The following is a 54,865-nucleotide window of genomic DNA, read 5'->3' as shown; positions in this document are numbered from 1 at the left end:
GGGACGAGCAGCTGCCGCCCCGCGGCCTCGCGCAGCACCGCCTCCAGCTCTGCCGGGGGCAGCTCGACGGCGTCCCGCAGCAGATCGTGGCCGACGCGTCGCCCGGCGACGGCCGCGGTGCGCAGCACCTGCTGGGCGGTGTCGGAAAGCTGCTCGAACCGGATGAGCAGGACGTCGGCCAGGCCGCTGGGCACGCTGTCGGCCGGGGCGTCGGTGGCGGCGACCAGTTCCTCCGCGTAGAAGGCGTTGCCCTCGGCGCGCTCGACGATCCGGTGGACGGCGGCGTCCGGCAGAGGGTGATCCGGCAGGGAGCGCACCAGCCGGGCCACATCCGCGTCGGGCAGCGGTTGCAGTTCCAGCCGCTCCACCGCGGGCAGCCGCACCAGCTCGGCCAGCAGGGGGCGCAGGGGGTGGCGGCGGTGCAGGTCGTCCGCCCGGTACGAGGCGACCACCGCGAGCCGGTGGTCGTGCGAGCCGCCGGTCGGCCGCTGCAGGACACTGCGGCTGAGCAGGAACCGCAGCAGGTCCCGGGAGGACTGGTCGGCCCAGTGCAGATCCTCCAGGATCAGCAACAGCGGGGCGATGTCCGCCAGTTCGACCAGCAGGGCGGCCACGTCCTCGAAGAGCCGCAGGCGCCTGTTCACGTCCCCCGCGGCGTCCGTGCCGCCACCGAGCATCCGTTCCGTCACCGGATGGCCGCCGAGGACCGGGGCGAACCGCTCGTCGGCGGCCAGCGCGCCGAGGATCTCGGTGAACGGCAGATACGGCAGTCCCACGTCGCCGAGGTCGACGCAGTGGCCGGTGAGCACGGTCGTCCCGGCCGCGACGGCTCGTCCGGCGAGCTCATCCAGTACCCGTGTCTTGCCGACGCCGGCGTCCCCGGCGACGAGGACCGCGCGGGCCTCGCCGGCGCGGGCACGCTCCAGGACATCAGCGAGACGGTCGAGTTCGTCTTCCCGGCCGACGAACGGGCTGGTGAACTGGGTGTACGACACGCTTCACATCCTGGCACACGGGTTCGCTCGCCCCTTCGTGGCCGGGAGTTTCCCGAACTCGGCCGACGCGGCGAGAGGACCGTGCCGCGCCGCGCCCCGCCCCGACTCAGTCCGGCAGGGCGTCTTCGAGCCGCGCCAGCTCCGCGGTGCTCAGCGTGAGCTCTGCCGCCTTGGCCGAGTCGGTGATGGAGGTCGGGCGGCTGGATCCCGGTACGGGGATCACTGCCGGGGAGCGGGCGAGCAGCCACGCCAGGGCGATCTGCTGCGGGCTGACGCCGTGCTCGGCCGCGATGTGGTGGAAGGCGGTGCCGGTGGAGGCGGGGCCAAAGGGGCCGTCCAGGGAGCTGCGGGAGATGCCACCGAGGGGGCTCCAGGGCAGAAAGGCCAGCCCCAGTCGGGTGCTCAGGCGCAGCTCGGGCTCGCTGGCGCGGACGGCGGGCGAGTACTGGTTCTGCACGCTGACGAGTCCGTCGCCGAGGATCTGGTGCGCCTGGCGGATCTGGTCGGTGGTGACGTTGGAGATTCCCGCGGCGCGGATCGTGCCGGCATCGAGCAGCTCGCGCAGCGCGCCGACGGACTCCGTCCAGGGCACGGCCGGGTCGGGCTTGTGCAGCTGGTACAGGCCGATCGCGTCGACGCCCAGGCGCTTGGCGGAGGCCTCGGCGGCTTGTCTGAGGTGGGCGGGGGTGGCGTTGACGGTCCAACTGCCGTCTCCGGGGCGGCCGCGGCCGCCCTTGGTGGCCACCAGGACGCCCGAGGTGTCGCCGCCGTAGCGGGCCAGGGCGCGGGCGATCAGCAGCTCGTTGTGGCCCGCCTCGTCGGCGTACCAGTGATAGCTGTCGGCGGTGTCGATGAGCGTGATGCCTGCGTCGAGGGCGGCATGGACGGTGGCGATGGCCCGCGTCTCGTCCGGGCGGTGCTCGATGGACAGGGGCATGGCGCCCAGGCCGATGGCGCTGACGGCGGTGTGGGCAAGGGTGCGGTACTGCACGGGGGCTCGCTTCCTCAGGCGGTGGGTGACGGCGCGGCGGTGAGGGTCTCGGCGACGGCGCCGGGCAGCCAGTCGGTGGTGTGGGCGAAGGAGAAGCCCAGCTCCTTCGCGCGGGCGTTGCTCATGGCGTAGTGGCGGTCGAAGGAGAACGCCGAAGCCTCGCCGCCCGCTGGGACGGTGCGGTAGACGGGCTCCCGGCCGGCCTGCGTGGCGATGATCGCGGCGAGGTCGTGCACGTCGAGCGGCCCGTCGGAGCAGGCGTTGACCGGGCCGGTGAAGTCGGCCATGGTCGCCCACCGCAGCAGGTCGGCCAGCTCCTGGTAGTGGATGAAGACCGTGGGCAGGGCCTTCGCGTGCACAGTGATCTCCTCGCCCCTGGTGATGCGCCCGGCGTAGTGCGCCAGCCGGCCGGTGAACTCCTGCGCTCCCCCGCCGAGCACGTGGGCGCTGCGCACACTGGTGAACTCGAGGCCGGCGGCGCGGGCGAGGACGGCTTCGGCCTGGCGCTTGCCCTCGGCGTAGTGCGCCTCCAGGTACGCGTCGTCGTGCCAGGGCAGGTCCATGGCCACCCGCCAGGTGGCCGGGTCCACGGTGTCCTCCGTCACCGGTGTGCCGGGAGGCACGGTCGGCAGCGCGGCGGTCGCGGGGTCGTAGACCTCGATCGTGGAGGTCATGACGTAGCGCCGGGTGCGGCCGGCGAAGGCGCGGGCGGCGATGGCGGCCTGCACCGGGGTGTAGCAGACCTGGTCCACCACGACGTCGAAGGTGCGGGAGGCGAGCGCGGCCGTCAGGGCCGCCTCGTCGTCCCGGTCGACGACCAGGTGCTCGACGCCGGGGGGCGGCGGGGTGGAGCCGCGGTTGATCACAGTGACCTGGTGGCCCGTGGCCTGCAGCCGCCGCACCAGGAGCTTTCCGAAGTAACGGCTTCCGCCGATGACGCAGATCCTTTGCATGCCCCCATCCTGGAGACCTATCGTCATCGACAGAAGTGCCGACTTACTGGCTACGCATTAAGGAAAACTGTTGATCGATGTGCAGCGGCTCCGCGTTCTGCGGGCGGTGGCGGAGCACGGCAGCTTCAACCAGGCGGCCACGGCCCTGCTCCTGACCCCCTCGGCCGTCTCCCAGCAGGTGGCCGCCCTGGAGCGCAGCCTCGGCGCCCAGGTCGTGGCCCGCAGCACCCGCGGCGTCACCCTCACCGAGGCCGGCCGGATCATGGTGGGCGCCGCCGAATCCGTCGCCGCGGAACTCCAGCACGCCCAACAGCAGGTCGCCCAGCTCGGCACCGGCCGTGCCCAACTCACCCTGGCCACCTTCACCAGCGGCGGCAGGCTCCTGCTGCCCGCCGCGATCACCCGGCTCATGGCAGCCCACCCCCGCACCGTGCTGCACGTCAGGGAGGGCGAACCCGAGGACACCTTGCCGCTGGTCCGCCAGGGCGCCGTGGACCTCGCCCTGGCCTACCACTTCGACGGCCCGCTGCCGGCCGGCCCCGGCTCCACCCTGGAGTGGACGCCGCTGCTGGCCGACCCCCTGCACGTGGTGCTGCCGCAAGGGCATCGGCTCGCCGACCGCGACGCGCTCGACCTCGCCGAGCTGGCGGCCGAACCCTGGGTGCTCGGCTGCCTGAAGACCGAGGCGTACCTGCGCCGTTACGCCGAGCGCGCCGGCTTCGATCCCCAGGTGCGCGGAACCACCACCGACTACTTCTTCGCCCGCTCGCTCGTCGCCGCGGGCATGGGAATCTCGCTGATCCCCTCGATCGCGCTCACCCCGACGATCCCGGGCCTGTGCACCGTCCCGATCATGTCGCCGACACCGATCCGGCACATCGGCGTGGCCGCCATCAACCGCAGCGACCGCCCTCACGTCACCACACTCATCCACGCCCTTCGCGAACAGGCCCTTCAGTAGCCCAAGGAGAGCCTCAGCTGCCGAAGGGGATGTCCTTCGGGGTGGCCATGCGGCGGGTGTCCGGGTGGGTTTTCACGTAGTCCGTGATGTACGAGAGCGACTCCCGCACCGCGCTGTCATCGGTGCCGCAGCCCTGCGGACCGTTGACACCGTCCGGGTAGCACGACATCCGGTTGCCGTAGATCAGGCTGTCCACGGCGGCGCTGCCCTGGGAGGAGTCGAGCAGGGTGGCGGCGCGCTCCCTGTCGCCCTTGCCCACCGTCCAGCCGACGGTCTGCGCGAGGTCTCCGGTGTCCCGTGCCTTCCGGCCGGCCTCCAGCTCCTCGCGGATGCCGCTGAACTTCAGCGCCATGTTGAACAGGCCGTTGTCCATCACGCGTTGATTGCCGGGGACGTTCGGCCCGTGCTCGGCGAAGCCGTCCCGGACCTGTGCGTAGTCGCCGCTGAAGCTCACCGCCTCCTTGGAGTTCAGGTCGCCGAGGGCGTCCTTCCAGCCGCTGCCGCCCTCCTTGCCGTAGAAGCCGTAGAGCACCCGGATGCCCTTGCTCTCCAGCTTCGTGCGCGCCATGTCCCGCAGTGCGGCCACCGAGCAGTGGCGCCACTTGGGGTCGCGGCTGTCGCACCAGTCGGGGTTCTTCATGTCCAGCCAGACGAAGGAGACATCACGCCCGCCCTCGTGTTCCTTGGCCACCTGGTCGAACATGTCCGCCATGGTGTCGCCGGAGCTGGTGAGGGTGCCGTCGTGGTCCGCCCACCAGCCCTTGCGCCAGGCCGTGGCGTCGATCTCCAGCGCGTTGGCCCCGTTCGAGAGCGCCGTGCTCACCCCGCCCGTGGTCAGTACCCGGTGGGCGATGGCCCAGGTGGGGCGCTGCTCGGGGGTGTTCGGGGCGGTGTGAGAGGGCTTGCCCTCCGGTACGGCCATGGCGGCTCCGGTGCCCAGGGCGGCGCTGGTGACGACCAGGGCCAGCGGGAGCAGGGTGATGCGGAGCCGGTGGGGTGTGGCCATGAGGACGGTCCCTTCAGTTGCCCGGGCCGCGTGTGACGCCGGCCCGTCTGCCGTGCGGTGGCTGCCTGTCGTACAACCTGATGGGCTACCTGCCCGCTCCGCGCGAAGTTACCCCCGGGTAATTGCCGGCTGTTGCCTGCTCGGGGCGGCCGGGGCCACGTGCCCGCCCCGTTCCCGCGACGGGCGGCTCGGTCCAGCTGTCGGCATTTGGGGGAATCTGCGTGTCCGGAGCCCGGGAAGGGCGTTGACCAGCCCAGGTGCCAATGAGGCGGGGTGCTCCGGCCGCGCGACAACGTGGTGAGGCCGGCTTGGCGCCTTTTCGCTGATGGAAATCAAGGAGAAAGAAGTATGTCTGCCATGAAGAAGACGATGAGCGTCGTTCTGGCCACCGGTGGTCTCGTGATGGGCGCGGCCGGTCTCGCGTCCGCTGACGCCGGCGCCCAGGGTGCTGCCGTGGGTTCGCCGGGCGTGCTCTCGGGCAACCAGGCTCAGGTCCCGGTCCACATCCCGGTCAACCTGTGCGGCAACACCGTTGACGTCATCGGCCTGCTCAACCCGGCCTTCGGCAACACCTGCGTCAACAGCTGATCAGCCGTATCGCACCGTAGGAACCTGCTGGTTCGTCGCGGTCTGAGCGGGTGTGCCGCCGATGTTCCCTTCGGCGGCACACCCGCTTTCGTGCTCGCGGAGCGTCTGGGGAACAGCTCAGCGCGTCGTGGGAACAGCTCAGCCGACACCGATCGAAGCGACCTCATAGCCGACCGCGGAACTCATCGACAGGCCGCGGCAGGTCAGCTGGTACGGCGGTGTGCGGTAGGAGTGCACCTCGACGTCGATGGCCGCCGGCCGAGGCGGGCGGCCGGTGATGCGGATGCGCCAGCGGTTGGCTTCGCGGGACGTCTCGACGACCGTGTAGTCGTGCCGGCCGGCCGGGCCGAAGCGCTCGAGTACGGCTGCGACAGCGACCTGCTGAGGTGGGAAGAGATCGGTATATCCGCGCAGATGCTCGGCCCTAATCCGGTCGGCCAGGTGCCCTTCGATCGCCGCCACCGACGACCCGGCATCGAGACCGCCGTAGTAGACACCGTCGGGCGCCACAACGATGTTGGCGGCGAACCTGTCACCGCCGATGTGGGTGCACTCCCACACCAGGTCCGGCCAGCGCTCGCTGAGGTCACGCGCCACGGGCCGGCCGCGCACGGCGCAGCAGGTGTCGTGCTGGCCGTGGGCGCAGACGAGGACCACGGGCGGGCAGCCGAGTTCTCCGGGGGCATCGAGGGCTCCGGCGATCTGCGCCAGGTCCTGGTCACGGCTCCACGTGCCCCATTGCTGACGGTGCGCGCCGGAGTTCTCATAGCGCACCACGGCCCAGCGCCTGGGGCCTTGAGGGCTGTGGCGTCCGTGCCGCCTGACCAGCAGCACCCGCGCCCGCACCGCCTGGGCGGCGGCGAACACGAGCCCTTTGGTGTGCGGCTCAAGGTCGAGGCCGTCGAACCCGTTGGGCGGCCAGCCGCCTAGGTACTCGATCAGGACCCAGACGGAGCCGTGCGGTGCTGTTCCCGCCAGGGAGTCGCCGCGGGTGCGCGCGGCGTCGGCGCAGAAGAAGCGTTCCGCGGCAGTCACCGTGACCACGTCACTGTTCCGCGGGCACCAGCACGCCCGCGCGCAGCAGTCTCTCCACGAGTGCGACGCCGAGATCGCCGGCGGTGCGGACCTCGCCGTCGAGCATGCGCGTCACCGCCGGCAGCTCACCCTCGGGGAAGTCGAGCCAGCCCACCCGCGTGGCCAGGCGCGGGCCCTCCAGTCGCGCTGCCAGCTCTCCGCGAAGCCGTACCCGAGAGTTGGGGCCGAGCCCGTCGACCGCCTTGAGCTGAGCCAGCGGTCCCAGCGGCGCGGGGCGTCCCTGGGACCGCCGGGTGCGATGGAACAGCGGAGCGGAATCGGCCTCGGTGACGGCGGCGAGGAGGCGTTCGCGAACGAGGTCGATCTCACCGTCCGGCCCGTCCACCCCCAGAGGCAAGGTCCCGCGCATCTGGGGATCGTCGCGCAGCTCCGCGAGCGCGGACTGGGCGAGCTGTTCGGCCAGCGCGTAGCGCGTCCAGCTGTGGATTCCCAGGGTCAGGTGGATCGAGACCTCGCCCTGCGCCTGGGCGGCATGCAGCCAACCCCGCGGCAGGTAGAGGACGTCACCGGGCTCCAGAACCGTGTCGATGCAAGGCTCGCCCCGCGCCGCCTCGGCCACGGCGCCCCGGCGTTCGGACCAGGGCTGATCGCGCAGCGGGGCGGGGTGGACCGGTTCGCGGACGAACCAGCGCTTGGCGCCGCCGATCTGCAGGACGAAGACATCGTGGACGTCGTAATGGTCGTCGAACCCGCGGTTCTGCGGCGGAGTGACGTAGGCATTGGCCTGCACCGGATGGCCCAGCTCCGTGCCCAGCCGGGCGCTGAAGTCCGCTACCGGCCCCCATGTGCGGTGCAGGGCCTGCAGGACCAGCGTGGCGCCGTCGGCGAACCTGCGCCACAGCGCGGTGTCGTCCAGCTGATCACCGATCGTGGCGCCGACACCGGCGGGTGAGGTGTAGGACGACTCAGGAAGGGTGGAGCCGTCCTGGGCCACGCGGAGGAAGGGCGTGCGCAGCCCACGGCGTGAGATCAGTTCATCCACGGCGTCCGCGGAGAACAGGTCGGAGAAATCGCTCGCGCGTTGCGTGAGCAGCGCTGTGCGCGCCCAGACGTCGCGAGCGAACCGCTCCCGGCTCAGGCCGGTCAGTCGTGTCTCCAAAACGCCGACGCCTGTTGGGGCGCCGGCGTCCAGGAGCTCGGTCGGGGGGATGCTCAAGAGCCGCTGTCGGACTCGGCTCCGCCGTCGGCGCCGCCGTCATGGACGCCCGGCGTGCCCGCCGCGCCGCCGTCCGCGGGCCCTTCGGCTCCACCGTCCGCGCCGCCGTCATGAACGCCCGGCGTACCTGCCGCACCACCGTCCGCGGGGCCCTCCGCTCCGCCGTCCGCGCCACCGTCGTGGACACCGGGGGTGCCCGCCGCGCCGCCGTCCGCGGGCCCTTCGGCTCCACCGTCGGCGCCACCGTCATGAACGCCCGGCGTACCCGCCGCACCGCCGTCCGCGGGGCCCTCGTGCTGGTTCGGATCCTGGTCGGGGTTGGTCATCGTTCCTCCTGCGAATCGAACGGCTGGGATTGGCGCATCCTCCAGAGCCTTCTCTGCTTTCACCAAGCTCGCTCACGCAATTCCGGTCGGCAACCTGAGGGAAGGGCGGGGCGCCCGGTCGGTCCACGCCATCGCGGTGCCAGATGCTCTTCACCGGCGGCGGGTCATGATGGTTGCGTGGCGACAGACAGCACGCAGTACACCGAGGACGGCCATTTCATCATCATCAAGGGTCGACGATGGCGGGCCACCGACCCCCTCGTGCCCGACGAAGTCGAGAAGCGCCTGACTCACCACCTCATGTCCGCCCGGCGGGCTGTGGCCGCTGCGGGTGACGACGAGGACGCTCGGAAGGCGGCCCGAGCCCGTGTACAGCTCGCGAAGACCGGCCTGGGGGAACGCGGCACGGCCTGGTGGGAGCAGAGCCCGGCCGAACGGCGTGAGCGCTGGGACGACTGTCTGCGTCAACTGGAGGCCACGGAGCTGCCTGCCGGGTGAGAGCGACGCGGTGCCTCACGACCACGAGGTCTCCGGTGTCCGGTTCGCCTAGGTCGACGAACCCTCCACCGGAGACCTCACTGCTGCTGGCTCAGGGCGCGCTGCTACTCATCCCACTTCGCAGTACGCCCACTTCGCCGTACGCCCGCTGCGCCGTACGCCCGAGCGGTTCGCGCTCGGCAACTCGGCAACTCGGCGGCTCCTCAGCTCGTCTGCATGGGAACAGCAAGCCACTTGTACGCGATCCAGCCGTTCTCTCCCTTGTGCGGGCCGCTGAGAACCTTCAGGAAGGCCCACTTGCCGCCCCCCGCCGTGCAGGTGACGTACACGCGGCGGCCCTCGCCCACCGTGCCCTTGGCCGTGTAGCCGGTCCCGGGGCCCGTGCGGAACTTCACCGTGGTGTCCGTCTGGGAGTAGTAGTTGGCGACATTCTTCGTGCAGGCGCTGGAGCCCACCGCGGACGCGGCCGGCGCCAGCGCCACGGTGCCACCCGCCACGACGGCGCCGACAGCGGCCATACCGGCGAGACGGGCGGCGATCCTGTGCTTCGTCACTTGTTGCCTTCTCTTGAGAGCTCGTACGCCACGGCCACAGCAGTGCCACGGCCATGGCTTCCAGATGTGCGGGGCAGGGCAGGGCTGAGTCCCGGCTCGAAGCCGGACCCAACTCGCTCCCGCTCAGGCAGCCTCGCGTACCGCTCCAACATTTCCCCAACATCCGGCTGTCACCGCGAGAAGCCTCCACGCGAGACTTACCAGCAGCCTTTCTGGAGTGACGGCTGCGCGACGGTTCGAGCCCCACAAGGCCGGGAGCCCCTCACCTGGCTGGTGAGGGGCTCCCGTCATCGTCTTCTCACCCAGAGGGCTCGTCCGGCACCGGCTCCTCCGAGTGGCCTTCCAGGGCACGGGATTCGCCGCGCCTGGCGGTGCCTCCCTCGTCCGTGTCGGGTACCTCGGCCGCCTTGCCGCTGTCGCCGCCGCTGTCGTCCTCCGCCTTGCCCACGTCCAGGTCCCAGGCGTCGGGCCCGTCCGTCGCCTGCTGGTCGGGCGGGTCCCTGGGAATAGGCGTGCTGCCGTCCTCGCCAGGGGAGGCCGGTATCTGTTCACTCACGATGTCTCCTCCTTGACCGTTCGGCTCCAGGCCGGAGCAGGTACCCGCGGACGGCGCGACGACACGTCACAACGGCGGCCATATATCTGTTTTCGCTGTTCAGCTCAGGCAGGGCGCCAGGGGTTGGTCGGACCGTACGCCTGAGTGGTCGCGGTGACTGGCGCGCCCGCAAGCGGGTAACCGGGAGGTCCTCGAAATCCGCGTGGTGTCACAGGTTGGGAGAGCCGATGAGTGAGCGCAACGAAGGCCGGGCGAGACCGGACCCCGGCGGCTTGAGCCCGGGTGCCGTCGACGATGAGCACGTTCCTGTCCCCGAAGAGGACCATGCGGGTCCGCCCGCGCTGCACACTGCGGTTACCGCCCGTGGCCTGGCTCGTCATCGCAGCCGTTCCCTGCGGTGGCTGGTGCTCGGCATCCTCGTGACCGCCGTATGCGTCGTCGCGGCGTGGTGGGGAGCGGCCAGCGGCATCGAGTGGCTGGAAGGGGTGGGCAGTCGACTGGCCGCGGCCGGTGTCGTGATCCTGGGGCTGGGGGCGAGCGGCCTGTATGCGAATGCGCGGATGCGTCAGATTCTGGCGGCAGGTCCATGGCTGACCCGGCGCGCCCACCAGTTTCCGCCCAGCCGCCTCAAGGGCGTCGGGGTCGTCCTGCGCGACCCGCACGGCGGGCTGTGCCCGCTGCTCGTCCTCTCGACCCGGCAGCGCTACCAGCACGCGATGACCGGGCCCGACGGCACCTTGTGGTGGTGTCCGGGACCCGGGGGCCGTGGCGTCCTCGTCCGTCCCGATGGGCACGAACTGCTCTACGCACGACCGCCGTTCACCGCGTGGGGCCGCAGAACTCGGATCGAGGACGCCAGAAGGGCCGGACTCGACGCATAGCTTCTGCCGCCCGGAGCCGCTCGACCCCACGTCCCGCGTGCGCGCACGAATTTGACCATGAGCGCGGGACAATACCCTCAACTCTTCACGGCTGAGGGCGAATTGACGGGGCACCCGGAGCCGTATGCAGCGAAATCTCTTCGATCCCGAGAATCTCATCCAGCCCGCGTCGGCCCCCGGGCTCACGCAGGAAAACGCGATGGCGGTCCGCTACGCCGTCAAAGGCGAGGCGCGAGCCCGGCAGGGGACGATGGTCGCCTGGCGGGGTTCACTGGAGTTCGAGCGGCAGGGCCAGGGCGTGGGCAACCTCCTCAAGCGGGCGGTGACCGGTGAGGGCCTGGCCCTGATGACGGTCAGCGGTGAGGGCGAGGCATGGTTCGCCTCCGACGCGGCGCACTGTTTCCTCGTCGACGTGGACGACGGCCACGGCCTGACGGTCAACGGCAAGAACGTCCTGTGTTTCGACGCCGCGCTGAACTACGACATCACCACGGTCAAGGGCGCCGGCATGGCGGGCGGCGGACTGTTCAACTGCACGTTCACCGGCGCCGGCCGACTGGCCCTGACCAGTGCGGGCATCCCGCTGGTGCTGCCCGTGACCCCGGAAGCGCCCGTGTACGTGGACACCGACGCCGTCGTCGCCTGGAGCCCGCAGCTGCACGCGTCGCTGCACCGCTCCCAGAGCGTCGGATCGATGGTGAAGGGCGGCTCGGGCGAGGCCGTGCAGCTGAAGCTGGAGGGTGAGGGCGTCGTGGTGGTCAACCCCGGCGAACCCAAGCCGGTCCCGGCATCCTGACGGCCTGAGCGTGTCTGATCGGGCCCCGAAGGGCCGCCGGAGGTGGCGGCCCCTTCGGGCTCGTGGCGCGGCTTGTGTGTGGAGCCGGGACGCACCCCGGATCTTCGTGGCTTCTGCCAGTACGGAGGTCCGCCGGACCCCGGGGAGACTGCCGAGCAAGAGCCGCGGCATGCCTCGGCGACGGGGGCGGCACCCACGGGTGTACCGGAGGGAGACATCACCATGAGCGCGCAGCAGCAGTACGACGAGATCGGTGAGGCGTACGAAGGGTTCAAGGCCCTTCCGTTGGAGCAGTTCGCAGCAGTGCCCAGCTTCCTGGCGATGGTCGGGGACGTGCGCGGCAGGTCGATCCTCGACCTGGCCTCCGGCACCGGCTTCTACAGCAGGGAGTTCAAGCGGCGCGGCGCCACCAACGTCCTCGGTGTCGACATCTCCGGCGAAATGGTCGCCGTGGCGCAGCAGTTAGAGGGTCGCGAACCGCTGGGGGTGCGCTACCAGGTCGGCGACGTGGCCGAACTGCGGCCACTCGGCGCGCGCTTCGACATCGCGCTGGCCGTCCAGATGTTCAGCTACGCGGCGGACATCGCCACCACGGAACGCATGTGCCGCAACATCCACCGGAACATGAGGCCCGGCGGTGAGCTGTTCGTGCTCAACCAGTCGCCCGACTTCCGCTTCGACGGGCCGGGCCCGGACAAGTACGGCTTCCGCAGCGAGCTCACCGGCGACGAGGGCGGGACGGGGCCGCAGGTGAAGATCACGGCGCTGCTCGACCCGGGACCGGTCTCGTTCGTCGCCAACTTGCCGCGCCGCGAGGTCTACGAGAAGTGCCTTCAGGCGGCCGGGTTCAGTGACCTGGCCTGGGTGCCGCTGTCGGTGTCCGAAGCCGGGGTGCGCGAGTTCGGCGCGGAGCACTGGGCGGACTTCCACGCCAATCCCCCGCTGGAAATGCTGCGCTGCCGCGCCTGAGGGTCGCGCCGGTGGTCTGAGGCCGGGATCGCGGACGTGCAGCCGCCACGCGCGAGTGTCCGGTGCGGGCTACTGGCCTCCGGCGTCGGGCCCGACGGGCGTGTGCCTACGGTTGCGGAGCTCTTTGCAGAACTCCAAGCACACCCATACGCCCACGGCGGCGACGGTGAGCAGGACGGCCACGCCCAAGAGGAACGGGAGGATCATAGGAAGAGCCTATCCCGGCGCCGATGGAGCGACAGAACCGCCCTATTCTCGCGCCGCCCAGTCAGCTGGACTGCCGCCAGAGCGGTGCCTGTGACCGGCCTTGTTCCGCGGGCATCTCCCGGACCAGGTGGTAGAGGTTCTCGAAGTACGCCTTCCAGCGGTGGGGAAGCCCGGCCAAGCCGAGGGAGAGGTCGTAGGCGGGCAGTTCCTCGTGCACGACGCCGAATGTCTTCCCGCTCCACCCCTCGTACCCCTGCACTTCCCACCGCCACACCCAAGATCCAGGCCGGCCTCGCGGCCCTCGAAGGTGGAAGTACCGCGGCCGCCGCGCACGGCCCCGTAGGCAGCCCTGTGACAAGGGCTCGTCCGGTTGGCCTCAGCGAGTCAAAATGCCGTTACGCGCCACGCCCACGAGGATGTCGAACTGCGGGACCTGATTCACCGCTATGAGCTCGTGACAGGATCTTGCTGAAGCGGCCTGGTCGATGCAGCCGAGGCGATGGTTCACGGTTACGCGGAGTCGAGATGGCGCGTGTCGCCAAGGCTGACGACTTGGCGGTTGTGGAAGAAGTCGTCCTCGCGCAGTGTGGTGATGCTGCCGGGAGGGGCCCGAAAGCTGGCGTAACTGGCCGACTCGATCGGCATCTTGATCCAGGACGCCACGACGAAGGTCAGTGAGCCGCCATGCGTCACGATGATCTGGTGTTCGCGCGCACGCCGCAGGATCTCATCCATAGCCGCGTAGATGCGCTGCGCCCACTGCGCCTTCGTCTCGGCACCCTCCACGCCCTCGTCATGGTCCATCCGCTCCCCGACAGCCGGCGGCGGGACGAAACGCCGGTCCAGCCACTCCTGTGGCCTTCCCCCTGCCGCACCGTAGGACTTCTCCCGCAGCCTGCGGTCCAGGAACAGCTTCACGCCGAACAGTTCGGCTACCTCCTGGGCGGTTTGCCGGGTGCGCTGCAGATCCGAGGAGAACAGGTCGACCTCGGCGCCGTCCGGGATCACGCCCCGAAGCGCCTCGGCGATGGAAGCCGCCGCGCGGACGCCGGTGGGCGTCAGGCGGGAGTCGTGCCATCCGCCGACGACTCCCTCGACGTGGTGCGTCGCCTGTGGGTGGGTGACAACGTAAAGAGTGCGCACGAGAGCCTGCCCTTCGCTGCCTGGCCTCCCGGCCTCCCAGCCTCCCGGCCTCCCAGCCTCCCGGCCTGCCGGTCGCGGCCCGCTACCTTAACCAACGCGATCACGATCGAGCCTTCCTGAGTCACCTCCAGCAGATCGAGGGCATGGCGTTCCTGCGCCACTTCCGGGAGGCCGCGGTCGCGGTGGACCCGCGCATGGGCGGCCCTGGGAGGGTGGGACTCCCCTAGAGGCAGGCGAGATGTCCATCTTTGCGTTAGAAAGCTACTTCTTCAGCTCATTGGCGGCGTTTATAAAGCCCTGCCTGCATTGCTCAATACTCGTGCGAAATGGTGCACTCTGATACGCCATCGCGCCGCATTCCCAACCCATCCCTCATTCAGTGAAACGAGTCACACCAATGTTTGTGAGCCCGGGAGCCGCTGAGCGCGGTTTCGTTCTACGCAAGGAAAGTTGGGCTATTTGATCAAAGCGCGTGAGGGATTTTGATCATTGGGGAAGGGCTCCTCGCTTTCCCTATGCGAATTCGTGTCTTGTTCCTCGCCAGCCTTCTCGCTTAACGTCGCCATCAATCCGGATGGAACGCCGAATCCTGCCGCTGTCCGGAATCCCTCCCACCCACTCACTCACTTACGCACGGCAGGAGCGGGGGACCCAGGTAAGCCGCCGGTCCGGATTCCGGAACGGCTCGGGGTGAAGTCGCACGCCCAGTGCGACCGGACATCTCCCGTCCGAACCCGACAGCTCACCTCGTAGGCGACGGAGAGGAATTCGTCATGCCCGCAAAGGGAAAGCACCGCCGCCCCAAGTCCAGCAAGCTCACCCGGGGCATCGCCGCCGCAGGCACGGGCGGGGCCGTTCTCGTTCTCCCGGTGCTCGGCGCGACCGCCGCGAGCGCGGCGCAGGCCGCCCCGGCCGCCAAGCCCGCCGCAGCGCCGAAGACCTACGTCGTCGTCGCGGGCGACACCCTCTCCAAGATCGCCCGAGAGCACTCCCAGAGCGGCAGCTGGAAGGAGCTGTACGAGGACAACCGCAGCGTCCTCGGTGAGGCCCCGGGGCTGATCCACCCCGGTCTCAAGCTCACCATCGGCGAGAAGGCCCAGGCCAAGGACGCGGAGAAGTCGGCCGCCTCCAGGGCGTCCGCCGATCGGGCGGACCGCTCCGAGCGCACGGCCGCCGAGCCCGCCGCCGCCCCGGCGAAGAAGACGTACACGAACGACCTCGACGGCTGGATCAAGGAATCGCTCGACGTGCTGGCCCAGCACGGCATCCCCGGGACCTACGAGGGCATTCACCGCAACATCATGCGCGAGTCCTCCGGCAACCCGACGGTCACCAACAACTGGGACTCCAACGCCGCCGCCGGAACCCCGTCCAAGGGGCTCCTGCAGGTCATCGACCCCACATTCGCCGCGTACCACGTGCCCGGCACGTCGACGGACAGCTTCGACCCGGTCGCCAACATCACCGCCGCCTGCAATTACGCGGCCGACCGGTACGGCTCGATCGACAACGTGAACGGCCCGTACTAGGCCGCATCCCGTCTCGTCCGCTGTGAGCCCCGGCGCGCCATGCGTCCGGGGCTCAGCCCTGGACGACGACGGCCAGGATCTCATCTTTCGCTTCCCAGCCGCGGCGGGTCGCTTTTCTCGTGCAAAGCAGTCTCGAACTCGACCTCGGGGCTGCATGCTGAAGCGCCGTCATATAGCGCCCTTAGCCCGCCACATACACGGTGTTGGTGGCGGTCCCGCCTTGCAGGGGGTTGGGGAAATCGACGACGTGACTCGCCGTCTTCGGGAAGACCTCGGCGAGCACGGTGGTGAACTCCGCGTCGGGCGGGTCGTTCGACCACAGGGCGAAAACGCCTCCGGGGTGCAGCCGCCGGGCGAGGGCACGCAACCCCTTGGGCTCGTAGAGCGCCGCGTGGCTGGGGTGCAGCACATGGCGGGGCGAGTGGTCGACGTCGAGGAGGATCGCGTGGAAGCGACGGTCCGGCTCCTGAGGATCAAGGCCGTCGCCGCCGTCGCCGGCCAGCGCGAAGAAGTCGCCCTGGACCAAGCGGCATCGGGGGTCCGTCGACAGGCCGGTGCCCAGCGGCACGTATCCGCGCTCGTGCCACTCGATGACCTCACCGAGGGCCTCGATCACGGTCAGCGAACGCACCCGCCGGTCGTCGAGGACGGCCCGTGCGGTGTAGCCGAGACCGAGGCCGCCCACCGCGACATCCAGTTCGGTGTCCGGCAGTTGCTCGAGGCCGAGCCGGGTCAGGGCGATCTCACCCGCGGTGAAGAGGCTCGACATCAAGAACTCGTCCCCGAGCTTCACCTCGTACACATCGTCGCCCGACGCCGGGTCCCGCCGCCGCCGCAGGCTGATGTCCCCCATCGCTGTCGGCCGCCAGTCGATCTCCTCGAAGCGCATGCTCATCCATTCACCTTCCTGGGCGTTTCTGGGCGGCGGGACCGGCGCGTGGTCAGGCGTCGATGATGACCGGGATGATCAGGGGCCTGCGGCGGTGCGTGCGGAACGCCCAGTTCGCCACGGCGCGCGCGATGAGCTGTTCGAGCTGGTGGGCGTCGCCGACCCCTTCCTCGGCCGCGGTGGCCAGCGTCTTCTCGATCACCGGGATGACCGGCTCGAAGGTGGCGTCGTCGTGGACGAACCCGCGGGCCAGGAAGTCGGGGGCCTCGGCGAGCGCTCCCGTGTCGGCGTCGACGATGGCGACCACCGTGACGACACCCTCCTCGGCCAGCGTGATCCGGTCCTTCAGAGAGGCTTCGGTGACGCCGCCGACGGTCATCCCGTCCACGTAGACGTTGCCCGCGGGCACCTTGCCGGTGATGGAGGCGCGGCCGTCGACGAGGTCGACGACGACACCGTCCTCGGCGATGACGACCTGGTCGGGGTCGACGCCGGTGCGGATGGCCAGATCGGCGTTGGCCTTCAGGTGCTTCCACTCGCCGTGCACGGGCATGACGTTGCGGGGCTTGACGATGTTGTAGCAGTAGATGAGCTCACCGGCGCTGGCGTGCCCCGAGACGTGCACCTTGGCGTTGCCCTTGTGGACGACGTTGGCGCCCCACCGGGTCAGCCCGTTGATCACCCGGTAGATCGCCGTCTCGTTGCCGGGGATCAGCGAGCTGGCGAGGAGAACGGTGTCTCCCTTGCCGATGCGGATCACGTGGTCGCGGTTGGCCATCCGCGACAGTGCGGCCATCGGTTCGCCCTGGGATCCGGTGCACACCAGGGTGATGCGGTTGTCGGGGAGCTTCTCCAGCTCCTTCATGCTGACGACCAGGCCCTTGGGAACCTTCAGATAGCCCAGGTCGCGGGCGATGCCCATGTTGCGGACCATCGAGCGGCCCACGAAGGCCACCTTGCGGTTGTACTGGTGGGCGGCGTCGAGCACCTGCTGGATGCGGTGGACGTGACTGGCGAAGCTGGAGACGATGACCCGTCGCGGCGCGGTGCGCAGGACCTGCTCGATCGCGGGGTTCAGCTCGCGCTCGGAGGTGGTGAAGCCGGGCACCTCGGCGTTGGTGGAGTCGGTGAGGAACAGGTCGACGCCCTCCTCGCCGAGCCGGGCGAAGGCCCGCAGGTCGGTGATCCGGTCGTCCAGCGGGAACTGGTCCATCTTGAAGTCACCGGTGTGGAGCACCATCCCGGCACCCGTTCGGATGGCGACGGCGAGCCCGTCGGGGATGGAGTGGTTGACCGCCACGAATTCGCAGTCGAAGGGACCGAACGCGCGCCGGTCGCCCTCGCGCACCCGCACCGTGCGCGGCCGGATGTTGTGCTCCTTGAGCTTGGCCTCGAGGAAGGCAAGCGTCAGCTTCGACCCGACGACGGGGATGTCGGACCGTTCCCGCAGCAGGTAGGGCACGCCGCCGATGTGGTCCTCGTGGCCGTGGGTGAGCACCACGGCCACGACATCGTCCAGCCGGTCCCGGATCGAGGTGAAGTCGGGAAGGATGACGTCTACGCCGGGCTGGTTCTCCTCGGGGAACAGCACCCCGCAGTCGACGATGAGCAGCTTGCCGGCGTACTCGAAGACGGTCATGTTGCGGCCGATCTCGCCAAGGCCGCCCAGGGCGACGACCCGCAGGCCTCCCTTGGGCAGCGGCGGGGCAGGCTTCAGCTCGGGGTGTGGATGACTCATACGGTGACGCTACCGGAGAGTTGAAAGAGCTGGTCCGAAGGACGCCCGCACTTCGGCGCCCGGGTCGTCGACACCTCCCCATTCCCCGAGAACGAGCACCGGGGCAGCACAGGACCCTCACATCGGGAGAGAGAACAGACGCAGCGGTTCCGACGGCGGGCACGCGGTGTCGTGCAGGGGCGTCATCATGGTCCGCAGCGGCATGGTCACCACACGGTCCCCGGGTTGCTCGACGAGTACGTCCTGGTCGAGCGGATGCCATCCGATGCGCTGGTACAGCGGCACGAGGGGGGACCGGCAGAACAGGAGGGCGTACTGAGGGCCCATCGTGCGGGCGTGGTCGAGTGCCGCTGCGACCACGCGCCGAGCGAGCCCCTGGCCCTGCATGTCGGGTGCGACGGCGACTCCACCGACGCCGACGACCTCCGTCTCGACGTCGCCGATCGCCGCGGGCAGCCGTCGCAGTCCGGCGTGGGCCACGAGCCGGCCGCCGTGGCGGATGCCGAAGTGTTCTTCTTTCGGCAGCCAGGCCAATCCGGTCGCGGCGACACCGAAGGGGTCATCGCCGGCGCCGAGTATCTCGTCCTGCTCCGTCTTCGTGTACCGAGGGAGCCGGACCGCGGGCGATGCCGCGAAGGATGGGTTCTCAGACATCCCCCCATGATGATCTTCTTTCTGGGGTCGGCCAAGGGGTGCCCGCCGCTGCACCGCGACCGGCACCGCGACCGGCGCGGCTCGCCATCGTGGCCGGCGGGTTGATCGATCGTCGTCCGAGGTCGATGATCAGTGGGTTCGTAACGGCGAGGGGTGGCGGTGGCGATGCGGGTGGTTCCTCTGGTGGGCGGTCCTGTGGAGATACGGGGCGCACTGGATCTGGAGAGCACGCCGACGGGGGTGATGCCGCGCCGGTTGCCCGCGTGGACCACGGAGCAGTATCAGAACCCTTCCGTCTACGGAGTGACCGTGATGCCCTCCGGCGTGCGGCTGGTGTTCCGCACGGACGCGCGTGAGCTGGAGTTCGACGTGCTCACCTCCACGGGCCAGCTCGACGGCGATCCTCACCCCCGGCCGACCGGCATGCTGGATCTGCTGGTGGACGGCGTCCTGACCGAGCGCCGCCGAGCGCCGGTGGGCAACGTGCTGCGGATGGCGGGACCCGGGACCGAGCAGCGACTGATCCCGGGCGACCCGGGAACCGTGCGGTACACCGGGCTACCGGCCGGCATGAAGACCGTCGAGCTGTGGCTGCCGCAGCAGACCCCCACGGAACTGGTGGCCCTGCGCGCCGACGGCGATGTGCTCGCGCCGCTGCCCGACGGTCGGCGCCGCTGGGTTCACCACGGCAGCTCCATCAGCCACTGCATCGAGGCCGACGGCCCGACCGGCACCTGGCCGGCCGTGGCGGCCGCACTCGCGGGAGTGGAGGTGATCAACCTCAGCCAGGCGGGCAACGCGCTGCTGGACCCTTATGTCGCCCGGACGATCCGCGATCTGCCCGCCGACCTGATCAGCCTCAAGGTGGGCATCAACATCGTGAGCCTGGCCGCCTTCCGGCTGCGGACGTTCGGCCCGGCGGTGCACGGGTTCCTGGACACGATCCGGGACGGGCACCCGGACACCCCGCTGCTGCTGATGTCCCCGGTGAGCTGTCCGGCGGTCGAGGAGACTCCCGGCCCGACGACGACGGGCCCGGACGGGAAGGTCGTAGCCCTCGGCGACCCGGAGCAGGTGGCCGCCGGGGCGTTGTCCCTGGCGGTGGTCCGTGCCGAGCTGGAACGGATCGTGGCCGCCCGCCGGGCAAGCGATCCCCACCTCCACCATCTCGACGGCCGCGAACTGCTCGGCCCGGACGAGGCGGACGATCTATCCGACGGCCTGCACCCCACGGCCGCCGCGTACCACCGGATGGGCAAACGCTTCGCCGCCCACGCCTTCGCGCACGACGGCCCCTTCCGCTGAACGGCGACGCCCGCAGCGGTCCGGTACGCGACGCGGTCAGTCGTCGATGCCCGACCGTTCCACCCCCGCCACGATCCACCGCTGGAAGAACAGGAACACCACGAGCAGCGGCACGATCGACACGGCGGCCGCGATGAAGAGTTCGTGCAGCCTGATCACCTGTGACGTGGTGAACGACGACAGGGCCACCTGCACCGTCCACGCGTTGCGGTCCTGGCCGATGACCAGCGGCCACAGGAACGAGTTCCACGCGCCGATGAAGACGATCGTGCCCACCGCCGCGAAGACCGGCCGGGAGTTGGGCACCACCACGCGCCAGTACGTGCGCCAGTATCCGAGCCCGTCCACGCGCGCCGCGTCCTCCAACTCCCGGGGAAATCCGAGGAAGTACTGCCGGAAGACGAAGCACGCGAAGGCGGAGAACAGGGTCGGGACGATCAGTCCGCGCAGCGTCGACACCCAGCCGAGGGACGAGACCAGGACGAACGTCGGTACGAAGGTGACCGAGGCCGGGACCATCAGCGTGCCGAGGATCGCGTAGAACACCTTGTTCGCGTGGCGGTAGGGGATGCGGGCCAGGCCGTAGCCGGCGAGCGAGGCGAGCAGCAGCGTGCCGAGCGTCGTCGCGACCGCGATGAGCGAGGAGTTGAGCAGGGAGCGTGCGAAGGGTACGGAGGTGTCGTCGAAGAGTTCCTGTACGTTCCCCCAGTGCAGCGTGGAGGGGAAGAAGGTCCACTCTGGCGAGGTGATGTCGCTCTCGGCCGAGAGCCCGTTGCGTACGAGGAGATAGAAGGGGATCAGGAACAGCAGCGCGAGCGCGATCAGCAGCGAGAGCCGCAGCGCGCGGCCCGCCCTGACCCGGGAGTCGTCTCTCACTCCGCCTCCTTCTTGCCGAGCCCGAACCACTTGGCCTGGCCCACCGTCACCACCGCGATGATCAGGGCGAGCAGCACGGCCCCCGCGCTGCCCAGGCCGAGGTTCTGCCCTTGGCCCAGCGCCGTGTAGTAGAGGTAGACCAGGGGCGGTCTGGCGTAGGGCGGGTAGCCGCGGGAGTCGGAGAGCAGGTTGTAGAACTCGTCGAATGCCTGGAAGGCGTTGATGACCAGCAGCAGTACGACCGCCACCGATGTGGCCTTCAGCTGGGGGAACGTGATGTGGCGGAAGACCTGCCAGCCGGGCCGCGCCCCGTCCACGGCCGCCGCCTCGTAGAGGGTGGGGCTGATGCGCTGCAGGCCGGCGAGGAAGAGCACCATGTAGAAGCCCGCCTGGAGCCAGAGCCGCACGGTGACGATGACGGCCCAGTACCAGGGCGGGTCGGTGGTCGACAGCCAGGCGATCTGGTCGGCGCCGAACCAGTCCAGGACGGTGTTGGCGAGCCCGAACCGCACCCCGTTGAAGATGGACATCTTCCAGATGAGGGCGGCCACCACGTAGGAGCAGGCGGCGGGCAGGAAGAAGACCGAGCGGAAGAACGCCTGGGCGCGGCGCTGGCGGTGGACCATGAGGGCGAGCGCGAGGGAGAGCGCGTAGGTCGCGGGCACGATGAAGAGCGAGAAGACGAGGAAGGTCCACAGGCTGTCGGTGAACGCCTCGTTCCGCAGCATCGCCGTGTAGTTGCCGAAGCCGACGAAGTCGTCCGGGGTGACGGTGTTGTGCGCGTCGAAGAAGCTGAGGTAGACGCTCCAGCCGAGGGGGATGTACGTGAAGACGCCCAGGCCGAGCAGGAAGGGCCCGACGAACACCCAGAACCACAGGGTGCGGTTCTGATGCCCCCACACCTTCCGTCGCCCGCTTGCCTGTTGTTCGCGAGGGGCTGCGGTGGTCACGACTTCTTCTTCACCCGGCCGAGCTCGGCGGACACCTTGCGGACGACCTTCTTGAGCTCTTCGTCGGGGCTCGCGCCGTCCTTGATGATGCGGCTCAGGGCGTCCTGGTAGGCGCTTCGGCTGGCCGGGGTCCACAGGAGGGGTTCGGCCTGTCCGTGGTCCGTGGTGTAGCGGACGGCGTCGGCCGCCGCGCCCTTCCTGAGCTTCTCGGCCTTCTTGGCCAAGGAGACGCGGGCCGGGATGTGGAAGCCGTAGGAGAGCGCGAAGTCCTCCTGCCGGTCGGTGCTGTCGATCCACAGCCACTTGAGGAAGTCCTTGCCGGCCTTCTGGTGCTTGCTGCGGGTGCTGACCGCGGCGGCGTACGCGCCGACCGGCACCGAGGGCTTGCCCGCGGCGCCGTCCTTCGGGAACGGCAGGACGCCGAAGTCGTCGCCGAGTTCCTTCTGCACGGTCGGCAGCGCCCACAGGCCCGACCACTGCATGGCGGTCAGCCCCTGGACGAAGGCCGAGGGGTCGGACCAGTCGGCGGGCGCTCCCAGGAGCAGCGACTTGTCGGCGTACAACTGGTGGATCTTGCCGAGGGTACGGGCCGCCGCCGGGTCGTCGAAGCCGACCTCTCCCTCCGCGGTGACCAGTTCGAGGCCGGCCGCGTACAGGGGCGTGCCGCCCAGGACGCCGGCGCCTCCGTCGTTGCCCAGGAACAGGCCCTTGGTCTTCTGGGAGGTGAGCTTCTTCGCGGCGTCCACGAGCTCGTCCAGCGTCTTCGGCGGCCGGACACCGGCGTCGGCGAGCAGGCTCTTGCGGTAGTAGAGCATCTGCATGTCGATGACCTGCGGGATGCCCCAGATCTTGCCGTCGTACGTCTTGGGGGCGAGGACGGCCGGATTGAAGTCGTCCTTGACGCCCTCGAACAGCTCGGTGAGGTCGGCGACCTGCTTGCCCTGGATCTGGTCGAGGCTGGGTCCGTTGACCTCGAAGACGTCGGGGCCCGAGTCGGTCAGGAGGGCGGCCGCGGTCTGCTCGTCGTAGTTGCCGGGCCGCCACTGGACGGTGACGTTCGCCTTTTTGTAGGCGGCGGCGTACTTCTTCACGGCCTGTTCGGTGCCCTGCTCGCCGTACTGGTGATACCACTGCGACAGCTTCGGCCCGTCCCCTGAACCACCGTCGTCCCGGCCGCTGTTGGAGCCACACGCACTCAACAGCCCCAACGCCGCGCCCGCCCCGAGCAGTCCCCTGCGGTTGATGGTCATAGGTCGTCCCCCTGTTCGGTGTACGGCTGATTCCGACGGCCCAACGATCAACCATGCAGGCGGATTACGACAGGGGGACTACGGCCGTGTGTCGGGTGATCCAGCCAGCGGCGCCGAGCGCCTGCCTACCCTCTGGGGATGACAGCCATCAGCTACCTTCGGCAGGGCCCGCGCGTGGCCGTACGCCGCATCCGCCGTCAGGATTATGAAGAGCTCAGCGCGCTGCGCCGGAAGAGCGCCGAGATGCTCCACCGCTGGCTGGGCGCCGGTGAGATGACCGCAGAGGCCTTCGAGCTGTCCCTCGAGCTGTTCGATCAGCCCACGCACGAGGGCTTTGTGATCTGCCGCCACGACACCGGTGCGATCGTGGGCGGCGTCAACATCAACAACATCCTCGGGGGCAGCCTTCAGAGCGGCGCCCTCGGTTACACCTCCTATGCCTCCACGACCGGCCTCGGCTACATGACCGAGGGGCTGGGGCTCGTGGTCGAGTTCGCCTTCGGGCAGCTGGGGCTGCATGGGCTGGAGGCGAACATCCAGCCGGACAACACCCCTTCACTCGACCTCGTCAAGCGCCTGGGGTTCCAGCGCGAGGGCTTCTCCCCCGCCTTCCAGTTCATCAACGGCCAGTGGCGGGACCACGAGCGGTGGGCCATCACCGCCGAGATGACGCGCGACGGGTGAGAGCACCCCATGCTCAGTCCTCAGGCCCGCACGATGATCCACTCACGGGCGCCGGGGAGGCCAGCCGGGCAGAAGGGGCGTACTACCCTTCCAGCGTGACCACTCCCTCCGAGCCCCAGGGCCCGCAGTCGGCCGAGCAGGGCTCGGCTGGCGTGGCGCGCGGTCGTGCCGATGGCGTCGTCCGTCCAGCCAATCAAGGGCGGCGGGTCGCGGCCCGTAATCGTGCCGCCCTTGTCGCCGCCGCCCGTGAGGTGTTCGCCGAGCAGGGGCTTGACGCCCCGCTGTCGGCCGTCGCCCGCCTCGCGGGAGTGGGGCAGGGCAGCCTCTACCGGCACTTCGCCGACCGCGACGCACTGACCTGCGCCGTCCTGGACGAGAACGTCCAGCAGGTCGAGCAGGCCGAGAGCGAGGCCGACGCGAGTCTGGCGACTGTGCTGGGCGTGGTCACCTGGCATCTGACCCGCTCGACGGCGTTCGTCGACCTGCTGCGCATACGGGACGCGCGGGGGGACGGTGAGCTGGCCCGGGTGCTGGCCGGGCGCGTGCGCACCGTCCTGTCCCGGTGCCTGCCCGCCGGCCATCGGCTGTCCGTGGACGACGTCATGCTCGCCGTCGCGATGGTCTCCGGGGCGGTCAGCGGCCCCACCCCGGAGGAGCGGGAACGTCGTGCGATGGCGGCCTGGCGCCTGCTCGGCGTCGAGGTGGGGCCGTTGCGCCCGGTCGAGACCGTCGTCGACGAGGGGTGAGCGTCAGCCGCCGTTGGACTGGCGGATGCCCTGGGCCAGTGCGGTGAACCGGAAGACGTACCCGCCGTCGGGGCCGCTGACGGTCATGTACGCCTTCGTGCCGCCCGGAGTGATGGCGACGTTGGTCGCCGACTCCAGGCCCTTGGCGGCCTTGGCCGGAAGTTCGACGGTGGCCAGCCGTTCGCCGTCGGGGCTGTAGACGGCCATGGCCGGTCGGCCGTGCAGGGCCTGGTAGAGGTTGCCGTCGGCGTCCACGGCGATGGAGTCGGTCTGGGCCACGCCCGCGTCGACGTGGATGGCCTCGTGCTGGGAGGTCACGGTGGTCTTGTCGGCGTCGAGCAGCAGGTAGGAGACGGTGTTCTCGGCGAGTTCGCTGATCCACAGACCGCGCAGCTTCGGGTCGAACATCACGCCGTTGGGGTGGGCGAGCCCGTCGGCCAGGACGGTGGCCTTCGCGCCGTCGCGGTCGATGCGCACGATGCGGCCCGTGGCCTCGCCGGGCTTCATGCCGTGCAGATCGCTGACGTACAGGTTGCCTTCGTCGTCGAAGGCGATGTCGTCTAGGTTCGTGGCGGAGCCGTCGATCTCGCCGGAGAAGAACGTGCGCGGGTCGGAGCCGTCCGGCTCGATGCTGACGACGGACCCGGTGTAGTCGGTGAGGTAGAGGCGGCCGTCGTACGGGCTGAGCTGCGCGGAGGTGTAGGCGCCGGTCTTGTCGGTGTAGACGCCCTTGTGCTTTCCGGTGGTCACGTCGACGGAGATGACCTTCGGCTCGCCTGCCGGCGCGGTGACGTCCACGACGTACAGGTCGCCGTCCTCGTCCAGGACCGGGCCTTCCAGCAGGGTTCTGCCAGTGGCCTGGTGAGGGTCGGTCACGTGCGCGACCTGCGTGGCGCGCAGGGTCCTGCCCTCGCCGGGCGGTGCGGGGTGCGAGGCGGACGCGGCGGGCGCGGCGGGCGCGGCGGGCGCGGCGGTGGTCTGGGTGCCGCATCCGGTCAGGGCCAGCAGGCCACCGGCGGCCAGGATCGCCAGGACGGTGCGGGGACGGTGGCGGGGTGTGCGGGGGTGGGGTGGGCGGTGGGCGGTCATGCGGTGGAGGTGCTCCTTCCGGTCGTCCGGACGACAGCTCGGACGGGGTGACGTGCAGGAGACGGGGTGCCGACGGTGGCGCCGGGCGCGTGGGCCCCGAGGCCCTCGCCGGACAGGTCAGGCGGCCGACCAGCCGCCGTCGGAGGGCAGGACGGCGCCGTTGATGTTCACCGCGTCCCTGCTGAGCAGGAACGTGATCGAGGCGGCCAGTTCTTCGGCCCGGGCCAGGCTCGGGATCGCCACGCGCATCTTCGCGGTGCGGGCCGATCCGAAGGGGGCGGGGGCGGGCATCGGGATGCCGGTGGCGACCGCGCCGGGGGCAACGGCGTTGATCTGTACGCCCGTTCCCGCGTACTGGTAGGCCGACGACAGCGTCAGGCCGACCAGGGCGTGCTTCGAGGTCGTGTAGGCGGCGCCGGCCGCCGAGCCGCGCAGGGCCGCCTCGGAGACGACGTTGACGATGCGGCCGCGGCCGGCAGCCAGCATGCCGGGCACGAGGGCGCGCATCAGGCGCATCGGTCCGTCGAGATTGATGCGCAGGACGCGTTCCCAGGTGGTGTCGTCGACTTCGTGCACGGCGGCGTCGTTGTCCATCACGCCCGCGACGTTCGCCAGGGCGTCCACACGGCCGGCCGCCGCGGCCAGGACCGTGTCGGCGGACGCGGGTGCGGTGATGTCCGCGGTGACGGGGACGAGTGCCTCGCCCAGGTCGGCGGCCAGCGTGGCGAGGCCGTCGGCGGAGATGTCGACGGCGATGACGCGGCCGCCCTCGCGCACGATGCGGGAGGCGACGGCCTTGCCGATGCCGGAGGCGGCCCCGGTGACGACGACGCTCTGGCCGTCGAAGCGGCCGGGGGTGACCTGCTCGGTCCACGGCTCGGGGGTGCCGGTCTCGACGCCCGGTTCGGGCTGGGCGGGCGTGGCGGCACCGTCCGGCGGCGCGGTCGGCAGGTCGTCGGGGATCTGCCCGGTCTCGGCGGCGGTGACCAGCGCGTCCACGAGTTCCGGGGGGAACTTCCCGCCGGACATCTGCACGAGCTGCTCCAGCGGCAGGCCGAGGGCGGGGGCAAGGGCCTCTTCGCTCTGCCCCTGGGCGGCCAGCAGGCCGCGCAGGACGTGTCCGGCGGTGGGTTCCGCCAGCCAGTCGCGCAGGGGGGATGCGGGGGTGACGTCGGGCATCGCGGGCCTTTCAAGTCGTGGCCCTCGGACGGGGCCGGGTCGTGGCGCTCGGGCAGGGCCAAGTCGCGGCGCTCAGGCGGGGCATGGGGCGACCCACCCCAACCGGACAACACTGTCCGGTTCCTGGGTTACGGTACCTGGGACCGCACGGGGCGCCCAGCGAGGGCACCGATCCCGCCCGCGCGGCGCCTCCGCGTCTCCCCCACCTCCCCCACCTCCCCCACGAGAGGACCGAGCACCATGCCCCTGCCGCAGCGCGCCACGCAGCCCACCCCGCAGGAGATCGTCGCCCTGCGCGAGCGCTACCGCATCGAGCGCGAACGTCGCGTACGCCCCGAGGGAACGGGCCAATACCGGCCCGCGGAGGCGGAGTTCGGCTACTTCGCCGCCGACCCGTACGCAAGCGAGGTGGCGCAGCGCGAGCCGCTGCACGACGTGGTGGACGTCGCGGTCGTCGGCGGCGGGTTCGGCGGAATCCTGGCGGGTGCGCGTCTGTGTCAGCAGGGCGTGACGAAGGTGCGGGTCATCGACAAGGGCGGCGACTTCGGCGGCACGTGGTACTGGAACCGCTACCCCGGCATCCACTGCGACATCGAGTCGCACGTCTATCTGCCGCTGCTGGACGAGACCGGCTACGTACCCCGGTGGAAGTACGCCCCGGGCGAGGAGATCCGCCGGCACGCGGTGCGCATCGCCGAGCAGTTCGGCCTGTACGAACACGCCCTGTTCTCCACCACCGTCACCTCTCTGACCTGGGATCAGACGGTCGAGCAGTGGGTGGTCGCCACGGATCGGGGCGACGCGTTCCGGGCCACCTACGTCGTCACCGCAACGGGCACCCTCTCGGAGCCCAAGCTGCCGGGCATCCCCGGCATCGAGGACTACCGGGGCCACACCTTCCACACCTCGCGCTGGGACTACGGCTACACCGGCGGCAGCCCCGAGGGCGGCATGAAGGGACTGGCGGGCAAGCGGGTGGGCGTCGTGGGCACCGGTGCCACCGGCGTGCAGGTCATCCCGAAGCTGGCCGAGGACGCCGGTCACCTCTACGTCTTCCAGCGCACTCCCTCCGCCGTGGACGTGCGCGGCCAGCAGCCCATGACGCCGGAACAGGTCGGCGCGGGAAGGCCGGGCTGGGCGGCCGAGCGCCGGGAGAACTTCCTGCGGATCTGCTCCGGGGAGCACGCCGGGCGGGATCTGGTCGCGGATCGCTGGACGGAGTCGGCCGGCCTGCTGGAGAAGCTCCTGCCCAGCTTCCGCCGCGACGGCGAGCCGGACTTCGAGGCCGCCTACGAGATCGCCGACCACGCGACGATGAACGAGATCCGGGCTCGCGTGGCCGCCGAGGTCACCGATGCGGCCACCGCCGCGGCGCTCAAGCCCTGGTACCGGTACGCGTGCAAGCGCCCTACGTTCTCCGACACGTATCTGCCCGCGTTCAACCGCGACAACGTCATCCTGGTGGACACGGCCGACACCCACGGCATCGAGCGCATGACCGAGCGCGGCGTCGTGGTGGGCGCAGTGGAGTACGAGGTCGACTGCCTGGTGTTCGCCACCGGGTTCTCGGTGGGCCTGTCGGGCATCACCTCGGGCAAGCTGCCCGTGACCGGCCGCGACGGCATCCAGCTCCTGGACGCCCTGAAGCAGCGGGGCCCGCGCAGCCTGCACGGTTTCACCGGCCATGGGTTCCCGAACCTGATCCGGATGGGCTCCTTGCAGAACGCCAGCAGCGTGAACTTCACGCACGTCCTGGACGAGCAGGCCGTGCACGCCGCCGCCCTGGTCGCCGCCGCGCAGGACAAGGGCGCCCTCGTGGAGCCCACCCCCGAGGCCGAGGACGCCTGGGTCGATGTCTGCGCGCAGGGCGCCCCCGACCACGCGTGGTTCCACGCCGAGTGCACCCCCGGCTACTACAACGGCGAGGGCCGCGGCCGCCCGAACGGCCCCACGGCCTATCCGCACGGTGCCGTCGCCTTCCACGACCTGCTCCGCCGCTGGCGCGCGGAGAAGATGGGCGAGGTGCTGCGGGCCCGCACCGCCGCCTCGGTCTGATTCCCTGCGTTTGCCGGTCTCTCTTGATCAGCCTAATTTTGCGGCGACACGGCTTTTTCTCAGGCAAGAGGAGAAAAGCTTCATGGTGAAAGGCCTGCCGCACAGAACGCCCCGACGGCCCCGGGGACCGGAGACGGAATCGACGCGTACCTCGCGTTCGGCGACCGACCGCATGGCGCGCACGCTGCTGCGCCGCCGGAAGAAGTCGCTGAGCGCCGAGGACGTGATGGTCTCGGATCGCCCGAAGGTGCGGCGCGCGGTGACGGCCGCCGCGCTCGGCAACACCATGGAGTGGTTCGACTTCGGCGTCTACGCCTATCTGGCGGGCACGATCGGCAAGGTCTTCTTTCCGTCCAGCTCGCCCGGCGCGCAGGTCGTCGCCACCTTCGCCACGTTCGCCGCGGCCTTTCTCGTTCGTCCGTTGGGCGGCCTGGTCTTCGGGCCGCTGGGCGACCGCATCGGCCGGCAGAAGGTCCTTGCCGCAACCATGATCATGATGGCGGCGAGCACGTTCGCCGTCGGTCTGCTGCCCTCGTACGCCTCGATCGGGTTCGCCGCCCCGCTGCTGCTGCTCCTGTGCCGACTGGTCCAGGGCTTCTCCACGGGCGGCGAGTACGCCGGTGCCACCACCTACATCGCCGAGTACGCCCCCGATCAGCGGCGCGGCTTCCTGGGCAGCTGGCTCGACTTCGGGACCTTCGTGGGTTACTCCCTGGGCTCGGGCCTGGTGACGGTCCTGACGCTGACCCTCGGGTCGGACGGCCTGGAGAGCTGGGGCTGGCGCATCCCCTTCTTCATCGCGGGCCCGCTGGGGCTCATCGGCCTGTACATGCGGCTCAAGCTGGAGGAGACGCCCGCCTTCCAGCAGGAGGCGGCCTCCGCCGCGGCGGAGCGGGAGGCGGGTCCCGAGCGTGGCGAGGACGATCCCGTCGAGCAGGCCCGCCAGTCCGGCAAGGGACGGCTCAAGGAGATCTTCACCCGGCACTGGCAGGCGGTGCTGATCTGCATGGGTCTGGTGCTGCTCTACAACGTCACGAACTACATGGTGACGTCGTATCTGCCCACGTTCATGACGGTCACCTTGGGCGAGAGCGACACGACGGCTCAGCTGCTGGTGCTCGGCACCATGCTCCTGGTGGCGCTCGCCATCACCACGGTGGGGCGCAGCTCCGACCGGTGGGGCAGACGCCCGATGTTCATGGGCGGCAGCATCGCGCTGATCGCCCTGGCCATTCCCGCGTTCCTGTTGATCCGGGAGGGCGGCATCCTCCTGCCCGCGTTCGGCTGCGCCATCCTCGGTCTGCTGCTGGTCTGCTTCGCCGGCACGGCGGCGGCGACCCTGCCGGCCCTGTTCCCCACCCGTCTGCGGTACGGCGCGCTGTCGATCGCCTACAACATCTCCGTCTCCCTGTTCGGCGGAACCACCCCGCTGCTGGCCTCCTTCTTGGTCGAGAAGACCGGCAACACCCTGGTGCCGGCCTTCTACTTGATGGTGGCCGGAGCGATCGGCCTGGTCGCGACGTTCTTCCTGCACGAGACGGCCGGCCGGCCGCTGCGCGGTTCAGGACCCATGGTCGAGACGCCCGACGAGGCCCGCGAGATGGTGGCGCGCAGCCGTACGGAGGCGGGGCGCCACGCACGCGACGTGTGGCTGCGGTTGTGGCATCCCCGCGGGGGCGGCAACGATTCCTCCAGGGGCCGCAAGCGGGGAGACTGACGCGGCGCTCCACGGCGGGGCACAGCGGCGGGGCCGCTGTGCCCGTCTCCGCCCTGTGCGGCGCACGGGTGGTTCGCCCACCGAGTCGGGGGCACACGGCGATGTATGACCCTTCGTGATGAGCATGGTGGCTCGCCCGACATCGGCGAGATGGAACGAGGCACTCCGCACCGTCTCGCCGCGCGCAACGGGATGTGGACGCAGGCCTGGACAGCGCTGTGCGTCCTCCTCTCCGTGTGGACGCTGGCCTGGGCGGTCGGCGCGGCCAGGGGCGGCACCAACGCGTGGGCCTACAGCTTCGCCGGTCTGGTGCTGCTTGCCTGCGCGCTGTGGGCCCGCCGCTCGGCCATCCGCAACAATCCGCCCCGCCATCTGTGACGGAGGCGCCACAGCGGGGCGGCGGCAGGCTCCTCCCCCGGCCTCCGCCGCGCCCGCATCATTGGGGCGCTTGGCTCTCGACCGCCACCTCGAAGGTGTTGAGGAAGCCGCAGATGAGCTGGTAGAAGCCCACGGTGATGACCAGGTCGGCGAGCTGATTGATCGTCAAGAAGGCCAGCAGCTCGCCCCGTTCGGCATCGTCGAGGGTGTGCCGGGCCAGCAGCCGGTCCGTGGCGGCCAGGACGGCGGCTTCGGGGCCGGGGAGCTGCCCGGCCGAGCCGGTCGCGGCGGCGGTGAGCGCGTCCTGCCCCAGTCCGACGAGCAGAGCGATCCTCTCGTGGTGGTGGACCTCGTAGGCCGCTCCGCAGACGCGACCGACGCGCACGATGGCGAGTTCGCGCAAGGGGTCCGGCAGCGCGTTCCGCCGCAGGATGGCGTCCCCGAGCGTCAGGACGCCGGGCGCCAGGGCCGGTGAGTGCATCAGCATCCGGAAGACGTTGAGCGAGCCGTTGGCCGTCACGGCCTCCTGCAGTTCCACGGGCAGCGTGGAGAGATCCGGGTACTCCATGTCGGCTCCTTGCCAGGAGGGAAGCGAGCGGCAGCGGTGCGGGACGGGAGGTCGAGCTCTTCGCACGCTTGACCCTAGAGGGGATGACACGTGCGTCGCTTCCCTGTTCAGCGATGGATTCCCGCGGCGAGACTGTCCGTTTGTGACTGAACGGGTGCCGGGGCAGACCGACCGGATGAAGTGCTCCCGGCGCAGGTGGCGTCGGCCCTACCGTGGCCGGACATGGGCCAGGGAAGCGGATGCGCGGGCGGGGTGGGCGTGGAGTGGCCCCCGTCGTCGCGGGCTGTGCGGGTCGGCGTCGCGAGCGCGGACGGCCGGCTCACCGTCCGCGTGGCCGGTGAGCTGGACATCGCCTCCGTACCGCTCCTGGCCCGCGAGCTGGACCGCGCCCTGGAGCAGCCCGGCCGCCGCATCCTGCTGGACCTGAGCCGGGTGACGTTCTGCGGTACGGCCGGCGTGGCCCTGCTCCTGGACACCCGCAGGCGGGCCACCGCTGCGGGCAGCCATCTGGTGGTGGAGCGGGCCCACAGCGCGGTGCTGCGCCCGCTTGAGCTGTGCGGGGACGTGGAGGGCCTGCGGATGGTGCAGGAACTGGCGACGGCACCGCTGGCGGAGAGCGATCGGCACCTGCGGATGTCCGTGGTGTCGGCAGCGCTGTCGGCGGCGTTCGAGATCACCGGGGCGCCGATGGGCAACGCCCAGCTGTACGAGCCGGACGGTGGCGTGCTGCGCATCGTGGCCCAACAGGGCTTCCGCCAACCGTTCTTGACCTTCTTCGAGACGGTGGCCGACCGGGAGTCCGCCTGCGGAGTGGCCGCGCAGGACCGCAAGCCCGTCCTCGTCGACGAAGTGGCCGCCAGCCCGCTCTTCCTCGGCACCCCGGCGCTGGACGTGCTGGAGGAGGCCGGCGTCGGCGCGTGCGTCTCGGTACCGATCACCGCCGGGGACGGCGCGCTGATCGGGGTGGTGTCCACACACCTCGAGCAGGCAAGGCAGTGGACGGACGAGCAGCGCCGCTCCCTTGAGGGACTCGCCCGCGCCGCCCACCTCCTCTCCTGACGGCAGCGGCCCCCTGCCCCTCCCCCATGGGCGCCGGCGCAGTCCCGCCTCGCCGGCGCCCATGGTCGGGCTGCACCGGCCGTGGAGGGGAGCTCATCGCGATCGGTACGCCCTGCCTCCACCGTCCTCCTCCGACGGCCCCCAGAACGAGCCGGTCCGGCGCATTTCCTCTACGCCACAAGGCTCCTGCGCCCCGCGTGACAGCCCCTCTCCGGATCTTCCTGTGCGGCGAGACGGCGCTACGGCACTGTTGACGGCCCACTGGGGCGGTCGGGAACAGTGGGGCAGCAGACGGCGAGGGAAGCTTCCTCGCCGCTGTCGATGGCGGGCTGTCGAGAGAGCGGAGTACGGGACTGTGGCGACACGTCGGACGGTGATCAAGGCGGTGGGCGCCGGGGCGCTGGCGAGCGGGCTGTCCACGCCCGCCTCAGGTGCTTCCCGGGCGGCACAGGACGACATCCTGGTGGTGGTGGAGAAGAGCAGCCACGCGGTCAGCTTCTACGACGCCGCGTCGGGGCAGCGCCGGCAGACGGTCCAACTGCCGGACTACCCGCATGAGATGGTCGTCGACTCACGCGGACGCTTCGCCTACGTGGGGCACTACGGCGTGCGCATGGCGTCCACCGTCGGCGCGGGCGGCTCGGCCGTCTTCGTCATCGACCTGGCCACGCGGTCACTGGCCCGGACCATCGACACACGGCCCTTCAACCGCATCCACGGCGTGGGCATCGACCGGCAGGACCGGCTGTACGCCCTGAGCGAGGAGAAGGCGGTGCTGCTCGGTTTCGACGACCCGGCCACCGACCTGGCCCCGACGCGGGCGGTGCCCGCCCACGGGGTGAAGACCCATCTGTTCACGCTCAGCCGCGACGGCGAACGGGCCTATGTGACCGGGCTGTTGTCCCACACGGTGAGCCTCGTGCGCCCCCACGACGCCTCCGTCCCGCCGGTCCTGGTCACCCCAGGTCAGCTGCCCGAGAGCAGCTGTCTGAGCCGGGACGAGAAGACGCTGTTCGTCGGCGCCCGCAAGAGCTCCTCGCTGGTGGCCGTCGATGCCCGCACCATGAAGGTCCGGCGGACCAGGAAGACGGGCGGCGATCCGTTGCGGGTCTACACGATCGATGACGAACGGCTGTTGGTGACGGACATCGTCGCCAACACCCTGACCTTATGGAGCACCGGTCTGCGGCCGATCCGCTCCCTTGACCTCGACGGCACTCCGTCCGCGGTATCGCTCCATCCCAGCAGGCCACTGGCGTACGTGTCTCTGCTGGGCACCCATCGGATCGCCGTCGTCGACCTGGACCGGTTCGCCGTCGTGGACGGCTTCGGCACCCAGCTGGAACCGGACTCCTCCGTCCTGCTGCCGGGCACGGCCTGAGGCGTGTTGCACGGGCCCCGTGCACGCGGCGGCGTCAGGTGCGCGCGCGGGGTGTGCGGGACTTCTTCGCCGCGGCCTTCCGGGCTTCTCGGAAGTCCACGTAGGCGAGGGCGATCAGCAGCACCGGGGCGACCACCCAGAGCAGGGCGACGCGTAGCGCTCCGTCCGTCAGGGCGGCGATCGCGGCGACCACCATCGCGCCGACCACCAGCCCGACGAACTGCCGCCAGGAGTTATAGCCCCAGGTCGCGGCCTGCGCCGGGCTCACTTCGGGATCGTCGTTCCCGATCTCGTCCAGCGCGGCCCGCGCGGGACGTCTTCGTCCCTCCGACTTCGCCTGGCGCCAGGCAAAGAACAACCGCCCCAGCAGGTAGCAGGCCAACGCACCGAGGAAGATCCACCACTCGGTCGAGCTGTCGGGAAGTGATCGGGCCAGAGTCATGGCCCCCATGTGCCCCCGCCGCAAGGGAGTAGCCCCTTCCGTATCCAGGCAGGGTCTTGCACCCGCCGATGGGGGAACGAGGTCGCCCGCGCCAGCTGCGGTGAGGCGCCCGGCAGGGAGTTATGCCTTGAGTGCGGCGACTTCCCGTGCGCGCCCCGCGAGTTCCTTCACCGGCCGCGCGCCCGTGTGAGCGCGCATCTCCTGTCTCATCGTCCGGAAGTGTTCATCGCCGCGCGCGGAGGAGACGAGTTCGTACTCGTCGAGGAAGCGTCCCCACGACGTGCAGGAGGCGTCGAGATGGCCGTGGGCGAGCTGCCGTTGGGCCAGCAGGGCGTAGGAGTGGACGCGGCCCTGGCGCTCCTGCGCGGGCTGGACCTTGATGGAGTCCTTGAGGGCCTTGATGCTGCCGGGCAGGTCCCGCTCCTCGTACAGGACGTGGGACAGGTGGAAGAGCCAGGCGGTGCGGTTGTAACCGCCCACCGCGTCGCGTCGGTTGTCGGCCTGCGACAGCGCGGTCTCGGCCTCGCTGAGTCTCGCGTGGGCCTGGCGGCGGTCCTTCACCATGCTGGCGGCGTGTGCTTGCTGTCCGCGGAGGAACGCCACGAGGCGGGGTCCGGCCTGCGGGGCGGCCTCGGCGGCGCTGTCGGCGAACTCCAGGCCCTTGCGGCCGTGGCGCAGGCTCGTCATCTGCAACGACATGCCCCGCAGTGTGCGGCAGTAGGTGACGTGGTCGCCGGCCTCGTCGGCGAGGGAGAGGGCTTTGAGGTACCAGCGCTGGGCGGCGGCGTGGTCCTGCTCGTACATCGCCATCCACCCGGTCAGATACGTCAGGTCCGAGGCGGCCGCCTTCATGCCGGCGGCAACCGGTCCGGTGGCCTGTGCCCGCATCCACGGGCCCACCGTGTTGACGAGGAAGGCGGCCGCCATCGGCCGCGCGTGCCCGGCGCCGTCCTCGTCCAGGATGTCGGCGATCCTGACGGTCGTACGCCGCACGGAGTCGACCTGTGATCTGCCGATCCGCGTGGTGGCCTTGCCCGGTGAGACCGGCTCACCGGCGTGCGCCGCCGCCGTGCCGAAGACGGGCACGGCCAGCGCCGCACTGAATACGCCGGCGGCGAGCACACCGCGTCGAGAGGGATCCATGTCCGCCCTTCCCAGGTCGATCAACTCCTCAACCGTGTCGCGGCGTTGAGAGCCCGAGGAGGACGTGGCGGGCGTCAGGCCCGCGTCCTCGTGCGTTATGGGCCTGCCGAGTCTCTCCGACAGCGCGGCCACGACGAGGGGCCTGATCTGTTGCTTCGGCTGGTGCCCGCGCAGCCACATCGAGACGGACTGTCCGCTGTACGAAAGCGGCACCCCGGCAAGGGCACCGATGCGGTTCACGGCCCGGGCGAGTTCATCGCGCTGACACTGCCCCTGGTCAAGCAGGGTGGCCAGTCTGGTGTTCGGCGTACGCGGTGTGCCTGCCATGGGCAGCTCTCCCGACAGCTCCGACAGCTTTTACGGCGTTTACGTGCCCGCTCCTCCTTTACGGTACCCGCGCGGCGTGGCCAGGAGTTGGCTGTAGGTCAGGAATCAGACGCAACCGTCACGTCCAGCCAGGGAGCCCCCGGTGACGCTCATGACCGCCCAGCACCCGCAGAACCACAACAGCGATCCCGTCGACCTGGCCCTCGTCGACAACACCGTTCACCGCGCGGAGGTGCTCGCCGTCGCCGACCCGACCGGCTCTCTCGCCGAGGCCGTGGCCGCCGAACTCGCCGACCACCTGGCCGCGCTCATCACGCCCGCCGAGTACCACCTGGCCCGCATGCCGGGCCGGAGCCCCGGCGAGCGGCGCGCCCGTGACGTGCTCGACCACTCCATCCGGCACGCGAGATCCGTCCACCACGGTCAGCGGACGGAGACCTTCACCAATCCCACCGCGCGCCTGTATCTGCTGGCCGGGGCCTGCCGCCTGCTGAAGAACGCCATGGTCCCGCCGTGGTGACCCGCTGGAACCGCCGCCGCACCCGGAGCCCGGTCCGTTCCAAGGTGACCGAGGCCGTCATCACCACCGCGCTGATCTCCCTGGTCATCGTGGTGTTCGGCGCGCTGCTGGCCACCGTGCTTGCCAACCCCTAGTTCCTTTCCCGTACGCCCTCGCGGGCCCTTCCCGACCCGCCGCACAGGCTCCCCGCCGGGGGTGGGCCGCAGCCGGTGCCGGGCGAGCGCGGCCAAATGGCCAGGCGAAGCGGGCAGCGTCGCTGCTAGCATTTTCGTCATGGCACGAGGTATCTGGTCGCAGAAGGTCCGCTCCGCCCGCTGACGGCGGCGCCTTCTCCCTGTTGAATCCGCCGCCGTTCCGGTTCCCGCCGGGCGGCCGCTTCTCGCTGCCCGGCTCCCCTGCGAGCTGCGGAGCACCCCTTGAACCCCGTCCCTTTTCCCGAAGCCATGTCCCTGCCCGTCGAGGCGGGCGGCAGCGCGCACGTCCGTGCCGAGGGCCTGACCGTCACCCGCGGGTCCCGGCGCGTCCTGCACGACGTCTCGCTCACCGTCTCAGCCCGGTCACGCATCGCCGTCGTGGGCGAGAACGGCCGCGGCAAGACGACCCTGCTGCACGTCCTCGCCGGACTGATCACGCCCGACGAGGGTGCCGTGCACCGGGCCGGCACGATCGGCCTGGCCCGCCAGGAGCTGTCCGCCCGCGACGGTGAGACCGTCGGCACCCTGACCTCCCAGGCGCTGGCCGCGTCGCTCGCGGCCCTGGCCGCGCTGGACGAGGCGACCCTCGCCCTGGCCGAGGGCGACACCGCTGCCGACGACCGCTACGCCGACGCGCTCGACGCGGCCACCCGCCTCGACGCGTGGGACGCCGAACGCCGGGTCGACGTCGCCCTCGATGCCCTGGGCGCCTGCGCCGACCGCGACCGTCCCTTGTCGACACTGTCGGTCGGGCAGCGCTACCGGGTCCGCCTCGCGTGCCTGCTCGGCGCGCGGCACGACGTCCTGCTGCTCGACGAGCCGACCAACCACCTCGACGCCGACGGCCTGGACTTCCTGACCCGCAGGCTGCGCGAGCACGACGGCGGTCTCGCGGTCGTCAGCCACGACCGGGCACTGCTGCGCGATGTCGCGAACCGGTTCCTGGACCTCGACCCGTCCCGCGACAAGAAGCCACGTCTGTACGCCGGCGGCTATGACGCCTGGCAGGAAGCCCGGCGCCGTGAGCGCGAGCGCTGGGAGCAGGACCACCAGGAACAGCAGGCCGAGCACCGGCGGCTGCAGGACGCCGTGTCCACGGCCCGCGACCGCCTCTCCACCGGCTGGCGGCCCGACAAGGGGACGGGCAAGCATCAGCGCCAGTCCCGCGCACCGGGCGTCGTGCAGGCCCTGAAGCGGCAGCAGGACACCCTGGAGGCGCACCGGATCGACGTGCCGCAGCCACCGCCGGTGCTGCGGTGGCCCGACCTGGGGGTCCGGCCGAGCGCTCCGCAGCTGCGGGCGCACGGGGTCGCGGTCCACGGGCGGCTGGCCGGTCCGGTCGACCTCACGCTCGACGGCGGCGACCGGCTGCTCGTGACCGGACCCAACGGCGCCGGGAAGTCCACGCTGCTCGCGGTCCTCGCCGGTGCGCTCGAACCCACGGACGGGCATGTGCGGACGGCGAAGGGCGCACGGATCGTCCGGGTGACCCAGGAGACCGCCCGCCAGGACCCCGGTCTGACCGCGCACGAGGTGCACGCCCGCCACGTGGGACGGCTGGTGGCCGGCGGATCGCTCCGGGACGCCGACGCCGTCCCGCTGGGGGTGCTCGGGCTGCTGGACGCCGACGCGATGCGCACGCCGGTCGGGCGTATGTCGCAGGGGCAGCAGCGGCGCCTCGACCTGGCGCTGGCCCTGGCCGGGCGGCCCGGTCTGATCCTGCTCGACGAGCCGACCAACCACCTGTCGTCGACGCTGATCGACGAGTTGACCGATGCGCTGCGCGGCACCAGCGCCGCGGTCGTGGTCGCCACGCACGACCGCCAGCTTCGGCGGGATCTCGCGCACTGGCCGCGTCTGGAGGTGGGTGAACCTCCCGCGCCAGGAGGCCGATCCGGCGCGACACGTTCGATCGGCGGGTGACAGCGCCGCCCGATGTCGCTGGGAGCACCACCGTCGAGCGCGCCGAGCACGTCCAGGCGCCCGCTACATGCTCACGCTCAGCGGGATGCCTGCCGCAATGCCTCGTGCTGCTTTCCTGCCGCGGGAGCCGGCACCGTTCGTGGCTCGCCCGTCAGGAGGTACGTGGCGAGCGTTCCTCCGGTGCGTACCACCGTGATGCTGTTGCCTCTGGCGCCCGGGGCCCGCGTGTTGGTCAGGACGTACGCCACGGAGTCGTCGCCCGCCTTGGCAGGGGGCAGCGGTTCGACGGTGAAGGGGGAGGCCCAGCCTCGCTCGGACGTGGCGGTGAACTCGGTGCATTGGGTGCGGGCCGCCTTGAGGTCCCTCATCCAGGCGTCGGCCCCGTCGCGGGCGAGGCTGGAGAGGGCCAGGCTTCCTTCGACGGAGGCGTCCTTGTCCTCCAGGGTGGCCCACACCAGGGCCTGGCGCGGGTGCTTGGGGCGCACGCTCATCATGTCGGCGATGGGCCGGCATGCGGGCTTGTCCACGGTGACCACGTCCTGCTTCTCCAGCAGGGGCAGGCTCTGGGCCTTGGCGGTGTAGCCGGGAAGACCGTCGGCGGCCGGCAGCGCGTCCCTCAGTGCCGCCGCGCTCAGGGGCTCGTCGGAATCCGGCGGCGTACCGCACGCCGCCAGAGCGACGGTCGACAGGACAACGAACATCAGCGGAATGGTGCCGCGCACAGACAGCCCCTTCATCCTCGGCGGAACTGCGCCCCGCGCCATGCGAACAGCTGATGATCGCAGGACGGGGTCCGCCGATCCAGCGCTTTGTCCTGGCCGTGACCCCGCGCCACGCACGGCCCGGCGCCGCGCACGGCCGACTCGTCAACTCCCCAACAGTTTCTCCTTATTGAGGACAAAGTATGGACGGTGCGCGGCACTGTTCGTACGCTGGGCGTCGCTCTCGTACGGAAGTCTGCGCAAGGCGCGGCCAAAAGCCGCAGCCCGCACCACCACCGGTATGTGCAACGAACTCCACCCCGCGGACGCGGGCCGAGGCGGCCCGGGCCGCCTCTCAGCGCCCAGCAGGAGACAGAGTGACGCCACACGAGCACCCCACGCGCCCACCCCGCATCCGTCCACGCACGCGCCTGAGACCGCGCAGAGCCACCGGGATACTCCTCGGGCTGCTGCTGGCCGGCGGGCTCACCGCGCCGGCCGCCGGCGCCGACGACAAGCCCTTCGCCGACCTGCCGCCGCAGGAACCCGGCGTCACGCTGCGGGTGTTCGACGTCCAGTCCCCGCTCAGCAAGCTCTGCGACCTCAAGCCCGCCCAGACCCCCAACGTCGACAAACTGATCCCCACCGTCGACTGGTCCTCCACCGAGGGCTTCGGGTTCAGCGACAACTTCGTCTCGCAGATCATCGGCAACATCGACGTGCCCGCCGACGGCGCGTACACCTTCCGTCTGATCAGCGACGACGGCTCGCGCCTGTTCATCGGCGACAAGAAGGTCATCGACCACGACGGACTGCACGGGGCCGAGCCCAAGGACGGCGAGATCACGCTCACCCCGGGCCACCACCCGCTGCGCATCGACCACTTCGACCGGAGCAACGACCAGCAGGTCACCCTGCAGTGGAAGCCGCCGGGCGCCGACGCCTTCGCCCTGGTGCCTAACTCCGTGCTGAGCACGGACGCCGACGTCGTGCGGGTCACCGCACCGGGCCGCAAGGAGTGCGAGGGCACCTACGACACGCCCGGCGACGGCCTCCCGCTGAAGTCGGTCAACCCCGGCTACACGCTGACCGACCTGCGGCCCAAGGGATTTGAGCCGCAGGTGTCCGCGATGGACTGGCTGCCCGACGGCCGGCTCGCGGTGACCACGTGGGGCGGCAGCCAGGAGACCAAGGGCGAGGTGTACGTCCTGGACAACGTCACCGGCGACACCGGCCCGGACAAGGTCACGTACGAGAAGATCGCCGACGGGCTCAAGGAGCCGATGGGCATCAAGTACGTGGACGGGAAGCTGTACGTCTCGGAGAAGCACCAGCTGACCGAGCTCGCCGACCTCGACGGCGACAACGACGCGGGCGAGACCCGGAAGATCGCCGAGTGGCCGTACGGCGGGAACTTCCACGAGTTCGCCTTCGGGCTGCTGTACGAGAAGGGGAACTTCTACCTGAACCTGTCCGTCGCCATCAACTACGGCGGCGCGACGACCGATCCACAGCCCGCCGCCAACCGCGGCACCACGATCAAGGTGAACAAGGCCAGCGGAAAGGTCAGTTACCTGGCCGGCGGTCTGCGCACCCCCAACGGCATCGGCCGCGGCCCCGACAACGAGCTGTTCGTCACCGACAACCAGGGCGGCTGGCTGCCCGCGTCGAAGCTGATGCACGTCAAGCAGGACCGGTTCTTCAACCACTACACGAACCCCGACGGCCCCTTCGACGACAAGAGCGTCACCAAGCCGGTGCTGTGGCTGCCGCAGAACGAGATAGCCAACTCCCCCAGCACCCCCATGACGGTGAAGAAGGGACCCTTCGCCGGGCAGCTGATGTTCGGCGACGTCACCTACGGCGGACTGCAGCGCGCCGACCTGGAGAAGGTCGACGGCGAGTTCCAGGGCGCGGTCTTCCGCCACACCCAGGGCCTGGAGTCCGGCATCACCCGCATCTCCACCGGCCCGGACGGGGCCATCTACACCGGCGGGCTCGGCGCGGACGGCAACTGGGGCCAGGAGGGCAAGCTCCGCTTCGGGCTGCAAAAGCTCACCCCGAACGGCAAGACGGCCTTCGACATCAAGACCATGCGCGCCACCCGCGACGGCTTCAAGCTCACCTACACCAAGCCGCTGTCGGACAAGACCGTCGAGAAGCTGACCAGCGGCGCCTACTCCGTCGAGCAGTGGCGCTACGCCCCCACCCCCGCGTACGGCGGCCCCAAGGTCGACGAGGAATCCCTGCCCGTCACCAAGGCCGACGTCTCGGCCGACCGCCGTACCGTCCAGCTGACCATCCCCGGACTCAAGAGCGACCGGGTGGTGCACGTGCGCTCGCCGCGCCCGTTCTCCTCGGCCGACGACGAGCAGCTGTGGTCCACCGAGGCCTGGTACACCCTCAACGCGCGCCCCGGCCACAAGGAGCCGGTCACCTCCTACGACGCCGAGTCGGCGCGGCTGTCGGGCGGCGCGGACACCGACACCGAACACGCGGGCTTCACCGGCGGCGGTTTCGTCGACGGCTTCAGCAAGGAGGGTGCCACGGCCACCTTCGACGTCCAGGCTCCCGCCAAGGGCACCTACGCCGTGGGCCTGCGCTACTCCAACGGCCCCAACCCCTCCGCCGGAACCAAGACGCTGGGCGTCAGCGTGAACGGCGGTGAGGCGCGCCAGACGAAGCTCCCCTCGACCGAGACATGGAAGCGCTGGTCGACCAAGACCGAGCAGCTCGCTCTGCGCAAGGGCCGCAACACCATCACGTACGCCTACCGTTCCGGGGACACCGGTCACGTCAATCTCGACATGATCGAGGTGCGCCGGCCCAACAGCCGTATCGATCTGTTCTCCGGCGGCAGCACCTCGACCGCCTGGCAGCACACCGACGGCCGCAGCGTCGAATGGCCGCACACGGCCGACAAGTCGATCGAGGTGTGCTGCGGGGACATCCGCACCAAGCAGGCCTTCGGCGACTTCAAGCTGCACGCCGAGTTCCGTGTGCCGAAGCTGCCGGACGACGTCACCGGACAGGATCGCGGCAACAGCGGGATCTACCTTCAGGAGCGGTACGAGATCCAGATCCTGGACTCGTTCGGCGTGGAGAAGCTCGCCGCGAACGAAGCCGCTTCCATCTACAACAAGAAGGCCGCCGACCTCAACGCTTCCACCGCGCCCGAGACGTGGCAGAAGTACGACATCGTCTTCCGCGCCGCCCGCTTCGACGCTGACGGCAAGAAGACCGCCGACGCCAGGGTCACGGTGGTGTGGAACGGCAAGAAGGTCCACGACGACGTGGCCGTCGACGGCCCCACCGGAGCGGGCGACGCCGAATCCGCGGCGGCGGGCGCGATCCGACTGCAGGACCACGGCAACAAGGTCCGCTTCCGCAACGTCTGGATCGAACCGGTCGACTGACCAGTGGCCTGACCTGGTGCTCTCCGGGCCGCCGTGCGGCGGCCCGGAGAGCACCAGACACCCCTGACATCACCCCTGCGGGGGATAGCCGCGCACCGAACAGGGCAACGAGCCTGAGGTGACAACGGCCCGCGCCTCGCAGAGCCGCGGGCCCCGATGACTGAGGCGGACGCTATGCGCAGGGCAATCACGATGAGGAAAAAGCTCTCCGGACTACTGATGGCAGCGGCCGCGACGACCGCTGTCGTGGTGCCGGCCTCGACGGCACACGCCGCCGACGGTTACGACCGGTGCCCCGACGGCTCCTACTGCATGTTCTCGGGCCTCGACGGAACCGGCGACATGATCGCCCTCAGATCCAGCACCCCGGATCTCGCGGCGCTCGGCATGTCCGACCGCGCCAAGTCGGACTGGAACCGGACACCGTCGACCATCTACCTCTGGTCCGATGCGAACTACAGCGGCTGTACGGTCGTGACCTCTTCCGGCCCGACGGGCAAGGGGAACTTCTTCCCTGCCTACCGGGACTTCCTGAGTTCGGTGCAATTCGGCGGACCGGGCGGTCAGAGCTGCGGCACGCCGCCCGGCGAGGGTGGCTGAGCACCACCGGCAGCACGAGGAAGCCGGCTCAGGGGTGAAGGGCGTCCTGCGGCCGGCTCTCCGGGTGCCAGAGGCCCGCCCGCCGCAGGGACTGTGAGCAGTGCAGGAAGATCTCGTCTATCTCGACCACGAGTGCCAGGTGGGGGCGCCGGCCCTTGACGCTCATCGCGTCGAAGAACGGGGCGTCCGTCAGGATCCGTGCCCGGCCGTTGATGCGCAGGATGTCGGAGCTGCCGGGCACGAGGTGGAGCAGGCCCACATGCGGGTTCTCGAGGATGTTGCGGAAGCTGTCGCCGCGCCGGTTGCCGGGGCGGTCGGGCAGGACGACGGTGCGCGCGTCGAGGATGTGGACGAAACCCGGTGCGTCGCCGCGCGGGGAGGTGTCGCAGTTGCCGTCCGCGTCCGAGGTGGACAGGACACAGAACGGGGAGCGGGCCAGGATCCCCAGGTCGTCCGGGGTGAGTTCGGCGTGGACCTTGTCGATGACGATCGGGTGGGGTTCGCCGAGCAGTGCGGTCAGCTCGTCGTCCGAACCGAGCTCTTGCCAGGTGTGGGGCGCCGTGGCGCTACCGCCAGGGGACGGGACGGTTGCGGGTGTCGCGGCGTCGGGCACGGGGGTCCTCACAGGTCGGCGGTCAGGCGAACGGACTGGCGAGTCAGTTACGTTAGGCTCACCTTACTTGAACGTAGAACGACAGCTGGGTGTGCCCCTCCAGCCGGTACCTCGGGGCGTCGAAGCAGGCATGAATCGGCCGGGGCCTGCCTACGTTTGACGTATGGAAAATGTGTCGCGTGATCCTGTCGTGCCGCACGGCTCGAATCCGCTCCGCCGGCTCTCGCTCGAGCAACTGCGACGGCGTACGAGCATGAAGTGGCGGACCTATCCGCCCGACGTGCTGCCGCTGTGGGTGGCCGAGATGGACGTCCCCCTGGCCGAGCCGGTCGCCGACGCGATCACCGAGGCCGTGGCGCTCGGCGACACCGGTTATCCCGCCGGGACGGCCTATGCCGAGGCGCTGGCCGAGTTCGCCCACAAGCGGTGGGACTGGGACGGACTCGCCGTCGCGCGCACGGCGATCGTGCCCGATGTGATGCTGGGCGTCGTCGAGATGCTCAAGCTGGTCTCGGCGCCCGGCGACCCCGTCATCGTCAACTGCCCCGTCTACCCGCCCTTCTACCACTTCGTCGGCAACCTGGACCGCCGCGTCGTCGAGGCACCCCTGGGACCGGACCTGCGCATCGACTTCACCGTGCTGGAGGATGTGTTCCGGCGTGCGGCCCAGGGGCCCAACCGGCCGGTGTACCTGCTGTGCAGCCCGCACAATCCCACCGGGACCGTGCACACCGCCGCCGAGTTGGCGCGGGTGGCACACCTGGCACGCGAACACGGCGTACGCGTCGTGGCGGACGAGATCCACGCCCCGGTGGTGGCGGCGGGCACCGCGTTCGTCCCCTTCCTGAGCGTGCCCGGAGCGGAGAACGGGCTGTCCCTCATGTCGGCCTCCAAGGCCTGGAACCTGGCCGGGCTCAAGGCCGCTCTCGCCGTCGCGGGACCCGAAGCCGCCGACGACCTCGCCCGCATCCCCGAGGAGGTCAGCCACGGCCCCAGCCATGTCGGCATCATCGCCCACACAGCAGCCCTGCGGGACGGCGGCGACTGGCTCGACGCACTGCTGCGCGGCCTCGACGACAACCGTCAACTGCTCGCCGCCTTGCTGGCCGAGCACCTGCCCGCCATCGGCTACGCGCCCGCACAGGGCACCTTCCTGGCCTGGCTGGACTGCCGGGAACTGGGCCTGGGTGGCGACCCGGCCCAGGCCTTCCTGCACCGCGGCCGCGTGGCCCTGAGTTCCGGGAAACCCTTTGGAACCGGCGGTGAGGGCTTCGTCCGTCTCAACCTGGCCGCCTCACCGGAAGTGGTCACCGAGGCGGTGCGGCGCATGGCCTCGACCGTCGGCTGACCCCGGCTGCGAGAACTTCGAACACGAGATCAACATGACCGGGATATGGGGGTGAATATTCGCCCAGTGTGTTCACCGGTGCACACGAACACGTAGTCTTCGCTGCCCGCACATGAGTTACTGCTGTTGCAGGTTGGGCAGTCAGCATTCAGGGGTGTGTTCAGATACGCCCTCCACCAGGAGTGCTCAGTCGTGAGCACGACCCGCCATTCCCCGCACGATCGCGTGCGCTCACGAAAAGGTCACTGCTTATGTCAGACGTTCAGTCCGAAACCGCCGGAGTGCAGGCCCAGTACGCCGCCCGCGTCACCGCGGACCTGGAGACCAATCGCAAGGAGCAGGAGCGCATCGGCGCCGATGTGGCAGCGCTCCAGGAGCAGTTGCAGGCCCTGGAGAACGACCACGCGCTGCTGCTGAGCATGCAGCAAGCACTGGGCTCCCCCAGCACCCCCGCGCCCGCCGCGCCCGCCAAGCCCGCCGCCAAGAAGGCGTCCCCCCTCAAGAAGTCGGTGCCTGCCCCGCGGGCGAGCGCCAACTCCCGTACGGCTCGCGCGAAGAAGCCCGCTGCCACCAAGCCCAAGGGCAAGGACAAGGACAAGTCGGCCAAGAGCACGCCCAAGGCCGCCGCGCAGAAGCCGGCCGCACCGACCGCGTCGGCCGCGGGGCCGACGCTGGTCGAGCTGATCGACAGCCACCTCGTCGAGCAGAGCGAACCGCGCTCCGCCGCGGAGATCACCACCGCGCTCGGGCAGGCTCACCCCGACCGCGCCATCAAGACCACCGTCGTGCGCACCACGGTGGAGGGCCTGGTCGCCAAGGGCCGGGCTCTGCGCACCAAGCAGGGGTCGTCCGTCTTCTACACCGCGGCCGCCGCGGCAGACTCCCCCGCCGCCCCGCAGGCGGAGACCTCCACCACCTGAGGCCCAAGCCGCCCCACTCCCTCGGCGGGCACCACGACCTGGTGCTTGCCGATGGGGCGTCGGCGCGGAAGCACGCTACCCACGCCGTACGAGATCGGCCGCCGCATCCGGCCAGTCGGCGTGCTCGAAGACGAAGCCCGCGTCGAGCAGTCGGCCCGGGGCGACGCGGCGGCTCTTGAGGAGCAGCTCGGTGTCGGTGCGCAGCGCGAAGGCGCCGATCTCCGCCATCCACTTGGTGGCGGGAAGCCCCACCCGGACGCCTGCCGCGGCCCGCAGGTCCCGCATGAACGCGCGGTGCGGGAGCGGGCCGGGGGCGGCCAAATTCACCGGGCCCTCGATGTCGTCGCGGGCGATCAGGAACTCCACCGCGCGCACGAAGTCCCGGTCGTGGATCCAGGACAGGTACTGGGCTCCGCCCGCGACCGGCCCGCCCAGGCCGAGCCGGACCATCCGCAGCAGGACGTCGAAGACGCCACCGCGGTCGGGACTCATCACCATGGCGGCGCGCAGGGCGACCTTGCGGGTGTGCGGGGTGACGGCCTCCTGCTGCGCGCGCTCCCAGTTCTTGGCGATCCGTACGCTGTACTCCCAGTAGTCCGGGACACCGGCTTCCGTACCGCCGATGATTCCGGTGGCCTCGTCATGGGGTGCGTCGAAGCGGTGCGCGTAGATGGTGGCGGTGCTCATCTGGAGCCAGAGCGCCGGCGGTTTCGCCGCGGCGGCGATCGCCGCGCCCACGGCCTCGGCGGACCGCACCCGCGAGTCCATCATGTCCCGCAGGTTGGCCTCGGTGTAGCGGCAGCTCACGCTGCGCCCCGCCAGGTTGACCACGACGTCGCAGCCGTCGATCTCCGTGGCCCAGGGGCCCGTTGTCCGTGCGTCCCAGGCGACTTGGCGTGCGTGTACGGGGTTCCTGGTCAGGACGACGACGTCATGCCCGGCAGCGGTCAACGCACGGTCCAGGACGGCTCCGACCTGCCCGGTGCCTCCCGCCAGCACTACCTTCATCGGGCTTCCCCCTCGCTCGGTGAGCACTCCCCGAGCATGAGCCTAGACCCGCCCCACCAGCGGATTCACCCGGGTCCCGCGTTGGCCTGCGGTGCGTGAGCGGGCCGGTGTTCACACGCGGCCGGACGCGATCTGCTGTCGGCAGAACCGTCAGGGGACGGGGCGCGGAGGCTGCGAGCCCGACCGCATGGAGAACGGCATGGAGAAGAAGACGGCGGTTCGTCGACTCGACCTGGGCTACTTCGTTCGCCCCGCATCAGAGGCCGGGACCGCGCGGCCACGCGTTGAACCCTTATTCGGGTACCTGGTTCGGCGCGCCGAAGGACTGCTTCTCTTCGACACCGGTATGGGCGCTGTCGACCGCGGAACCGAAGGCCATTACCGTCCCCGGCGCAGGCCTCTTACGGACGCGCTCGCAGCCGCGGGTGTCACCCCCGCGGACATTTCCACGCTCGTGAACTGCCACCTGCATTTCGACCATTGCGGCGGCAACCCTTTGTTCGGCGGCAAGCCCATCGTCGTGCAGGCGACGGAGCTGGCCACCGCTCGCCGCGGTGGTTGCACCATCGACGAACTCGTCGACTTCCCCGGCGCCACCTACCAACAACTCACCGGTGAAACGGAACTCTGGCCCGGAGTCCGGATCATGCCCACCCCCGGTCACACCGAAGGACACCAGTCCCTGGCGGTCCAGCAGGATGACGGCACCGTCATCCTCGCCGGCCAGGCCCACGATTTCGCATCCCACTTCGCCTCGGACGAGATGGCTCACCGAGCGATCCGAGACGGCCTTGAACCACCACTTCCTGCCTGCCGGCCCTGGACGGAACGGCTCATGGAGTTCGACCCCCGCAGGGTCCTCTTCGCACACGACTGCTCGGTCTGGGAACCAGCCGACAAGGGCTGACGCCGCTGGCGGCTGACGCCTCAGTGCTGCAGCAGCCCGCCGACCGGTACGGGAGCGACGCGGCCGGGCGGCGGGCGACGGCGGGGATCGGGGTCCAGAGATGGGTGCATGACGTCCATTTGATCGGCAGACTGAAGCGATGCAGGTAGGAAGCGTTGCTGGGAGCCTTGCGGTCCGGTTCGGTGTGACGGTTGGGGCGGTCGCCGCAGCGCCGCTCTTGTTGGTCGCCGGGGCTCCGATGCGCTACCGCTTGCTGCGGCGGCTCCATCGCGAGGATGGACCAGGGCTTGTGGACAAGGAGCACGGCTGGGTAAGCCCGTGGTACTTCGTGGTCACCAACGCACTCGTCCTGGTGCTCTGTTGGCCGTCGGACTACGTGCTCCGGCGAGCACCGTCCTGCTTGCGCAGGTCCGTCACCGGGCAGCAGTGAGAGCGCGGGAGATCAGCGTGCGAGGGAGACCGCGAACGGCTGGAATCCGCTGCGGCGCAGCACATGGGGGACGAGCAGGACCAGTGCTTCGGTGGCGCGGGCGGTGGTGATGTCGCCGAGGTCTTCGATCCATGCGGGTTGCCAGCCCAGGTCGCCGAGGAGAGCGGCGGCGACGGTCTTGGCGTGTGCGTCGTTGCCGGACAGGTAGGCGGTGGGCGGGGTGGACAGGGCGGCGGGGGCGGTCATGACAGGGAAGAGCATGGTGTTGAGCGTCTTGACGACCCGGGTGGCGGGCAGCGCCTGCTGGAGCTGCTCGGCGAGGCTGCTGCCGGGGTAGCAGAGGTCCGCGGGGAGCCCGTCGGGACTGTGCCGGGTGGCGTTGGAGACGTCGATGAGGATCTTGCCGGTCAGTTCGGCGCCCAGGGCGGACAGTCGCGTCAGCGCGCTGTCGCCGGGCGTCGCGTTGATCACGACGTCGGTGGTGGCGGCCGTGGCGCGCTGGTCGGCGATGCGGATCGCCCCGGCTGCGCCGCCGGGCTCGCGGACCTCTGCCTGCTCGGGTGGCTGCCGGTGGCCGAGGGTGACCTCGTGGCCGGCGGCGGCGAGTGCGCGGGCGAGGCCGCTGCCGACGCGGCCGGTGCCGAGAATCCCGATGCTGGTCATCTTGGTGCTCCTTGTGGTGTGACGGATGGTCAGGCGAGCGGGGAGAGGATCGTGACGGCCGCGTCGTGGACGCCTGGGGCGGCGGCCAGGAAGTCGGGGCTGGTCAGGCTCCACGGGTTGCCGTCGGTGTCGGTGACGGTGCCTCCGGCCTCGGCGACCAGCAGGGCGCCGGCCACCAGCCCCGAGCGCACGTCGGAGAACTGCCAGAAGGCATCCATCCGGCCGGCCGCGACGTGGATCAGCTGCAGGGTGGCGGGCACGGAGACGCGCACGACGAGGCCGTTCATCAGCATCTGGGTGACGGCCGCGCCGATCCGGCGGAACGTGAGCTCGTCCTCCCCTGGCCGTGCCTGGCCCGTGCCGGTCAGGGCCGCGCCCAGGTCGGTCTTGGCCGATACGCGCAGCGCAGCGCCGTTGAGATGGGCGCCGCGTCCGGCCACCGCGGTGTAGTCGTCGCCGGTCAGCGGGAGGTGAACGACCGTGAGGACCGGCTCGTTGTCGCGTACGAGGGTGGCGGTCACGGCCCAGTCCGGCATGCCGTGGACGTGGTTGATGTTGCCCTCGGCCGGGTCGACGATCCACCACTCCCCCGCCGGCAGCGCACCGCCGGCGAGTTCGTCCTCGGCCCAGTTCGCTCCCGGCCGAGCGGCCAGCAGCGGCGCCTTCAGGACGCCGAGCACCGCGTCGTCGTTGGCGTGGATCTCCGAGACGATCTCCTCGGTACTCGTACCGCGGGCCTGCTCGGTGTAGCGCTCGCGCAGCAGGTCTCCTGCCGCGCGGACGGCGGCGGTGACCTGCTGGAGCAAGGCGTCGTCGAGGTCGGTGCCGGCACCGGGGGCGACAGTGGACAGGCGGGTCTCAGCGGACATGCGGGGCTCCCACGGGGCGTGCTGGACAGGGAAGTTGCAGCGAAAGGGAGGGCGGAGTGACGTGCTCCGCCCTCCGTTCTGAAGGGGCGGCGTGATGCGCGTCGCCGTTCGTGTCTCGACGGTAGGCACCCCGCGGATTAACAGCAAGTGCATGCTTGTAACCCCTAGCATTACCCTCATGCAACTGGATTTGAATCTGCTCACCGCGCTGGACGCGCTCCTGGAAGAGGGCAGCGTGGCCGGCGCCGCCGCCCGTCTGCACGTCACGTCCCCGGCGATGAGCCGGACCCTGGGCCGGATCCGCCAGGCGACCGGCGACGAGATCCTGGTCCGCACCGGCCGCACGATGGTTCCCACCCCGCACGCCCTGGAGCTGCGCGCGCAGGTCCACGACCTCGTCCACCAGGCCCACCAACTCCTCAGCCGGGAGCGGGAACTGGACCTGGCCACCCTGAGCCGGACCTTCACCATCCGCTGGCACGACGCGCTTGTCGCCGCGTGCGGCCCCGCACTGCTCGCCGCGGTCCACCGTCAGGCGCCCGGCGTACGGCTGCGCCTGGTGGCCGAATCGAACTCCGACGGCCCGGAACTGCGGCGCGGCGAGGTCGACCTCGAATCAAGTACCGCCGAGCCCTCGGCGCCCGACGTCCGCCACCAACTCATCGGCGAGGACCGCCTGGTCGCGGCGGTCCGTCCCGGGCATCCCCTGACCGACGGGCCCCTCACCCCCGAGCGCTACGCCGCGGCCGGACACGTCACCGTCTCCCGGCGCGGACGCCTGCGCGACCCCGTCGACGACGCCCTCGCCGCCCTCGGACTCGAACGCCAGGTCGTCGCCGCCGCCCCGAGCGCGGCGACAGCCCTGCCCCTCGTCCTCGACACCGACCTGATCGTCACCGTCCCCCGAGCGGTCACCGACTCCGCCCTGCGCGGCATCGGCCTGCGGACACTGCCCCTGCCCTTCCCGTTGCCGCCGATCCCCTTGCACCTGGTCTGGCACCAGCGCCACGACAACGATCGCGCCCACGCCTGGCTGCGCGCCCAGGCCCACTCAGCCCTGCGGGCCGTGTTCGACAGCGGCCGCGCCGACACCCAGGGCCTCCTCGATCCCGATGGCCCACGAAGGGGCGACGGCCGGGCTAGGGTCCACACGTGAACAGCAGGCACCCACACGAGTCCCCCGACCGCTGCGCGATCGTGATGGTGGCCGCTTCCGCCGGGGGTGTCCAGGGCCTGCAAACGCTGTTGGGCGGCCTGGACGCGGGGCTCCCGGCGTCCGTGCTGGTGGCCCAGCACCTGCGCCGCTCACGCTCGACGCATATCGTCGCGATCCTGTCTCGCGCCACCGGCTTGCGCGTCAGCCTGGCCGAGGGCGGGGAGTACCCGAGAGCGGGCAGCGTCCACATCGCACCGCCCGACCACCATCTGTGCGTGGAGACGGACGGCAGGCTGGCCCTGTCCCAGGAGGACCCGGTCAACTACGCGCGCCCGGTCGCCGACCCGCTTTTCGAATCGGCCTCGAAGGCCTACGGGCCACTGGTCATCGCTTGCGTGCTCACGGGGGCCGACGGCGACGGCGCCCGGGGCGTGGAAGCGGTCAAGTCGCGCGGGGGCGTCGTCATCGTGGAGGACCCCGCGACGGCTGCGTTCCGCGGGATGCCGAAGTCCGCGATCGAGACGGGCAAGGTCGATTTCGTACGCCCCGCCGAGGGCATCGCGCCCCTCATCGACCACCTCCTGCACCCGGCCCGCAGCACCTGAACGTGTCGCTGGGGCAGGAGTGCGATGAGTTCCCGCCCTGCCGCGAGTCTCCCCTGACAGGTACTGGCGTCGAGCAAAGGAACAGCCGTGAACGATGATGTCTGGTCGCTGGTGCACGCCGAGCGTGCGGCGCTGGTCGAGGACCTCACCCACCTCGATGACAAGCAGTGGGAGCAGCCGTCGCTGTGTGACGGATGGACCGTGCACGACGTGGTCGCCCATCTGGTCGACACCGCTCGCACGACGCGTCTCGGCTTCGTGAGTGGCATGGTCCGGGCGCGTTTCGACTTCGACCGGCAGAACGCGCGCGGCGTGGAGCGCCGGCGCGGTGCCTCACCGCAGGAGACGCTGGAGCGGCTGCGCCAGGTGGCCGGGCGCAGGACGGGCCCTCCGGCACCCCTCGACACCCGGCTCGTCGAGGAGGTCGTACACGGCGAGGACATCCGTCGGCCCTTGGGGCTCCCCCACTCCTACTCGCCCGAAGCGGTCATCAGGTCGCTGCGCCTGCAGGTGCGTACGTCGGCGTCGTTCGGCGGAGCCAAGGAGCGGGTGGCCGGGGTCCAACTGGCCCCGGGGGACGCCGACCTGTCGATCGGAGACGGCCCACAGGTGCGCGGCACCGCCCTTTCGCTGCTGCTGGCCATCTCCGGGCGACGGGAAGTGCTGGACGAGCTCGACGGACCGGGAGTCGCCACGCTGAGAGCAGCCGCCTGACGGCCTGCCGGTCGAGGGGCCCCGACGCTCTTGCGGAAGGCAGCGACTGCCTCTGGGCAGGCAGGCGTCAGGCTCCGGGCAGGCAGGCCCCACGCAAATCGTTGGCCGCCCGGACATCGGGGTCGCTACCGTGACGCAGGCCTGAGCCCCGACAGCAAAGAGCGGTCATGACCGTCCCCGGAGCAGACGTACTCGACGCCTTCCAACTCTCCGGCAGCCCCCTGCGTCTGCCGGGCGGCGAAGGCCGCAGCGTCCGCGTGGGAGACGTCGTACTCAAGCCGAGCGGCCCCGACCTGGAGTTCACCGAGTGGCTGGCCGACATCATGGACTCCGTTGCGGAAGACGGTTTCCGCGTCGCTCGCCCCCTACGGGCCCTCCATGGCACCTGGAGCCACGACGGCTGGACCGCCTCCCGATTCGTCCCCGGCACCGAACCCGAGCACGCTGCCGCACCCCGCTGGTGGGAGATCGTCGCAGCAGGGCGCGCCTTTCACCGCGCACTGGCCGCCGTGCCCCGCCCCGGCTTCCTCGACCGGCGCTGCGACTGGTGGGCGACCGGCGACCAGGTCGCCTGGCAGGAGAAGGAGGTCACCCTGCTCCCCGCTTTGCGCGGGCCCTACGCCGAGTTGACCGCCTTGCTCGGCCCGGAGCCGCAGGACCAACCCCAGCTCATCCACGGCGACCTGACGGGCAACGTCTTGTTCGCCCCGGGGCTGGCGCCGGCCGTCATCGACTTCTCCCCCTACTGGCGCCCGCCGGCCTTCGGCGAGGCAGTCGTCGTGGGCGACGCCCTGATCTGGCACGGGGCCGGCCCCGAACTGCTCCACGAGGCCGCTTCCGCGAACGGCCCCGACTTCGTCCAGTACGTCGCCCGCGCCGTCATCTTCCGTCTCGTCACCACCAGCGAACGTGTCCGCGCCCTGCCGGACGAGGGCTTCTCCGCCAATGCCGCTGCCGCTGCCGCTGCCGCTGCCGCTGCCGCCGAGATTCCCCGCTATGAGCACGTCGCACGGCTAATCCGTTGCTAAGGGCCTTCCGGCGGACCCTGCTCGATGCGGCGCAGTACCGGGGGGAGTCGGTCAAGTCCTTCGTTCGTCTGGATCTGTCGCTCGTCCCACCAGGTGGCCCCCGCCTCGGCCAACGGGCCGATCAGGTCACGGGTCTTGGCTGCGTCGTCGCCCGGCGTGGCACCGCCGAGGACGATGTCGAAGGGCGTGTCGGAGCGGTCCTCGCGCTGCTTGCGTACGTAGGTCACCAGGTCGCGGACCTGGTCGATGGGCGGCACGTGGCCGTGTTTGGCGTCGGTGAACAGCGGGACCGCGCCGTCCCAGCGGGCGGCCCGGCGCATCGGTGGGCGGTTCGGCCAGAAGCCGGCGACCCAAACCGGTGGCCGAGGACGTTGCTCCGTGGCCGGCAGCAGCGTCACGTCCCGTGCCTGGTAGTGCCGTCCGTCGTGGCTGACCGGTTGGCCCGACCAGTAGCGCTCCAGCAGCTCCAGGCCCTCGTCAAGCCGCTCGGCCAGCACCTTCGGGTCCGTGGTGTCACCGAAACTCGCGTACTCGTCCTCGACGGGACCGCCCAGCCCCGTGCCGAAGGTGACCCGGCCGCCGCTGAGGACGTCCAGCGTCGCCACCTGGCGGGCGAGCTGTTGGGGGCGGCGCCGGGCGACCGGGGTGACCAGCGTGCCCAGCCTGATCCGGGAGGTGGCCAGCGCGGCGGCCGTCAACAGCATCCAGGGATCGCCGAAGGGCCTGCCCTGATGCCGGCGGTGCAGGACGTGATCCCAGACGAACAGCCCGTCCCACCCTGCCTCTTCCGCCGCCGCGGCCACCTTCGCCACGGTCCTGGGATCGGCGAAGTCACCGAAGTTCGGGATGTTGACCGAGAAGCGCATCCCCGCATCCTGCTGCACGGCACCGGGACCGGCAACCACCCACCGATCGCCTCCCCCACCTCCCCCGCCTCAACCGGCCGTGAACGCAAGGGTCAGGCGAAGGCGGCGGTGGGCAGTGGCGCCTGGGTGTCCTCCCAGGCGATGGACGCCCCCAGCTCACGCTCGAGGAATCCGAGGAAAGCCACGTCGGGCATCTCCTCACCGTTGTAGGTGAAGCCGGGCACCTGCTCGTCCTGCGCGGCGTCTCCCGGGCTCGGCCCCGACGGTTCGTAGTCGGCCACCTCCCGGCCGTCGCGGGCGTAGCCCACCCGCTGCATGCCCGCGCCGCTGCAGAAGACCGTGTACACGCGCGTACCGCGCGACAGTGCTTCCAGGTGGTATCTCGTGCGGGACGAGAAGCTCTCGATGGCGTAGGTCCAGCCCGGGATGGCCCCGGCGCGGACGATGGCGTCCGGCTGCGACAGGAATCCGGCCTCCGTCAGCCGCGCCACCAGAGCCTCGTCCTCCCAGTCGAGGAATTCCAGATCGCTCAGATGGCCGTCCTCCGGCCACATCAGCAGCTCCGAGACCGCCAGATCGGTCAGCTCGTGGATCCGCTGCGGCTGCGCACCGATCCTCACCAGGAGTTCCAGCGGCGTGATGCCCTGGCACAGCGTGAACGTGTAGCCCAATTCGTACGCGCTTGCTATCCATCGAAGCCCGTTCTCCACTGCTCACCCTCCGCACGATTGATCATCCGAGCCGCAGGAC

57 protein-coding genes and 1 riboswitch (1 of these 58 running past the window's edge) are annotated in these 54,865 nt (G+C 70.5%); of the genes, 27 read left to right on the top strand and 30 right to left on the bottom strand.

The genetic code is table 11. The features are described 5' to 3' along the window. The 3 genes from ACIGXX_RS16425 to ACIGXX_RS16415 form a co-directional block, all read right to left on the bottom strand. A protein-coding gene (locus ACIGXX_RS16425) for an AAA family ATPase (protein WP_399976189.1) crosses the window boundary here: on the bottom strand, positions 1-995 show its start. Its footprint begins 1,966 nt before the window's first position; 995 of the gene's 2,961 nt are visible here — the first part of the coding sequence; the start codon lies at positions 993-995; its stop codon lies off the left edge, out of view. Positions 996-1,101: 106 nt separating this feature from the next. After that, positions 1,102-1,986: an aldo/keto reductase gene (locus ACIGXX_RS16420; RefSeq protein WP_351166557.1), complete on the bottom strand. Its 885-nt coding sequence runs from the start codon at positions 1,984-1,986 to the stop codon at positions 1,102-1,104. Positions 1,987-2,000: 14 nt separating this feature from the next. Continuing rightward, a complete protein-coding gene (locus tag ACIGXX_RS16415; protein WP_399976186.1) occupies positions 2,001-2,939 on the bottom strand; it encodes an NAD-dependent epimerase/dehydratase family protein in 939 nt (312 codons plus the stop codon). Between the two features lie 70 nt (positions 2,940-3,009). Here ACIGXX_RS16415 and ACIGXX_RS16410 point away from each other — a divergent pair, with 70 nt between their 5' ends. Continuing rightward, positions 3,010-3,900, top strand: coding sequence for a LysR family transcriptional regulator (locus ACIGXX_RS16410; protein ID WP_399976183.1), 891 nt, complete (start codon positions 3,010-3,012; stop codon positions 3,898-3,900). A 13-nt stretch (positions 3,901-3,913) separates the two neighbouring features. Here the strand turns inward: ACIGXX_RS16410 and ACIGXX_RS16405 are convergent, their stop codons facing one another. Further along, positions 3,914-4,906: a phospholipase gene (locus ACIGXX_RS16405; protein WP_399976180.1), complete on the bottom strand. Its 993-nt coding sequence runs from the start codon at positions 4,904-4,906 to the stop codon at positions 3,914-3,916. A gap of 357 nt (positions 4,907-5,263) precedes the next feature. Between ACIGXX_RS16405 and ACIGXX_RS16400 the strand changes: the two genes are divergently transcribed. Further along, entirely contained in the window at positions 5,264-5,494 is a 231-nt protein-coding gene (locus ACIGXX_RS16400) for a chaplin (RefSeq protein WP_383824897.1), read from the top strand. A 138-nt stretch (positions 5,495-5,632) separates the two neighbouring features. On the opposite strand, the gene ACIGXX_RS16395 is transcribed toward ACIGXX_RS16400, so the two are convergent. Genes ACIGXX_RS16395 through ACIGXX_RS16385 form a run of 3 tightly spaced genes read right to left on the bottom strand, consistent with a single transcriptional unit; the run spans position 5,633 to position 8,071 of the window. Next, positions 5,633-6,529: a sucrase ferredoxin gene (locus tag ACIGXX_RS16395; protein WP_351166802.1), complete on the bottom strand. Its 897-nt coding sequence runs from the start codon at positions 6,527-6,529 to the stop codon at positions 5,633-5,635. A 10-nt stretch (positions 6,530-6,539) separates the two neighbouring features. Next, the gene (locus tag ACIGXX_RS16390) at positions 6,540-7,745 is read right to left on the bottom strand and encodes a cupin domain-containing protein (RefSeq protein ID WP_399976177.1); all 1,206 of its coding nucleotides are present in this window, start codon (positions 7,743-7,745) and stop codon (positions 6,540-6,542) included. Continuing rightward, entirely contained in the window at positions 7,742-8,071 is a 330-nt protein-coding gene (locus ACIGXX_RS16385; RefSeq protein ID WP_351166545.1) for a BatC protein, read from the bottom strand. Before ACIGXX_RS16385 ends, ACIGXX_RS16390 begins: the two co-directional genes overlap by 4 nt. Positions 8,072-8,248: 177 nt before the next feature. Between ACIGXX_RS16385 and ACIGXX_RS16380 the strand changes: the two genes are divergently transcribed. Then, positions 8,249-8,569: a hypothetical protein gene (locus tag ACIGXX_RS16380; protein ID WP_351166543.1), complete on the top strand. Its 321-nt coding sequence runs from the start codon at positions 8,249-8,251 to the stop codon at positions 8,567-8,569. Positions 8,570-8,772: 203 nt separating this feature from the next. Here the strand turns inward: ACIGXX_RS16380 and ACIGXX_RS16375 are convergent, their stop codons facing one another. Continuing rightward, complete coding sequence (locus tag ACIGXX_RS16375; protein ID WP_361468731.1) at positions 8,773-9,123, bottom strand: hypothetical protein; 351 nt, start codon at positions 9,121-9,123, stop codon at positions 8,773-8,775. Between the two features lie 298 nt (positions 9,124-9,421). After that, the gene (locus ACIGXX_RS16370) at positions 9,422-9,679 is read right to left on the bottom strand and encodes a hypothetical protein (protein ID WP_351166539.1); all 258 of its coding nucleotides are present in this window, start codon (positions 9,677-9,679) and stop codon (positions 9,422-9,424) included. A 227-nt stretch (positions 9,680-9,906) separates the two neighbouring features. Between ACIGXX_RS16370 and ACIGXX_RS16365 the strand changes: the two genes are divergently transcribed. From ACIGXX_RS16365 to ACIGXX_RS16355, 3 genes are all read left to right on the top strand, one after another. After that, positions 9,907-10,560 carry a hypothetical protein gene (locus ACIGXX_RS16365; RefSeq protein WP_351166537.1) on the top strand — a complete coding sequence of 218 codons (654 nt, stop codon included), beginning with the start codon at positions 9,907-9,909 and terminating at the stop codon, positions 10,558-10,560. 124 nt (positions 10,561-10,684) lie between these two features. Continuing rightward, positions 10,685-11,356 (top strand): AIM24 family protein, encoded by a 672-nt coding sequence (locus ACIGXX_RS16360; protein ID WP_399976172.1) that lies wholly within the window; start codon positions 10,685-10,687, stop codon positions 11,354-11,356. 222 nt (positions 11,357-11,578) lie between these two features. Continuing rightward, a complete protein-coding gene (locus tag ACIGXX_RS16355; RefSeq protein WP_399976169.1) occupies positions 11,579-12,325 on the top strand; it encodes a class I SAM-dependent methyltransferase in 747 nt (248 codons plus the stop codon). A gap of 69 nt (positions 12,326-12,394) precedes the next feature. On the opposite strand, the gene ACIGXX_RS16350 is transcribed toward ACIGXX_RS16355, so the two are convergent. The 3 genes from ACIGXX_RS16350 to ACIGXX_RS16340 form a co-directional block, all read right to left on the bottom strand. Then, positions 12,395-12,532, bottom strand: a complete 138-nt coding sequence (locus ACIGXX_RS16350; protein WP_351166531.1) for a hypothetical protein — start codon at positions 12,530-12,532, stop codon at positions 12,395-12,397. Positions 12,533-12,593: 61 nt separating this feature from the next. After that, entirely contained in the window at positions 12,594-12,749 is a 156-nt protein-coding gene (locus tag ACIGXX_RS16345) for a hypothetical protein (RefSeq protein ID WP_351166529.1), read from the bottom strand. Between the two features lie 293 nt (positions 12,750-13,042). After that, complete coding sequence (locus ACIGXX_RS16340) at positions 13,043-13,675, bottom strand: histidine phosphatase family protein (protein WP_351166527.1); 633 nt, start codon at positions 13,673-13,675, stop codon at positions 13,043-13,045. 614 nt (positions 13,676-14,289) lie between these two features. Further along, positions 14,290-14,444, top strand: a riboswitch (cyclic di-AMP (ydaO/yuaA leader). A gap of 4 nt (positions 14,445-14,448) precedes the next feature. Between ACIGXX_RS16340 and ACIGXX_RS16335 the strand changes: the two genes are divergently transcribed. Next, positions 14,449-15,204: a transglycosylase SLT domain-containing protein gene (locus ACIGXX_RS16335; RefSeq protein WP_351166525.1), complete on the top strand. Its 756-nt coding sequence runs from the start codon at positions 14,449-14,451 to the stop codon at positions 15,202-15,204. Between the two features lie 181 nt (positions 15,205-15,385). Here ACIGXX_RS16335 and ACIGXX_RS16330 read toward each other — a convergent pair whose 3' ends face one another. The 3 genes from ACIGXX_RS16330 to ACIGXX_RS16320 all read right to left on the bottom strand — a co-directional run bounded on the left by ACIGXX_RS16330 (position 15,386) and on the right by ACIGXX_RS16320 (position 18,485). Next, entirely contained in the window at positions 15,386-16,099 is a 714-nt protein-coding gene (locus tag ACIGXX_RS16330) for a spermidine synthase (RefSeq protein WP_351166524.1), read from the bottom strand. Between the two features lie 46 nt (positions 16,100-16,145). After that, complete coding sequence (locus ACIGXX_RS16325; RefSeq protein ID WP_351166522.1) at positions 16,146-17,831, bottom strand: ribonuclease J; 1,686 nt, start codon at positions 17,829-17,831, stop codon at positions 16,146-16,148. Between the two features lie 117 nt (positions 17,832-17,948). Continuing rightward, the gene (locus ACIGXX_RS16320; protein WP_351166520.1) at positions 17,949-18,485 is read right to left on the bottom strand and encodes a GNAT family N-acetyltransferase; all 537 of its coding nucleotides are present in this window, start codon (positions 18,483-18,485) and stop codon (positions 17,949-17,951) included. A gap of 165 nt (positions 18,486-18,650) precedes the next feature. Between ACIGXX_RS16320 and ACIGXX_RS16315 the strand changes: the two genes are divergently transcribed. Next, entirely contained in the window at positions 18,651-19,790 is a 1,140-nt protein-coding gene (locus tag ACIGXX_RS16315; protein ID WP_361468747.1) for a lipase, read from the top strand. A 36-nt stretch (positions 19,791-19,826) separates the two neighbouring features. On the opposite strand, the gene ACIGXX_RS16310 is transcribed toward ACIGXX_RS16315, so the two are convergent. The 3 genes from ACIGXX_RS16310 to ACIGXX_RS16300 are packed head-to-tail and all read right to left on the bottom strand — an operon-like array spanning position 19,827 to position 22,866. Beyond that, positions 19,827-20,666, bottom strand: coding sequence for a carbohydrate ABC transporter permease (locus tag ACIGXX_RS16310; protein WP_351166517.1), 840 nt, complete (start codon positions 20,664-20,666; stop codon positions 19,827-19,829). Continuing rightward, a complete protein-coding gene (locus ACIGXX_RS16305; RefSeq protein ID WP_351166515.1) occupies positions 20,663-21,616 on the bottom strand; it encodes a sugar ABC transporter permease in 954 nt (317 codons plus the stop codon). The genes ACIGXX_RS16310 and ACIGXX_RS16305 overlap by 4 nt, the downstream gene beginning before the upstream one ends. Next, positions 21,613-22,866, bottom strand: a complete 1,254-nt coding sequence (locus tag ACIGXX_RS16300) for a sugar ABC transporter substrate-binding protein (protein WP_351166513.1) — start codon at positions 22,864-22,866, stop codon at positions 21,613-21,615. Before ACIGXX_RS16300 ends, ACIGXX_RS16305 begins: the two co-directional genes overlap by 4 nt. 138 nt (positions 22,867-23,004) lie before the next feature. Here ACIGXX_RS16300 and ACIGXX_RS16295 point away from each other — a divergent pair, with 138 nt between their 5' ends. Both ACIGXX_RS16295 and ACIGXX_RS16290 read left to right on the top strand, forming a co-directional pair. Further along, complete coding sequence (locus ACIGXX_RS16295; protein ID WP_399976158.1) at positions 23,005-23,550, top strand: GNAT family N-acetyltransferase; 546 nt, start codon at positions 23,005-23,007, stop codon at positions 23,548-23,550. 152 nt (positions 23,551-23,702) lie between these two features. Next, a complete protein-coding gene (locus ACIGXX_RS16290; protein ID WP_361468922.1) occupies positions 23,703-24,296 on the top strand; it encodes a helix-turn-helix domain-containing protein in 594 nt (197 codons plus the stop codon). 3 nt (positions 24,297-24,299) lie between these two features. Here ACIGXX_RS16290 and ACIGXX_RS16285 read toward each other — a convergent pair whose 3' ends face one another. Further along, positions 24,300-25,385, bottom strand: coding sequence for an SMP-30/gluconolactonase/LRE family protein (locus ACIGXX_RS16285; RefSeq protein ID WP_399976155.1), 1,086 nt, complete (start codon positions 25,383-25,385; stop codon positions 24,300-24,302). A gap of 117 nt (positions 25,386-25,502) precedes the next feature. Further along, the gene (locus ACIGXX_RS16280) at positions 25,503-26,564 is read right to left on the bottom strand and encodes an SDR family NAD(P)-dependent oxidoreductase (RefSeq protein ID WP_399976152.1); all 1,062 of its coding nucleotides are present in this window, start codon (positions 26,562-26,564) and stop codon (positions 25,503-25,505) included. 240 nt (positions 26,565-26,804) lie between these two features. On the opposite strand from ACIGXX_RS16280, the gene ACIGXX_RS16275 reads away from it, so the two are divergent. The 3 genes from ACIGXX_RS16275 (at position 26,805) to ACIGXX_RS16265 (ending at position 30,714) form a co-directional block, all read left to right on the top strand. Then, the gene (locus ACIGXX_RS16275; RefSeq protein WP_399976149.1) at positions 26,805-28,619 is read left to right on the top strand and encodes a flavin-containing monooxygenase; all 1,815 of its coding nucleotides are present in this window, start codon (positions 26,805-26,807) and stop codon (positions 28,617-28,619) included. Positions 28,620-28,791: 172 nt separating this feature from the next. Further along, positions 28,792-30,336: a glycine betaine/L-proline transporter ProP gene (gene proP / locus ACIGXX_RS16270; protein WP_351166798.1), complete on the top strand. Its 1,545-nt coding sequence runs from the start codon at positions 28,792-28,794 to the stop codon at positions 30,334-30,336. Positions 30,337-30,441: 105 nt separating this feature from the next. After that, complete coding sequence (locus tag ACIGXX_RS16265; RefSeq protein WP_361468765.1) at positions 30,442-30,714, top strand: hypothetical protein; 273 nt, start codon at positions 30,442-30,444, stop codon at positions 30,712-30,714. 58 nt (positions 30,715-30,772) lie between these two features. Here ACIGXX_RS16265 and ACIGXX_RS16260 read toward each other — a convergent pair whose 3' ends face one another. Beyond that, the gene (locus ACIGXX_RS16260) at positions 30,773-31,282 is read right to left on the bottom strand and encodes a carboxymuconolactone decarboxylase family protein (protein ID WP_366464200.1); all 510 of its coding nucleotides are present in this window, start codon (positions 31,280-31,282) and stop codon (positions 30,773-30,775) included. 222 nt (positions 31,283-31,504) lie between these two features. Here ACIGXX_RS16260 and ACIGXX_RS16255 point away from each other — a divergent pair, with 222 nt between their 5' ends. Together ACIGXX_RS16255 and ACIGXX_RS16250 are read left to right on the top strand one after the other, a co-directional pair. Continuing rightward, complete coding sequence (locus ACIGXX_RS16255; protein WP_399976144.1) at positions 31,505-32,341, top strand: anti-sigma factor antagonist; 837 nt, start codon at positions 31,505-31,507, stop codon at positions 32,339-32,341. Positions 32,342-32,696: 355 nt separating this feature from the next. Beyond that, positions 32,697-33,722 carry a YncE family protein gene (locus ACIGXX_RS16250; protein WP_351166498.1) on the top strand — a complete coding sequence of 342 codons (1,026 nt, stop codon included), beginning with the start codon at positions 32,697-32,699 and terminating at the stop codon, positions 33,720-33,722. A gap of 34 nt (positions 33,723-33,756) precedes the next feature. Here the strand turns inward: ACIGXX_RS16250 and ACIGXX_RS16245 are convergent, their stop codons facing one another. Further along, complete coding sequence (locus ACIGXX_RS16245) at positions 33,757-34,164, bottom strand: hypothetical protein (protein WP_399976140.1); 408 nt, start codon at positions 34,162-34,164, stop codon at positions 33,757-33,759. Positions 34,165-34,284: 120 nt separating this feature from the next. Next, on the bottom strand, positions 34,285-35,634 hold the full coding sequence (locus ACIGXX_RS16240) for a hypothetical protein (RefSeq protein WP_399976137.1): 1,350 nt from the start codon (positions 35,632-35,634) through the stop codon (positions 34,285-34,287). A gap of 142 nt (positions 35,635-35,776) precedes the next feature. Between ACIGXX_RS16240 and ACIGXX_RS16235 the strand changes: the two genes are divergently transcribed. From ACIGXX_RS16235 to ACIGXX_RS16225, 3 genes are all read left to right on the top strand, one after another. After that, on the top strand, positions 35,777-36,154 hold the full coding sequence (locus tag ACIGXX_RS16235; RefSeq protein ID WP_383824686.1) for a hypothetical protein: 378 nt from the start codon (positions 35,777-35,779) through the stop codon (positions 36,152-36,154). Then, positions 36,148-36,288: a hypothetical protein gene (locus ACIGXX_RS16230; protein WP_351166490.1), complete on the top strand. Its 141-nt coding sequence runs from the start codon at positions 36,148-36,150 to the stop codon at positions 36,286-36,288. Before ACIGXX_RS16235 ends, ACIGXX_RS16230 begins: the two co-directional genes overlap by 7 nt. Before the next feature lie 282 nt (positions 36,289-36,570). Next, positions 36,571-38,271 (top strand): ABC-F family ATP-binding cassette domain-containing protein, encoded by a 1,701-nt coding sequence (locus ACIGXX_RS16225; RefSeq protein WP_351166488.1) that lies wholly within the window; start codon positions 36,571-36,573, stop codon positions 38,269-38,271. A gap of 77 nt (positions 38,272-38,348) precedes the next feature. Here ACIGXX_RS16225 and ACIGXX_RS16220 read toward each other — a convergent pair whose 3' ends face one another. Then, complete coding sequence (locus ACIGXX_RS16220) at positions 38,349-38,972, bottom strand: hypothetical protein (protein WP_366464194.1); 624 nt, start codon at positions 38,970-38,972, stop codon at positions 38,349-38,351. Positions 38,973-39,349: 377 nt separating this feature from the next. On the opposite strand from ACIGXX_RS16220, the gene ACIGXX_RS16215 reads away from it, so the two are divergent. Together ACIGXX_RS16215 and ACIGXX_RS16210 are read left to right on the top strand one after the other, a co-directional pair. Continuing rightward, a complete protein-coding gene (locus ACIGXX_RS16215; RefSeq protein ID WP_383824695.1) occupies positions 39,350-42,388 on the top strand; it encodes a family 16 glycoside hydrolase in 3,039 nt (1,012 codons plus the stop codon). A gap of 174 nt (positions 42,389-42,562) precedes the next feature. After that, a complete protein-coding gene (locus ACIGXX_RS16210) occupies positions 42,563-42,988 on the top strand; it encodes a peptidase inhibitor family I36 protein (protein ID WP_351166482.1) in 426 nt (141 codons plus the stop codon). Positions 42,989-43,016: 28 nt separating this feature from the next. Here ACIGXX_RS16210 and ACIGXX_RS16205 read toward each other — a convergent pair whose 3' ends face one another. Then, positions 43,017-43,601 carry an MSMEG_1061 family FMN-dependent PPOX-type flavoprotein gene (locus ACIGXX_RS16205; RefSeq protein ID WP_383824698.1) on the bottom strand — a complete coding sequence of 195 codons (585 nt, stop codon included), beginning with the start codon at positions 43,599-43,601 and terminating at the stop codon, positions 43,017-43,019. Positions 43,602-43,764: 163 nt separating this feature from the next. Between ACIGXX_RS16205 and ACIGXX_RS16200 the strand changes: the two genes are divergently transcribed. Together ACIGXX_RS16200 and ACIGXX_RS16195 are read left to right on the top strand one after the other, a co-directional pair. Next, the gene (locus ACIGXX_RS16200) at positions 43,765-44,949 is read left to right on the top strand and encodes a MalY/PatB family protein (RefSeq protein ID WP_351166478.1); all 1,185 of its coding nucleotides are present in this window, start codon (positions 43,765-43,767) and stop codon (positions 44,947-44,949) included. A 251-nt stretch (positions 44,950-45,200) separates the two neighbouring features. Next, entirely contained in the window at positions 45,201-45,869 is a 669-nt protein-coding gene (locus ACIGXX_RS16195) for a hypothetical protein (protein WP_351166476.1), read from the top strand. A gap of 75 nt (positions 45,870-45,944) precedes the next feature. Here ACIGXX_RS16195 and ACIGXX_RS16190 read toward each other — a convergent pair whose 3' ends face one another. Then, positions 45,945-46,877, bottom strand: coding sequence for a TIGR01777 family oxidoreductase (locus ACIGXX_RS16190; protein WP_351166474.1), 933 nt, complete (start codon positions 46,875-46,877; stop codon positions 45,945-45,947). A gap of 199 nt (positions 46,878-47,076) precedes the next feature. On the opposite strand from ACIGXX_RS16190, the gene ACIGXX_RS16185 reads away from it, so the two are divergent. Continuing rightward, positions 47,077-47,784 carry an N-acyl homoserine lactonase family protein gene (locus ACIGXX_RS16185; protein ID WP_399976128.1) on the top strand — a complete coding sequence of 236 codons (708 nt, stop codon included), beginning with the start codon at positions 47,077-47,079 and terminating at the stop codon, positions 47,782-47,784. Positions 47,785-48,226: 442 nt separating this feature from the next. Here ACIGXX_RS16185 and ACIGXX_RS16180 read toward each other — a convergent pair whose 3' ends face one another. Then, positions 48,227-48,877, bottom strand: a complete 651-nt coding sequence (locus ACIGXX_RS16180; protein ID WP_351166470.1) for an NAD(P)-binding domain-containing protein — start codon at positions 48,875-48,877, stop codon at positions 48,227-48,229. Between the two features lie 29 nt (positions 48,878-48,906). Further along, positions 48,907-49,746, bottom strand: coding sequence for an inositol monophosphatase family protein (locus ACIGXX_RS16175; RefSeq protein WP_351166468.1), 840 nt, complete (start codon positions 49,744-49,746; stop codon positions 48,907-48,909). A gap of 178 nt (positions 49,747-49,924) precedes the next feature. On the opposite strand from ACIGXX_RS16175, the gene ACIGXX_RS16170 reads away from it, so the two are divergent. The 4 genes from ACIGXX_RS16170 (at position 49,925) to ACIGXX_RS16155 (ending at position 53,249) form a co-directional block, all read left to right on the top strand. Further along, on the top strand, positions 49,925-50,902 hold the full coding sequence (locus tag ACIGXX_RS16170; RefSeq protein WP_399976124.1) for a LysR family transcriptional regulator: 978 nt from the start codon (positions 49,925-49,927) through the stop codon (positions 50,900-50,902). Then, positions 50,899-51,507 (top strand): chemotaxis protein CheB, encoded by a 609-nt coding sequence (locus tag ACIGXX_RS16165; protein WP_399976121.1) that lies wholly within the window; start codon positions 50,899-50,901, stop codon positions 51,505-51,507. Before ACIGXX_RS16170 ends, ACIGXX_RS16165 begins: the two co-directional genes overlap by 4 nt. Before the next feature lie 87 nt (positions 51,508-51,594). Further along, entirely contained in the window at positions 51,595-52,221 is a 627-nt protein-coding gene (locus ACIGXX_RS16160) for a maleylpyruvate isomerase family mycothiol-dependent enzyme (RefSeq protein ID WP_399976118.1), read from the top strand. 167 nt (positions 52,222-52,388) lie between these two features. Continuing rightward, complete coding sequence (locus ACIGXX_RS16155; protein WP_399976115.1) at positions 52,389-53,249, top strand: aminoglycoside phosphotransferase; 861 nt, start codon at positions 52,389-52,391, stop codon at positions 53,247-53,249. Here ACIGXX_RS16155 and ACIGXX_RS16150 read toward each other — a convergent pair. Together ACIGXX_RS16150 and ACIGXX_RS16145 are read right to left on the bottom strand one after the other, a co-directional pair. Next, positions 53,246-54,115 carry an LLM class flavin-dependent oxidoreductase gene (locus ACIGXX_RS16150; RefSeq protein ID WP_366465047.1) on the bottom strand — a complete coding sequence of 290 codons (870 nt, stop codon included), beginning with the start codon at positions 54,113-54,115 and terminating at the stop codon, positions 53,246-53,248. The two genes, ACIGXX_RS16155 and ACIGXX_RS16150, sit on opposite strands and share 4 nt — an antisense overlap. Positions 54,116-54,207: 92 nt before the next feature. Continuing rightward, positions 54,208-54,825, bottom strand: coding sequence for a DUF6461 domain-containing protein (locus ACIGXX_RS16145; RefSeq protein WP_399976111.1), 618 nt, complete (start codon positions 54,823-54,825; stop codon positions 54,208-54,210). Between the last annotated feature and the right edge of the window lie 40 nt (positions 54,826-54,865).

The organism is Streptomyces sp. NPDC055243, assembly GCF_044544025.1.
GTDB lineage: Bacteria > Actinomycetota > Actinomycetes > Streptomycetales > Streptomycetaceae > Streptomyces.
Note: the sequence above shows the minus strand (reverse complement) of the source record. Positions and strands in the feature narration are given on the sequence as shown.

Excerpts from the sequence above, each read along its gene's own strand:
- ACIGXX_RS16415 (WP_399976186.1), bottom strand. The coding sequence starts at position 2,939 with ATGCAAAGGATCTGCGTCATCGGCGGAAGCCGTTACTTCGGAAAGCTC.
- ACIGXX_RS16405 (WP_399976180.1), bottom strand. The coding sequence starts at position 4,906 with ATGGCCACACCCCACCGGCTCCGCATCACCCTGCTCCCGCTGGCCCTG.
- ACIGXX_RS16400 (WP_383824897.1), top strand. The coding sequence starts at position 5,264 with ATGAAGAAGACGATGAGCGTCGTTCTGGCCACCGGTGGTCTCGTGATG.
- ACIGXX_RS16385 (WP_351166545.1), bottom strand. The coding sequence starts at position 8,071 with ATGACCAACCCCGACCAGGATCCGAACCAGCACGAGGGCCCCGCGGAC.
- ACIGXX_RS16365 (WP_351166537.1), top strand. The coding sequence starts at position 9,907 with ATGAGTGAGCGCAACGAAGGCCGGGCGAGACCGGACCCCGGCGGCTTG.
- ACIGXX_RS16360 (WP_399976172.1), top strand. The coding sequence starts at position 10,685 with ATGCAGCGAAATCTCTTCGATCCCGAGAATCTCATCCAGCCCGCGTCG.
- ACIGXX_RS16355 (WP_399976169.1), top strand. The coding sequence starts at position 11,579 with ATGAGCGCGCAGCAGCAGTACGACGAGATCGGTGAGGCGTACGAAGGG.
- ACIGXX_RS16350 (WP_351166531.1), bottom strand. The coding sequence starts at position 12,532 with ATGATCCTCCCGTTCCTCTTGGGCGTGGCCGTCCTGCTCACCGTCGCC.
- ACIGXX_RS16335 (WP_351166525.1), top strand. The coding sequence starts at position 14,449 with ATGCCCGCAAAGGGAAAGCACCGCCGCCCCAAGTCCAGCAAGCTCACC.
- ACIGXX_RS16330 (WP_351166524.1), bottom strand. The coding sequence starts at position 16,099 with ATGAGCATGCGCTTCGAGGAGATCGACTGGCGGCCGACAGCGATGGGG.
- ACIGXX_RS16325 (WP_351166522.1), bottom strand. The coding sequence starts at position 17,831 with ATGAGTCATCCACACCCCGAGCTGAAGCCTGCCCCGCCGCTGCCCAAG.
- ACIGXX_RS16320 (WP_351166520.1), bottom strand. The coding sequence starts at position 18,485 with ATGTCTGAGAACCCATCCTTCGCGGCATCGCCCGCGGTCCGGCTCCCT.
- ACIGXX_RS16315 (WP_361468747.1), top strand. The coding sequence starts at position 18,651 with ATGCGGGTGGTTCCTCTGGTGGGCGGTCCTGTGGAGATACGGGGCGCA.
- ACIGXX_RS16300 (WP_351166513.1), bottom strand. The coding sequence starts at position 22,866 with ATGACCATCAACCGCAGGGGACTGCTCGGGGCGGGCGCGGCGTTGGGG.
- ACIGXX_RS16295 (WP_399976158.1), top strand. The coding sequence starts at position 23,005 with ATGACAGCCATCAGCTACCTTCGGCAGGGCCCGCGCGTGGCCGTACGC.
- ACIGXX_RS16285 (WP_399976155.1), bottom strand. The coding sequence starts at position 25,385 with ATGACCGCCCACCGCCCACCCCACCCCCGCACACCCCGCCACCGTCCC.
- ACIGXX_RS16280 (WP_399976152.1), bottom strand. The coding sequence starts at position 26,564 with ATGCCCGACGTCACCCCCGCATCCCCCCTGCGCGACTGGCTGGCGGAA.
- ACIGXX_RS16275 (WP_399976149.1), top strand. The coding sequence starts at position 26,805 with ATGCCCCTGCCGCAGCGCGCCACGCAGCCCACCCCGCAGGAGATCGTC.
- proP (WP_351166798.1), top strand. The coding sequence starts at position 28,792 with ATGGCGCGCACGCTGCTGCGCCGCCGGAAGAAGTCGCTGAGCGCCGAG.
- ACIGXX_RS16265 (WP_361468765.1), top strand. The coding sequence starts at position 30,442 with ATGACCCTTCGTGATGAGCATGGTGGCTCGCCCGACATCGGCGAGATG.
- ACIGXX_RS16260 (WP_366464200.1), bottom strand. The coding sequence starts at position 31,282 with ATGGAGTACCCGGATCTCTCCACGCTGCCCGTGGAACTGCAGGAGGCC.
- ACIGXX_RS16255 (WP_399976144.1), top strand. The coding sequence starts at position 31,505 with ATGGGCCAGGGAAGCGGATGCGCGGGCGGGGTGGGCGTGGAGTGGCCC.
- ACIGXX_RS16245 (WP_399976140.1), bottom strand. The coding sequence starts at position 34,164 with ATGACTCTGGCCCGATCACTTCCCGACAGCTCGACCGAGTGGTGGATC.
- ACIGXX_RS16240 (WP_399976137.1), bottom strand. The coding sequence starts at position 35,634 with ATGGCAGGCACACCGCGTACGCCGAACACCAGACTGGCCACCCTGCTT.
- ACIGXX_RS16220 (WP_366464194.1), bottom strand. The coding sequence starts at position 38,972 with ATGTTCGTTGTCCTGTCGACCGTCGCTCTGGCGGCGTGCGGTACGCCG.
- ACIGXX_RS16210 (WP_351166482.1), top strand. The coding sequence starts at position 42,563 with ATGCGCAGGGCAATCACGATGAGGAAAAAGCTCTCCGGACTACTGATG.
- ACIGXX_RS16200 (WP_351166478.1), top strand. The coding sequence starts at position 43,765 with ATGGAAAATGTGTCGCGTGATCCTGTCGTGCCGCACGGCTCGAATCCG.
- ACIGXX_RS16195 (WP_351166476.1), top strand. The coding sequence starts at position 45,201 with ATGTCAGACGTTCAGTCCGAAACCGCCGGAGTGCAGGCCCAGTACGCC.
- ACIGXX_RS16190 (WP_351166474.1), bottom strand. The coding sequence starts at position 46,877 with ATGAAGGTAGTGCTGGCGGGAGGCACCGGGCAGGTCGGAGCCGTCCTG.
- ACIGXX_RS16185 (WP_399976128.1), top strand. The coding sequence starts at position 47,077 with ATGGAGAAGAAGACGGCGGTTCGTCGACTCGACCTGGGCTACTTCGTT.
- ACIGXX_RS16180 (WP_351166470.1), bottom strand. The coding sequence starts at position 48,877 with ATGACCAGCATCGGGATTCTCGGCACCGGCCGCGTCGGCAGCGGCCTC.
- ACIGXX_RS16175 (WP_351166468.1), bottom strand. The coding sequence starts at position 49,746 with ATGTCCGCTGAGACCCGCCTGTCCACTGTCGCCCCCGGTGCCGGCACC.
- ACIGXX_RS16170 (WP_399976124.1), top strand. The coding sequence starts at position 49,925 with ATGCAACTGGATTTGAATCTGCTCACCGCGCTGGACGCGCTCCTGGAA.
- ACIGXX_RS16155 (WP_399976115.1), top strand. The coding sequence starts at position 52,389 with ATGACCGTCCCCGGAGCAGACGTACTCGACGCCTTCCAACTCTCCGGC.
- ACIGXX_RS16150 (WP_366465047.1), bottom strand. The coding sequence starts at position 54,115 with ATGCGCTTCTCGGTCAACATCCCGAACTTCGGTGACTTCGCCGATCCC.